Source organism: Streptomyces aurantiaciflavus, assembly GCF_049808595.1.
Classification (GTDB): domain Bacteria; phylum Actinomycetota; class Actinomycetes; order Streptomycetales; family Streptomycetaceae; genus Streptomyces.
The window spans coordinates 1-57,671 of the sequence record NZ_JBNCAQ010000011.1 but is presented as its reverse complement, the minus strand read 5'-3'; the positions used below and the strand labels follow the sequence as shown (position 1 = coordinate 57,671).

The window sequence follows — 57,671 nt, the reverse complement described above, 5'->3', positions numbered from 1 at the left end:
TCCCTCAAACGGTCGTCAAACGGGTGTTGAGGGTCGCATTCCGGGCGGGAAGGTCATGCGGGCACGGCTCAGGCGGTCGCCGCCCGACGCCGGCTGGCGTACCAGACGAGGCCCGCCGTGGCCGCCGCCGCCCCTATGGCGGCCGCGGCGACGAGTGCCGGGCGGGGCGGGACGGAGAACGACGAAAGGCGCTGCTTGAGCCGCACCGGCCGGTGGAAGTCGAGAATCGGCCACCCGCGCGCGAGGGCCTCACGGCGCAGCGCACGGTCCGGGTTCACCGCGTGCGGGCGACCCACGGCCTCCAGCATCGGCAGATCCGTCGCCGAGTCGCTGTAGGCGTAGCAGCGCGAGAGGTCGTACCCCTCGGACTCCGCCAGTTCCTTGACCGCCTCCGCCTTGGTCGGGCCGTACGCGTAGTACTCCACCTCGCCCGTGAAGCAGCCGTCCTCGCCCACGACCATGCGGGTGGCCACCACACGGTCCGCGCCGAGCAGCTCGCCGATCGGCTCGACCACCTCGGCGCCCGACGTCGACACGATCACGACATCGCGGCCGGCGGTGTGGTGCTCCTCGATCAGCGAGGCGGCCTCGTCGTAGATGAGCGGGTCGATCAGGTCGTGCAGGGTCTCGGCGACGATCTCCTTCACCTGCTGGACGTTCCAGCCGCGCACGAGCGCGGACAGGTACTCGCGTGTCCGTTCCATCTGGTCGTGGTCCATACCGCCCACGAGGAAGACGAACTGGGCGTATGCGGTGCGCAGGGCCGCCCTGCGGTTGATCAGCCCACCTTGGTAGAAGGACTTGCTGAAGGTGAGCGTGCTCGACTTCGCAATGACCGTCTTGTCCAGGTCAAAGAAGGCCGCTGTGCGGGGCAAGGAGTGGTTTTCCACAACCCAGAGCATAGGGGGAGCCCATTCGGCGTAAGGTGGGCGCGTGGGTTTGCCTGAGAGGGCTCTCGGGTACACCATGGAAGTCACGGATCGTTCGCGACCGTGCTAACCCGGTCCGGCTCCTCCCCCCCCCGAGTCGGCCGTGGAGACGACCCCCGCTCTCCCCCCCGGCGGGGGTCGTCGCATGTCCGGGTGGGTTTTCTCCTTCTGTGTGCGGCTGCACCGCCGTGTCGAAGCGGCTGGAGCCGCCTCTTTCACATGTCCCCGATCTGTCACCTTGCGTAGTCGCCGGGCTGCTCTGCGGGAGACGAGCGGGAGATGGTGCAGCGGTCACCGGTTTGGGTGACAGCGATATTCACAACCGCCTGCCCGTCCACAGTTATCCACCAAGATCCACACGATTTCCGGGTTCGCTGCACCGTGATTCCAACGCGTCCGCTCGGGCCGAGTTCATGACCGGTTCCGTTTGCCGCACGCGTGGGCCGGTTTACGTCGGCCGTTCATATGGAGACCGGGTCGCCGGTTCTTCACACGCAGGGGAATCGCGGGGCCGCACAGAGGTGCGCGCCACGCGGCGAAGGGGGATGGAAACCGTGACCGGAGCCGTCACACACGACCCGCCGCCCGCCGGAGGCCGGCAGGGCAGGCCGCTGATCGTCACCGAGGACGCCGAACTCCTCGACGACCTGCTGCGGCTGTGCGCTGCGGCCGGCGCCACACCGGAGGTGCACCCCTCGGTGCCGCCGCGGCGGGGCAGCTGGGAGTCCGCGCCGCTCGTCCTGGTCGGCGACGACGCGGCGCGCCGAGCGCGCGGGGCCGCCCGCAGGCGCGGAGTGGTCCTCGTCGGACGCGACCAGGACGACTCCGGGGTGTGGCGGAGGGCCGTCGAGATCGGCGCCGACCACGTCCTGATGCTGCCCGACGGCGAGCAGTGGCTCGTCGACCGCATCGCCGACGTCGCCGAGGGCGTGGGCCGGCCCGCCCTCACCGTCGGTGTCGTCGGCGGGCGCGGCGGGGCCGGAGCGTCCACGCTCGCGTGCGCTCTCGCCGTCACCTCCGCGCGTGAGGGGATGCGCACCCTCCTCGTGGACTCCGATCCCCTGGGCGGCGGACTCGACGTACTCCTCGGCGGAGAGACCGCGGAAGGTCTGCGCTGGCCGGCGTTCGCCGCCTCGCGCGGGCGGGTCGGTGGCGGCGCGCTGGAGGAGTCTCTGCCCGAGCTGCACCAACTGCGGGTGCTCAGCTGGGACCGCGGCGACTGCGTTGCCATCCCGCCCCAGGCCGTGCGCGCGGTACTGGCAGCGGCCCGGCGCCGGGGCGGGACGGTGATCGTCGACCTGCCCCGGCGCATCGACGACGGCGTGGCCGAGGCGCTCGCCCAGATCGACGTCGGGCTCCTCGTGGTCCCCGCCGAACTGCGCGCCGTCGCGGCGGCCGGACGGGTGGCCTCCGCCATCGGCATGGTCCTGCGCGATCTGCGGGTGGCGGTGCGCGGGCCGTACGCGCCCGGTCTCGACGACCGTGAGGTGGCCCGGCTGCTCGGACTGCCGCTGGCCGGCGAGGTGCCCGTCGAGTCGGGCCTGCTGCGCCCGGACGGCGGCAAGGCACCACCCGGCGCTGCCGCCCGCGGGCCCCTCGCCCGCTTCTGCAAGGAGTTCTGGGAGCGGGCGCTGATCGAGGCGGGTGGCGCGTGAACACGATGCCCGGGCTCGAACGCCCTAGGGGAACGGGAGCGCTGCTCGACGGCGTACGACAGTGGCTCGCGGAGAGCGGTGCCGAGCCGACGCCCGCGCGCGTGGCACAGGCACTGCGGGAACAGGGGCGCGTACTCGGGGACGCGGAGGTCCTCGGCGCGGCCGAGCAACTGCGGTCCGAGCTGGTGGGCAGCGGGCCCCTGGAGCCGCTCCTCGCCGACCCCTCGGTGACCGACGTGCTGGTGTCCGCCCCGGACCGGGTCTGGGTCGACCGCGGCGGTGGTCTGGAACTGACCACGGTCTCCTTCCCGGACGCGGCCGCTGTACGACGCCTGGCGCAGCGTCTGGCCGCGGTGGCCGGACGGCGCCTGGACGACGCCCGGCCATGGGCCGACGCGCGGCTGCCCGACGGCACGCGGCTGCATGCGGTGCTGCCTCCGGTCGCCGTCGGCTGCACCTGCCTGTCGCTGCGGGTGGTACGGCCGCGGGCGTTCACGCTCGACGAGCTGGTGGCCGCAGGCACGGTGCCGCCCGGTGGGGACCAGGTGCTGCGGGCCCTGCTGCGAGCCAGGCTGTCCTTCCTGGTCAGCGGCGGAACCGGCAGCGGCAAGACGACCCTGCTCAGTGCCCTGCTGGGGTTGGTCGGGCCGGGGGAGCGGATCGTGCTCGCGGAGGACTCGGCGGAGCTGCGGCCCGATCACCCGCACGTCGTCCGGCTGGAGACCAGACCCGCCAACCAGGAGGGAGCGGGCCTCGTCACGCTCGAGGACCTGGTCCGGCAGGCGCTGCGGATGCGGCCGGACCGGCTGGTCGTGGGCGAGGTGCGCGGCCCCGAGGTCGTCCATCTGCTGGCCGCGCTCAACACGGGCCACGAGGGCGGCTGCGGGACGGTCCACGCCAACGCCGCCGCGGATGTGCCGGCCCGTCTGGAGGCGCTCGGCACGGCGGCCGGGCTCGACCGGGCGGCGCTGCACAGCCAGTTGGCGGCGGCCCTGTCGGTGGTGCTGCACCTCGTGCGCGACCCGGCCGGGCGGCGGCGGATCGCCGAGGTGCACGTGCTGGAGCGGGACCCGTCCGGGCTGGTGCGGACGGTGCCTGCGCTGCGGTGGCAGGCGGCGGCGTTCACCCGCGAGCGCGGGTGGCGGCGACTGCGGGAGCTGCTGCGAAGTGAGGGGAGCGGAGGTGGAGATGAGCGTGATGCCTGAGGCGCCGATGGCCGCGGCCGCGGTCTGCGCGGGAGCGGCGATCTGGTTGCTCGGCGGACCGTACTCCGGGGCCCGGCGGGCCCAGCTGCTGGCCGGAGGCGGAGCGGTCGGCACGGGGCCCCCGTCGTGGCAGGACCTGGCCGTCGAGCTGCGCAGCATCCGCAGGCGGTGGCGCCCCGAGTGGTGGGCGCCGGTCGTCGGGCTGGCCCTGGCGGTCCTGGGCGCCTCGGTGCTGCCGGTCGTCGTGGGGGCGGCCGGAGTGCCCCTCCTGCGCCGGGTACGGCGGGCCCGCGAGGCTCGGCGGGCCGCGGAGCGCCGGGGCGATGCCGTGATCGCGCTGTGTGCGGCGCTCGCCGGGGAGGTGCGTGCGGGCCGGCAGCCCGGTGAGGCGCTGCAGCGGGCCGCCTTCGACTCCGGAGGGCTGGGGACGGCGCAGGCGGCGGTGCTGGCGGCGGCACGGTTCGGCGGGGACGTGCCCGGCGAGCTCGCGACCGCGGCGCGGCAACCGGGGGCCGACGGACTGCTCGGGCTCGCGGCGTGCTGGCGGGTGGCCGTCGACCAGGGCGCGGGTCTGGCCGCCGGACTCGACCGGCTCGAAGGGGCACTGCGGGCGGAGCGGGATCAGCGGGCCGACCTGCGCGCCCAGTTGGCGGGAGCCCGCTCGACGGCGGTGATGCTCGCCGGGCTGCCGGTCCTGGGCCTGGCCCTCGGGACCGCGCTCGGCGCCGACCCGCTGCATGTCCTGCTGCACACCGGAGCGGGGTGGGGGTGCCTGCTGGTCGGTGCGGTGCTGGAGGGGGCCGGGATGTGGTGGGCGGTACGGATCGTCCGGAGTGCGGAGGAGGTATGAGGCGGCGGGCCGTCAGGTGTGGCGACGGAGGCGATGTGAGGCGGGGAGTGGGCCGGTGGCCGTTCAAGCGGTGCCCAAGCGATCCAAGTGGTCCAAGCGATCCAAGTGGTCCAAGCGGTCCGGCGATCCAAGTGGTCCACGTGATCCAAGTGGTCCAAGCGGTTCCAGCGGTCCGAGCGGTTCAAGCCGTTCCAGCGGTTCCAGCGGACCGTGCGCGGCTCGGTGCGGAGAACGGAGACGGAATGAGTGCGGAAGTTGTCCACAGGCTGGGGGTGGCTGTGGGGATCGCGCTGGCCCTGGCGTGGCTGGGGCGGTGGCTGGAGGGAGTGCGGCGTCAGCGCAGGACGCGGCAGCGGCTCGCCGGGTTGCTGGCCCTGCCGGCGGTGCCGGACACCGTGCGGCCTGGCGTGCGGGAGGTGGTGCGGCGGTGGCTGCCCGAGGTGGCCGTGGTCGCCGCCGGATGGGTCGTGGGCGGGGGCGTCGTCGGTCTTGCCCTGGGGCTGGTCGGCGCGGGGGTGATGGGGCGGTGGCGTCGGCGGCAGCGGGCGGCCGACGCACTGAGCGAGGCCGACGCACGGGTCGCGGCCCGGCAACTCCCCCTCGGCGCCGACCTGCTGGCCGCGTGCATTGCGGCGGGCGCCGGACCGGTGATCGCGGCGCAGGCGGTGGGCGAGGCCCTCGGCGGTCCCGTCGGGGAAGGGCTGGCCCGCGGTGCCGCCGAGGTGCGACTGGGCGGCGAACCGGGCGCCGCCTGGCGGAGGCTGGCCGAGGCGCCGGGGGCGGCCGCCCTGGCGCGGCTCCTGGAGCGGGCCGACGTCTCGGGGCTTCCGGCGGCCGGTCCGGTCGCCCGGCTCGCCGCCGACGCCCGCGCCGAGTGGGCGCGGGCGGGGACGGCTCGGGCCCGGCGGGCGGCCGTCATGGTCACCGCCCCGGTGGGGCTGTGCTTCCTGCCCGCCTTCATCGCGGTGGGTATCGCGCCGGTCGTGATCGGGCTGGCGGGTGGGGCGCTGGGAGGGGGTGGGCCATGACGGTGCGGTGAGCGGGGCCGCCGTCGAACGCACGCGGGCGAGTGGGTGGCGAGACGGACAGGGCCGAGACGGAGCGGGCCGACTGGCTGTCAGGCCGGCAGAAGCAGCAGGGCTGACGGGAAGCAGGAGGACCGACAGAAACAGAGACCGACAGGGCCGGGAGAGCCGCAGGACCGGCAGAAGCAACCGAACCAACGGAAGCAAGCGAACCACCAGAAGCAAGAAACCAACAGAAGCAAGCGAACCAACAGAAGCAACGAAGCAACCGAACCAGCAGCACCAGCAGAACGAGCAGAACCAGCGATCCAAGCGAAACAGCAAGAACCGGCAGAACTGGCAAGAGCTGACAAGTCCGGCGGAATCGACCGGTCGAACCTCACGGGGGTTGAGATGAGCAAGGCGGTGCGGGCGCGGCTGCGCGCCCTGGTGTGCAGGATGCGTGCGGCGCGGAGGGACGCGGGGATGGTGACGTCCGAGTACGCGATGGGGATCGTCGCGGCGGTGGCGTTCGCCGTGATCCTCTACAAGGTGGTGACGAGCGGGACGGTCACCGCGGAGTTGCAGGGCATCGTGAAGAGGGCGCTCAGTGTGCGGACGTGAGCGCCGGTGGACGCGAGGCGCGGACCGGGGATTCGTGACGGCGGAGTCGGCCGTGGTGTTGCCGGTGCTGGTGGCGTTCGCGATGGCGCTGGTGTGGGGGCTGCTCGTCATGGCGGCTCAGATCCAGTGCGTCGACGCCGCCAGGACCGGCGCCCGGGCCGCGGCCCGGCAGGACCCGGCCGGCGCCGTGGCGGAGGTGACCCGGGCGACGGCACCGCGCGGGGCGCGGGTGACGGTCAGCCGGGAGGGCGACCAGGTCCGGGTGGTGGTCGTGGCGAAGCCGCCGGTGCTGCGAGGGCTGCCGTTCGAGGTGCGGGAGGAGGCCGTGGCGGCGGCTGAGGATGTGGGGGTGGAGCCATGAGCAGGCGTCCAGACCGGCCAGGGAGGGACCGGGCCGGGAGGGACCGGGCCGGGGGCGCGAGCCGCCGGGGAGGCTCGGACCGGGGCTCCACCACCGTCTGGACTCTGGGGGCGATCACCGTGCTGTGCGTGGTGTTCGGTGTCGTGCTCGCCCTGGGGCAGGCCGTTCTGGCCCGGCATCGCGCAGCCGGCGGTGCGGACCTCGCGGCGCTCGCGGCCGCGGATCACTGGACGGACGGTGCCACGGCGGCCTGTGCCAGGGCGGAGCGGGTGGCCCGGGCGCAGGGGGCGCGGCTGGTGCGGTGCGCGGTCGTGGGGGAGATCTCGGACGTGACGGCGGCGTCCGGGCGGGGGCCGTTCACGGCGGAGGTCAGGGCGCGGGCGGGGCCTGCGGGGCCGGTGGCGCCGGAGCCGCTTCCCCCGGCTCCTCCTGCGGGCGTGCCACCGTCACCGGCATCCGCCCCACCGCTTTCCGCGTCTGCCCCAGCGCCTTCCGGTTGAGGTGCTTCCCGCTCCTGTCTCTCCGCTTCTCCCAGCCCCTCCGCTCCCGCTACTCCACCGGCTTCTCGTCCGGCGCACCCCGCAGCAGTTCCGTGAGCAGCCGCACCGCGCCCCTCTTGTGCAGCGGGTCGTTGCCGTTGCCGCACTTGGGGGACTGGATGCAGGACGGGCAGCCGGCGTCGCACTCGCAGGAGGCGATGGCCTGGCGGGTGGCGGTCAGCCAGGCCCGGGCGGTGTGGAAGGCGCGCTCCGCGAAGCCCGCGCCGCCGGGATGGCCGTCGTAGACGAAGACCGTCGGCAGGAGCGTGTCGGGGTGCAGGGGGATCGACACGCCGCCGATGTCCCAGCGGTCGCAGGTCGCGAAGAGGGGCAGCATGCCGATCGACGCGTGCTCGGCGGCGTGCAGGGCGCCGCCGAGGATCTCCGGGGCGATCCGGGCGGCGTCCAGCTGGTCCTCGGTGACCGTCCACCACACGGCGCGGGTGCGCAGGGTACGAGGAGGGAGGTCGAGCTTCGACTCGCCCAGGACCTCACCGGTGATGACACGCCGACGCAGGAAGGAGACCACTTGGTTGGTGACCTCGACGGAGCCGTAGCACAGGCGGCCGTCGCCCCAGGGGACTTCGACGTCCGTCTCCAGGACGGAGATCGACGTCGTGTCGCGGGCGACCGTCGAATACGGCGGGCTGGCCTCCTCGACCAGGGCGACGGAGTCGTCCAGGTCCAGCGACCGCACCAGGTACGTGCGGCCCTGGTGCAGGTGGACGGCGCCCTCGTGGACGGTCGCGTGGGCGGCGCCCTCGTCGACCGTGCCGAGCAGGCGGCCCGTCCCCTCTTCGACGATCTGGACCGGCCGGCCGCCCTCGCCGCGGATGTCGGTGAGGTCGGCGGCCCTCTCCCGGCGCGTCCAGTGCCAGGCCTTCGTCCGACGGCGGAGCAGCTTCGCGGCCTCCAGTTGCGGCAGCAGTCCCTCGGTCTCCGGGCCGAACAGCTCCACGTCCTCCTCCGTCAGGGGAAGTTCGGCGGCTGCCGCGCACAGGTGCGGGGCGAGGACGTAGGGGTTGTCGGGGTCGAGGACCGTCGACTCCACGGGTCGGTCGAACAGGGCCTCCGGGTGGTGGACGAGGAAGGTGTCCAAGGGGTCGTCGCGGGCGATCAGGACGGCGAGAGCGCCCTGCCCGGACCGTCCCGCGCGGCCGGCCTGCTGCCACAGGGAGGCGCGCGTGCCCGGGTAGCCGGCGATCAGGACGGCGTCCAGGCCCGACACGTCGATGCCGAGTTCGAGGGCGGTCGTGGCGGCGAGGCCGAGGAGTTCGCCGGAGTGCAGGGCCTGCTCCAGGGCGCGGCGCTCCTCGGGGAGGTAGCCGCCGCGGTAGGCCGCGACACGCCGGGCGAGGGAGCGGTCGACCTCGGCGAGGCGCTCCTGGGCGATCACCGAGATCAGCTCGGCGCCGCGCCGGGAGCGGACGAAGGCGACGGTGCGCACGCCCTGGACGGCGAGGTCGGTGAGCAGGTCCGCGGTCTCGGCGGTGGCGGTGCGGCGGACGGGGGCGCCCTTCTCGCCCTGCATCTCGGTGAGCGGGGGCTCCCAGAGGGCGAACACCAGTTCACCGCGCGGGGACGCGTCGTCGGCGACCTCGACCACCGGGAGGCCGGTGAGGCGGCCGGCGGCCACCGCGGGCTCGGCCGCCGTCGCGGAGGCCAGCAGGAAGACCGGGGAGGCGCCGTAGCGGGCGCACAGGCGGCGTAGACGGCGCAGCACCTGGGCGACGTGGGAGCCGAAGACGCCGCGGTAGGTGTGGCACTCGTCGATGACGACGTACTTCAGCGACTTCAGGAAGGAGGACCAGCGCGGGTGGGACGGGAGGATGCCGCGGTGCAGCATGTCCGGGTTGGTCAGGACGTAGTTGGCGTACTGGCGGATCCACTCGCGTTCCTCGAACGGGGTGTCGCCGTCGTACACGGCCGGGCGTATCGCCGTGCCCAGCGGTTGTGAAAGTTTTTTCACGGATCGGCGCTGGTCCGCCGCGAGGGCCTTGGTGGGCGCGAGGTAGAGCGCGGTGGCGCCGCGGCCGTTCGGCGCTTGGGAGCCGTCGAGGAGCGTGGAGAGCACCGGCACGAGGTACGCCAGGGACTTGCCGGACGCCGTGCCCGTCGCGACGACCACCGACTCGCCGTCCAGGGCGTGCTCGGCGGCGCGCGCCTGGTGGGCCCAGGGGTGCTCGATGCCGCAGGCCTGCACGGCCGCGACGACCTCGCTGCGGATCCGGTCGGGCCAGACGGCATGGCGGCCCGCACGCGGGGGCAAGTGCTCCGTATGAGTGATGCGCGAGGCACGGTTCTCTCCCGGGGCGAGCCGGTCCAGGAGCGCGCCTGGCGACAGGCGGGGCGCGGGCTGTGCCGGGGGTCGATCGGATCGGTGATTCTTGGCCATCGGCACCGAGTGTGTCACTGGCGTGACGGACAATGGAGCCAAGGCGTCGTGCACGCCTGCCGGTAAGTGATTGAATGCCATCGCGGCTGGCGAACCGTCCCGGGGGCTCCTGCCGAGGTGTCCCGAGGGGCGACCGCTCGATAGCAAGGTGCTGGAGGATCCGTGGACCTGTCCCTGTCGACCCGTACCGTCGGCGATCGTACGGTCGTCGAGGTCGGTGGCGAAATCGACGTATATACCGCGCCCAAGCTGCGCGAGCAGCTGGTCGAGCTGGTGAACGACGGGAATTTCCACCTCGTCGTCGACATGGAGGGCGTGGACTTCCTCGACTCCACCGGGCTCGGCGTGCTGGTCGGCGGCCTGAAGCGAGTGCGTGCCCATGAGGGCTCGCTGCGCCTGGTGTGCAACCAGGAGCGCATTCTCAAGATCTTCCGCATCACCGGTCTCACCAAGGTGTTCCCGATCCACACCTCGGTCGACGAAGCGGTGGCGGCCACCGACTGACCACCGAACCAGGGCGCGTGAAGGAGCGCGCCCGGCTCGGCACAGTTGTACACCGGGGGACCGGGCTTTCGGCAGCCCGGCCCCCCGACAGCACGCCCGTAGTTCCGAGGGGGATGCATGGCCATCGTTGAACTCCGCTTCAGCGCGCTGCCCGAACACGTCAGGACCGCCCGACTGGTGGCGGCAGCGGTGGCGCGCAGGGCCGGAGTGGACGAGGCCGTCCTCGACGAGGTCAGGCTCGCTGTCGGCGAGGCCTGCTCCCGCGCTGTCGGACTGCACCAGAACGGCGGTATCGCCGCTCCGGTGAAGGTGTCGCTCATCGAGGAGGAGAAACAGTTCTCCATCGAGGTGGGCGACGAGGCTCCGCACACGGTCCCCGGCGACCTGGTGCCCGGCTCCGGTGCGGACGCCGACGCGGAGGCCGAGGAGGACGAGATGGGCCTCGCGGTCATCAGCGGTCTCGTCGACGACGTGGAGGTCAGCGCCGGGGAGCACGGCGGACTGATCCGCATGACCTGGCCGACCACACCTGCGGCGACGCCGCTGACCTGACGATCCGGCGGGCCGTATCCGGCGGCCCGGCGACATGCACACCCGAAGGGCCCCACTCGTGGGGCCCTTCGGCATGTGCGGAGGTCGCTTCGCGCGCTTACAGTGGTGCCAGCAAGTGAATCTTGAAGAAGTGAATCTTGCGGTGAATTTCGTGAAGCAGTTCACGAATGACAATGCCTTGAAGGCATTACCGTCCCCACTTGATCACCCGCTGGCGCGCGAAGGTGAATTGCATTTACCGCGCACTGTTTTGATCAGGTTCCGGTACCTACAATCCGTCCACATCTTGAGCTCAGCCCAAGCGTCAAGGAGGACGAATGGCGGGGCTTTCTACCCCTCATCGGTTGGACCACCCCACAACCTTCGCAGCCGCAGTGCTGACCGACGGCAACCGCCTCCTCGTGGTGGTCATCGGGGTCGTCGCACTGGCTGCGCTCGTGGTCGCGGGCGTACTTCTGCGCCAGGTGCTCGCGGCCGGCGAGGGCACCGACAGCATGAAGAAGATCGCGGCGGCGGTCCAGGAAGGCGCCAACGCCTATCTGGCCCGTCAGCTGCGCACACTCGGCGTATTCGCCGTCGTCGTGTTCTTCCTGCTCATGCTGCTGCCCGCGGACGACTGGAATCAACGCGCCGGACGATCGGTCTTCTTCTTGATCGGTGCGGCGTTCTCGGCGGCCACCGGTTATATCGGCATGTGGCTCGCCGTGCGCAGCAATGTGCGCGTTGCCGCGGCGGCTCGGGAAGCGACTCCGGCGGAAGGTGAACCGGAAAAGGATCTCACCACCGTCTCGCACAAAGCGATGAAGATCGCATTCCGTACGGGCGGTGTCGTCGGCATGTTCACGGTGGGACTCGGTCTGCTCGGCGCCTCCTGCGTGGTGCTGGTGTACGCGGCCGACGCGCCGAAGGTCCTGGAGGGCTTCGGTCTCGGCGCGGCGCTCATCGCGATGTTCATGAGGGTCGGCGGCGGCATCTTCACCAAGGCCGCCGACGTCGGCGCCGACCTGGTCGGCAAGGTCGAACAGGGCATTCCGGAGGACGATCCGCGCAATGCCGCGACCATCGCCGACAACGTGGGCGACAACGTCGGCGACTGCGCGGGCATGGCGGCCGACCTCTTCGAGTCGTACGCCGTGACCCTGGTCGCCGCGCTGATCCTCGGCAAGGCGGCCTTCGGCGACGCCGGGCTCGCCTTCCCGCTGCTCGTCCCCGCGATCGGCGTGATCACGGCGATGATCGGCATCTTCGCGGTCGCCCCACGCCGTGCCGACCGCAGTGGTATGTCCGCCATCAACCGAGGTTTCTTCATCTCGGCGGTGGTGTCCCTCGCGCTGGTAGCCGTGGCCGTCTTCGTCTACCTGCCGGGGAAGTACGCGGACCTCGACAACGTCGCCGACACGGCGATCCAGGGCAAGGACGGCGACCCACGGATCCTCGCCCTCGTCGCGGTGGCGATCGGCATCCTCCTGGCCGCCGTGATCCAGCAGCTGACCGGCTACTTCACCGAGACCAACCGCCGCCCGGTCAGGGACATCGGCAAGACGTCGCTGACCGGCCCGGCCACGGTCGTCCTCGCCGGCGTCTCCGTCGGCCTGGAATCGGCCGTCTACACCGCCCTGTTGATCGGCCTCGGCGTCTACGGGGCGTTCCTGCTCGGCGGTACGTCGATCATGCTGGCGCTGTTCGCCGTGGCGCTCGCCGGCACCGGCCTGCTCACCACGGTCGGTGTGATCGTCGCGATGGACACCTTCGGGCCGGTCTCCGACAACGCGCAGGGCATCGCCGAGATGTCCGGCGACGTCGAGGGCGCGGGCGCGCAGGTGCTCACCAACCTCGACGCGGTCGGCAACACCACCAAGGCCATCACCAAGGGCATCGCCATCGCCACCGCCGTCCTCGCGGCGTCGGCGCTCTTCGGGTCGTACCGTGACGCGATCACGACCGGCGCGCAGGACGTCGGTGCGAAGCTCAGCGGGGACGGGGCGCCGATGAGCCTGATGATGGACATCTCGCAGCCCAACAACCTGGTCGGCCTCATCGCGGGCGCGGCGGTCGTCTTCCTCTTCTCGGGGCTGGCGATCAACGCGGTGTCGCGGTCGGCCGGTTCCGTGGTGTTCGAGGTGCGGCGGCAGTTCCGCGAGCACCCCGGGATCATGGACTACAGCGAGAAGCCGGAGTACGGCAAGGTCGTCGACATCTGCACCCGAGACGCCCTGCGGGAGCTCGCCACGCCCGGTCTGCTCGCGGTGATGGCGCCGATCTTCGTCGGGTTCACGCTCGGCGTCGGCGCGCTCGGCGCGTATCTGGCGGGCGCGATCGGGGCGGGCACGCTGATGGCGGTCTTCCTCGCCAACAGCGGTGGCGCCTGGGACAACGCCAAGAAGCTCGTCGAGGACGGGAACCACGGCGGCAAGGGCAGCGAGGCCCACGCGGCCACCGTGATCGGCGACACCGTCGGCGACCCGTTCAAGGACACCGCCGGACCCGCGATCAACCCCCTGCTGAAGGTCATGAACCTCGTGGCGCTGCTCATCGCGCCCGCGGTGATCAAGTTCAGTTACGGCGACGACGAGAACCTGGGCGTGCGGATCGCGATCGCGGTCCTCGCGCTCGTCGTGATCGTCGGCGCGGTGTACGTGTCCAAGCGGCGCGGCATCGCCGTGGGTGACGAAGACAACGCCGACCGGTCGACCAAGTCGGCCGATCCGGCGGTGGTTTCGTAGCTCCTGCGGTGTTGCGCAGCTCAAGGGGCGGGCGGACGGCGCGTGTTGATGCGCCGTCCGCCCGTCTCGCTGTGTGGGCGCCCGGCTCGTGAGCCTTCTCTCTCTTGGTGCAAATGGATTTATCAGTACACAGAGCGGACATTCGTCCTGGGGTTGTCGCCCGGTTGGCGTGTATGTTCCGGGGCCGAGAGCCATGGAAGGGACCAATCCGGTGAACAAGAAGCTCGCGGCCGCGCTGTCCGGCGGTGCGGTACTGGTACTGGCGCTGTCGGGATGCAGTGGCGACGACGACGGCAACAAGGAACTGGACGCCTGGGCCAAGCAGGTCTGTGACGCGCTGCCCGCCCAGGACGCGAAGGTCGACGCGGCCAACGCCGCGATCAAGAAGGCCGCCACGGACAACAACGCCCCGGCGAACGTCCAGAAGACCGACTCCCAGGCCTTCCAGGACATGTCCGACGCCTACAAGGCGCTCGCACAGGCCGTCCAGAAGGCGGGGACGCCGCCCGGCGTCGAGGAGGGCGAGAAGAAGCAGCAGGACGCCGTCACCGCCCTCAACGGCCTCTCCACCTCCTACGCCGACCTGAAGAAGAAGGTCGACGCGCTCGACACCAAGGACCAGGCCAAGTTCGCCGACGGTCTGCAGGACATCGCCACCGAGCTGGGCAACCTCAGCAAGAGCGGCAACACCGCGCTGAAGAACCTCGAGCAGGGCGACGTCAAGGAGGCCATGGCGAAGCAGGACAGCTGCAAGAAGGTGGCGGCCTCGGCCTCGGCCCGGGCGACGACCAGCTGACGCCGGCGGCCGCGCGGGCCGACGGGGGAGCCGTACGGCACACGCGCGCGGGGCGGGCTGTGCGGCACGCGCGCGGGACACAATAGGGGCGTGAGTAACGCCACCTTGTCCCCCCTGCCCTCCGCCGACCGCCCCGACGTCGCCGTCCGGCTGCGCGAGGCCCTGCTCGCGGCCTCCTTCACCGCCGACGGACTGCTCGAACTGCTCGGCGCCCCCGCGTACGCGGCCCTGGCCCGCAGCGAGGTCGTGCCCGCGCTGCGCGCGACCCGCGGGGACACGCCGCTGGAGATGCTCGTCCGCCTCTTCCTGCTCCAGCAGCCGGTGCCGCACGCACGCGTGGAGGGCGTTCTGCCCGTCCACGCGTGCGTGGAGAGCGGCTGGCTGAAGCGCGTCGGTGAGGAGGACGTCGCCGCCACCGTGGACGTACGGCCGTACGGCGGGCCGGCCGGCGAGGACTGGTTCATCGTGTCCGACCTGGGCTGCGCCGTCGGCGGGGCCGGCGGCATCGGCAGCCGGGACGAGAGTGTCGTCCTCGGCGTCGGCGGGGCGTCGACGACCCTCGCCGGGATCACCGTCCGCGCGCCCGTCGACTCCGCCCTCGATCTCGGCACCGGCTCCGGCATCCAGGCACTGCACGCCGCCCAGCACGCCACGCGTGTGACGGCGACCGACCTCAACCCGCGCGCGCTGCACATCACCGCGCTCACGCTCGCGCTGTCCGGCGCGCCGGCGGCCGATCTGCGCGAGGGCTCGCTGTTCGAGCCGGTCCGGGACGACGAGACCTTCGACCTGATCGTGTCCAACCCGCCGTTCGTGATCTCGCCGGGCGCGCGGCTGACGTACCGCGACGGCGGGATGAGCGGGGACGATCTGTGCCGGTCGCTCGTTCAGCAGGCGGGGGAACGGCTGAACGTGGGCGGGATCGCGCAGTTCCTCGCCAACTGGCAGCACGTGGAGGGGGAGGACTGGCAGGACAGGCTCAGGTCGTGGGTGCCGCGCGGCTGTGACGCGTGGATCGTGCAGCGCGAGGTGCAGGACATCACGCAGTACGCCGAGCTGTGGCTCAGGGACGCCGGTGACCACCGCGGCGACCCGCGGGAGTACCAGGCGCGGTACGACGCGTGGCTGGACGAGTTCGAGGCGCGCAAGGTGAGGGCCGTCGGCTTCGGCTGGATCACACTGCGCAGGACGGCGTCCGCCGAGCCCACCATCACCGTCGAGGAGTGGCCGCACCCGGTCGAGCAGCCCCTCGGCGACACGGTCCGGGCGCACTTCGACCGCGTCGACTACCTCCGGGAGCACGACGACGCGGCCCTGCTCACGGGGCACTTCAGGCTCGCCGCGGAGGTCGTGCAGGAGCAGGTCGGGCTGCCGGGCGCCGAGGACCCGGAGCACGTCGTGCTGCGCCAGCACCGCGGCATGCGCCGGGCCACCAAGGTGGACACGGTCGGCGCGGGCTTCGCGGGCGTGTGCGACGGCTCGCTGAGCGCGGGCCGCATCCTCGACGCCATCGCGCAACTCGTCGGCGAGGACCCGGTGTTGCTGCGCGACCGCACACCCGCGCAGATCCGGCTGCTGGTGGAGCAGGGGTTCCTGGAACCCGCCTGAGAGAGGCGCGCGGCGCCTGTCGTCGGCGGGGCGCGCCCGCACCACTGATCCCCATGTGACCGATCTGGTGGGATTGGCGGGATTGATTCCCAAAAGGGCTCCTGTCAGTGGGGCGTGCGAAGCTACCTTTCAAGGGACGAACTCCGCGCGTTCTCGGGGGAGACGCGCGCTGTCTCGGGGGGAGGCGCGATGGCGGGGGAGACGCCGGACCAGGGCGAGGGCAGGGTCATCAACGGCCGCTACCGGCTGTTGCGGACACTGGGCGCGGGCGGCATGGGCCGCGTCTGGCTCGCTTACGACGAGGAGCTGGCCTGTCAGGTCGCGCTGAAGGAGATCGCGCTGCCGGACGTGCCCAGGGACGCGACCGAGCAGGAGCAGCGCGTCGCGCGGGCCCGCAGCGAGGCCCGGCACGCGGCCCGCCTGCGCGGCCATCCGCATGTGGCCACGGTGCACGACGTGGTGGTGCACGAGGGGCTGCCCTGGATCGTCATGGAGTACGTCCCGGACGCGGTCGACCTCCAGGCGGTCGTCCGGCGCTCCGGGCCACTGCCGCCCGTCCAGGCAGCCCGCATCGGACTCGCCGTCCTCGACGCCCTCACCGCCGGGCACCGCATCGGCATCCTCCACCGGGATGTGAAACCCGCCAACATCCTTCTCTCGCCGGACGCTTCGGGCGACGCCTACGCGCGCGTGCTGCTCACCGACTACGGCATCGCGCTCCAGCCCGAGTCCCGCGAGCCCCGGCTCACCGCGACCGCCGGCATCCTCGGCACACCCGGCTACCTCGCCCCCGAGCGGGCCCGCGGCGAGCCGCCCACCCCGGCCGCCGACCTGTTCTCCCTCGGCGTCACGCTGTACGCCGCCGTCGAGGGCCGCGGCCCCTTCGACCGGCACGGTGACTACGCGACCCTGACGGCCCTCCTCGGCGAGGACCCCACCCCGCCGGTCCGGGCCGGAGAACTGGCGCCGGTGCTCCAGGGGTTGCTGGTCAAGGACCCGGTGCGCAGGTTGTCGCCGGAGGCGGTGGCCCGGGGCCTGGAGCGGGCGGCGAGGTCGGGGGAGGGCGCCGGTCCGCCGGAGTGGGTCACGCCAGGGGCGGGCGCTCCCGGCACACCCGCGGGCGCCTTCGGACCGCCGCCCCAGGGGTACGGCGGTGCGGTCGCGGGGGCCGCAGTCGGAGCGGCGGTGGGCCCATCGCCTGGGAGTCCCGCGGGGAACGGCGCGTCACCGGGGGGCGGGGTGACGCCGGGACAGAGCACGTCTCCCGGGACCGGGGCGCCGCCCGGCCACGGCACTGCTCCGGGGCAGGGCGCCCCTCCCGGGTACGGCGCCCACACTCCCGCCGGTGCGGGAGCGCCGGGCGCCGCGCACACGCCGGGCGTGCCTCCGGCGCCGCACACCCCTCCGACCCCCCACACACCGGCCGGTACGCCCGCGACCCCGGGCACACCGTCGGCGCCCGCCGCCCCGGACACGCCGGGCGCGACGCCGTACGCGCCCTGGCAGGCGCCGACGGCGCAGCGTCCGTTCGCACCGGGCAACCCCTACGCGCAGGCGCCGGGCGGCTCTCCCGCGCAGACCCCGTCCGCGGGCCCGCCCGGCCAGATGCCGGGCGCTCCCTACGCGACGAGCGGCGGCAGCGGGACGCCGTACGCGAGCGGCACGGGGCCGTACGGAGGCGGTCCGAAGCCGTACGCCGGAGGTCCGTACGGCGAGAGCGGGGCTCCCTACGGCGGCGGCCCCACCCCGCCTTTCCACGGGACCGGTGCCGTCGGCGGTCCACCGCTGCCGCCCTCCGGGAAGCGGCTCGCCGTCATCGCGCTCGTCGTGGCCGCCGTCCTCGTCGTCGCCGGTGGTGCATGGGCGGCTGTGTCGCTGGTCAGGGGCGGCAAGGACGACACCGTCTCGCCGAACACGTCGTCCTCGCCCAGCGTGACGCCGTCGCCGACCGGGCCCGTGTACCCCTACGGCGAGGCCGTCGGGCTGACCGAGCCGCTGGAGACGGGGGACTGCGTGAAGGCGGTCTGGTCGGGGACGCCGTTCCGGTCGGTGCCCAATCTGGGGCTGGTGGACTGCGCGGAGGACTGGCCGGACGGCCAGGTCGTGGCGGTCGACACGGCCACCGACCACGCCGACGCCCGGGCGAGGGGAGCCCAGCGGTGTGCCGCGCAGAGCGGGGCGGTCGTCGCCGCTCTGCCGGACGCCGGCGGCTACGCCGTCGTACCGACGCGGGAGGGTTTCGGCGCGGCCAACAGCGGTACGGCGTGTCTCGTACTCGGCCGCCATGCCGCGATCGGCGGCGAGGTGGGCCGCTTCCGGGACGCGGGCACCGACCTGTGGGTCGGGCAGATGAGCGTCGGCGACTGCTGGATCTACGAGGAGCTCGACGACGGCTACAAGGCGCCCCTCACGGATTGCGCCACACCGCACACGGACCAGGTGATCGGAACCGTTCAAGCACCCGACAAAATGAGCTACAAGAACGGCATCAACAACGCGAGCAAGCTCTGCGGCAACAAATTCGAGTCGGTCTGGGCGCCCGGTTCCGAGCGCGTCGTGGTCGGCTGGATCACCGACGAGGACGACTGGAAGGCCGGATTCACCAAGATCGTGTGCACGGTGAGCAGGGCCGACAACGGGAAGACGACGGGAAAGATACCCGCGCCCGGTTCGGTGTGAGGCCCGTCGCGTCGCCGCCGGTCGCCTCCGGCGGGCCGACGCTCCCGACCGTCGACCCGGCGTTCACCCAGGGTTCGCCCGGACGCCGCCCACGCGTGTCAGTCTCCCGGGGGGCTGGAGCACGCGCGGGCGGCGGAAGAAGGGCGCGGACGATCATGGAGAGTGGGCCGGCGATCTTCACCGGAGTGGTCTTCGCGCTGTTCGGAGGCGGTCTGCTGGCGTGGACGGCGGTCCGCGTACGACAGCGCCAACCCGTGGCCCAAGGTGTGAACCCTGTCGCATCGGCGACCCTCGCGACGCTCGTCGCGGTGGTCGCGCTGACGCTCGGAACGTGGTGCTTCACCCGCCTCTGAAGCACCCCTGAAGTGCCGCCCGAGCACCTCCGAAGCGCCGCCCAAGATCTTGCAGAAGTGCCTGTGAGAACCGCGTAAGGACGGCAACACGGATAATTGAGAGGTCGTGCTCCGGTCCGGCGGAAAAGTGCCGGTCGGCACTCCGGGCGGCAGGAATGGCGGTAGTCGGGTTACCGTTCGAGTGGCCGTTGCGGGCTTTTCCCGTTTGACACGGGGGCGGGATGTACCGTCACACTCCGCAGCGTCACCAGCAGTGAGCCGAGAGGACGCGGCGGTGTCGAGGCGGCGAACGCGCGGAGGTCCGCAGGGCCGAGCACGATCGCCGTCCCGAGACTGCCTGTAGCGTCCTGGAGGCGAGCGAGCCATTTGAAAGGTGCCCCGACCCCGGGAGCAAGGCCTGGGGAGGCCCCAGCGTCGACCGGAGAGAAGAGCGAAGTTGTCCCCGACCAGCGAGACCGCGAAGGGCGGCCGCCGACTCGTCATCGTCGAGTCGCCTGCCAAGGCGAAGACGATCAAGGGCTATCTCGGCCCCGGATACGTTGTCGAGGCGAGCGTCGGGCACATCCGCGACCTCCCCAACGGCGCCGCGGAGGTGCCGGAGAAGTACACCGGCGAGGTGCGCCGCCTCGGTGTGGACGTCGAACACGACTTCGCGCCGATCTATGTCGTCAACGCCGACAAGAGGGCCCAGGTCAAGAAGCTCAAGGACCTGCTGAAGGAGTCCGACGAGCTCTACCTCGCCACCGATGAGGACCGCGAGGGCGAGGCCATCGCGTGGCACCTCCAGGAGGTTCTCAAGCCCAAGGTCCCGGTCAAGCGGATGGTCTTCCACGAGATCACCAAGACCGCGATCCAGGCCGCCGTCGCCAACCCGCGCCAGCTCAACCAGAAGCTGGTCGACGCCCAGGAGACCCGCCGCATCCTCGACCGCCTCTACGGCTACGAGGTGTCGCCGGTCCTGTGGAAGAAGGTCATGCCGCGCCTGTCGGCCGGCCGTGTCCAGTCGGTCGCCACACGGCTCGTCGTCGAGCGGGAACGCGAGCGCATCGCGTTTCGTTCTGCTGAGTACTGGGACCTGACGGGCACCTTCGCGACCGGCCGCGCGGGAGATCCGTCGGACCCGTCGTCGCTGGTCGCCCGCCTGCAGACCGTCGACGGCAGGCGGGTCGCGCAGGGCCGCGACTTCGACTCCCTGGGACAACTCAAGAGCGCGAACACCCTCCACCTCGACGAGGCGAACGCCCGCGCCCTCGCCGCCGCCCTGGAGAACACCCGCTTCTCCGTCCGGTCTGTCGAGTCCAAGCCGTACCGCCGCTCGCCGTACGCCCCGTTCCGTACGACGACGCTGCAGCAGGAGGCCAGCCGCAAGCTCGGCTTCGGCGCGAAGGCCACCATGCAGATCGCGCAGAAGCTGTACGAGAACGGCTACATCACGTACATGCGTACCGACTCCACGACGCTGAGCGACACCGCCGTCGCCGCGGCCCGTGCCCAGGTCACGCAGCTGTACGGGGCCGACTACCTGCCGGCCCAGCCGCGCACGTACGCCGGGAAGGTCAAGAACGCGCAGGAGGCGCACGAGGCGATCCGTCCCTCGGGCGATCGCTTCCGCACGCCTGCCGAGACGGGTCTGACCGGCGACCAGTTCAAGCTCTACGAGCTGATCTGGAAGCGGACGGTCGCCTCCCAGATGAAGGACGCCACGGGCAACTCCGTCACGGTCAAGATCGGCGGCACCGCGGCCGACGGACGGGACGTCGAGTTCAGCGCCTCCGGCAAGACGATCACCTTCCACGGCTTCCTGAAGGCGTACGTCGAGGGCGCCGACGACCCGAACGCCGAGCTCGACGACCGCGAGCGCCGTCTGCCCCAGGTCACCGAGGGCGACGCGCTCAGCGCCGAGGAGATCACGGTCGACGGGCACGCCACCAAGCCCCCGGCCCGCTACACCGAGGCCAGCCTGGTCAAGGAGCTCGAGGAGCGCGAGATCGGCCGTCCGTCGACCTACGCGTCGATCATCGGCACGATCCTCGATCGCGGATATGTCTTCAAGAAGGGCACGGCCCTCGTGCCGTCCTTCCTGAGCTTCGCCGTGGTCAACCTCCTGGAGAAGCACTTCGGGCGGCTCGTCGACTACGACTTCACCGCCAAGATGGAGGACGACCTCGACCGCATCGCACGCGGTGAGGCGCAGGCCGTGCCGTGGCTGAAGCGGTTCTACTTCGGCGAGGCCAACGGCATCGGCGGGGCGGCCGAGGCCGGCAACGGCGACGGGGACCACCTCGGCGGTTTCAAGGAGCTGGTGACCGACCTGGGCGCCATCGACGCGCGCGAGGTGTCGTCGTTCCCCGTGGGCAACGACATCGTGCTGCGGGTCGGCCGCTACGGCCCGTACATCGAGCGCGGTGAGAAGGACTCCGGGAACCACCAGCGGGCGGACATCCCGGAGGACCTGGCGCCCGACGAGCTGTCCGTCGAGCTGGCGGAGGAACTGCTCGCCAAGCCGAGCGGCGACTTCGAGCTGGGCGCCGACCCGGAGACCGGCCACCAGATCATCGCCAGGGACGGCCGCTACGGCCCGTACGTCACCGAGGTGCTGCCCGAGGGCACCCCGAAGACCGGCAAGAACGCGGTCAAGCCGCGCACGGCCTCGCTGTTCAAGTCCATGTCGCTGGACACGGTGACGCTCGAGGACGCGCTCCGGCTGATGTCGCTGCCGCGTGTCGTCGGCACCGACGCCGAGGGCCAGGAGATCACCGCGCAGAACGGCCGCTACGGCCCGTACCTGAAGAAGGGCACGGACTCGCGTTCGCTGCAGTCCGAGGAGCAGCTCTTCACGATCACCCTCGAAGAGGCGCTGGAGATCTACTCCCAGCCCAAGCAGCGCGGCCGGGCCGCCGCCAAGCCGCCGCTGAAGGAGCTCGGCACCGACCCGGTCAGCGAGAAGCCGGTCGTGGTCAAGGACGGTCGCTTCGGGCCGTACGTCACCGACGGGGAGACCAACGCGACCCTGCGCTCCGGCGACAGCGTCGAGACGATCACCCCGGAGCGCGGCTTCGAGCTGCTCGCCGAGAAGCGGGCCAAGGGGCCCGCCAAGAAGACGGCGAAGAAGGCGCCCGCCAAGAAGGCGACCGCGAAGAAGGCGGCTCCGGCGAAGAAGACGGCCGCCAAGAAGACCGCCGCGAAGAAGACGACCACGGCCGCGAAGAAGACGGCGGCGAAGAAGACGACGGCTTCGAAGACGGCAGCGGAGGACCGGACCGCCTGAGCCGGCCGGCACTTCCCCACACCGGGTTCGCGAAACGCACACCTCGGCATCACTTTGGTGTCGGGGTGTGCGCACGTGTGGACGGCCCCCTCGGGCTGTCAGTCGCGGCCGATAGGCTGAAAGCATGACGCGAGCCGAGCAGCCGACGGCCCACCACCCGGCCCCAGACGACGCCCTGGTAGCGGACTCCCGCGAGCGCGCCGTTCGCGCCCTGCTGCGCCAGCCGCAGCTGAAGCGGTTGTGGAGTGCGCAGTTGGTGAGCGGCGTCGGCGACGCCCTCGCCCTCCTGGTGCTCGTCCTCCTGGCCCTCCAGGCGGCCATCGCCGAGGGCTCCTTCGGAGGCGGCTACCGGGGTGTGGCGTTCGCGGTGGCAACCGTCTTCGGGGTGCGCGTTCTCGCCACCCTCCTCTTCGGCGCCGTTCTCCTCGGCCCGCTGACCTCGCTGACGTCGCCGGACGGTCCGCTCGACCGCCGCTGGACCATGGTGGGCGCCGACGGCGTGCGCGCCGCCCTGCTGATCGTCGCGCCCCTGTGGATCGACTGGACGCCGGACGACGCCCTGGCGCTGCTGCTGGTCACGGTGTTCGTGACCGGTGTCGCCGAGCGGTTCTGGACGGTCGCCCGGGAGAGCGCGGCCCCCGCCCTGCTGCCCGCGCCGCCCCTGGAGGGCGCGACCGTGCGGCCGTTGCCGGACCACCTCGACGCACTGCGCCGTCTGTCGCTGCGGACGGGCTTCCTGGCGATCCCGCTGGGCGCGGCCGCGCTGCTCGTGGCGGCATTGTTCAACAATCTGCTGGGCGCCGGGATCGACTGGTTCGCCCAGCACCAGGCGGCCCTCGCCTCCTATGTCGCGGCGGGTCTGTTCGCCGCGTCGCTGTCCGTCGTGACCTTCCTGGAGCTGCCCGCCACGCGCACCCCGCGCGCGCGGTCGCCGCTCGAGGGGCTGCGCCGGCCCCGGACGGCCACCGGTGTCGACGCGGGCCGCACCGGCGCGATCCCGCTGCTGGTCCTCGCCTGCGCGGCCGTCGCCGGCGCCATCGCCGCCGCGGTCGCCGTGGCGGTGCTGCACGCCAAGGACCTGGGCGGCGGGCCGGTGCTGTACGGCCTGTTCGTCCTCGCGCTGACCGGCGGGGTCGTCGTCGGTGTCCGTACGGCACCGAAGGTGCTGGTGTCGCTGTCACGGCGACGCCTGCTCGCGCTGGCGATCGCCTTCACCGGCGTGGCGCTGCTCGCGGCCGGACTGGTCCCGGACGTCACCAGCGTGCTGCTGATCCTGGCCCTGGCCGGCGTCGGCGCGGGCATGGCCGCCAACACCGGGCACGCGCTGCTCGACCAGGAGACCGAGGACCACCGCCGCACACGCGTGACGGAGCACCTGCACGCGGTCGTCCGGGTCCTCGTCGCGCTGGGTGCGCTGGTCGCCCCGCTGGTCGCGGCGCTGATCGGGCCGCACCGGCTGGAGAACGGCAAGTTCGTCTTCGCGCACGGCGGGGCCGCGTTCACGCTGATGCTGGTGGGCGCCCTGCTGCTGCCGGTGGCCGCGCTGGTGCTGGCCAAGGTCGACGACCGTTCCGGCGTGCCCCTGCGGCACGACCTGCGGGACGCGCTCCTCGGCGGCGACGACCCGGTGCAGGCACCGGCGGCGAACGGCTTCTTCATCGCCCTGGAGGGCGGCGACGGCGCCGGCAAGTCCACCCAGGCCGAGGCGCTCGCCGAGTGGATCCGGGCCAAGGGCCACGAGGTCGTCCTCACGCGCGAGCCGGGCGCCACACCCGTCGGCAAGCGGCTGCGGTCGATCCTCCTCGACGTGTCGAGTGCCGGGCTCTCGCACCGTGCGGAGGCGCTGCTGTACGCGGCGGACCGCGCCGAGCACGTCGACACCGTCGTACGGCCCGCGCTGGAGCGCGGCGCGGTGGTGATCACCGACCGGTACATCGACTCGTCCGTGGCCTACCAGGGCGCCGGCCGTGACCTGTCCCCCACCGAGATCGCGCGGATCTCGCGGTGGGCGACGAACGGGCTGGTGCCGCATCTGACGGTGCTGCTGGACGTGTCCCCGGAGACCGCCCGTGAACGCTTCACGGAGGCGCCGGACCGGCTGGAGTCGGAGCCGGCGGAGTTCCACGCGCGCGTGCGCTCCGGTTTCCTCACCCTGGCCGCCGCCGACCCAGGCCGCTACCTCGTCGTCGACGCCGGCCAGGAGGCGGAGGCCGTGACCGCGGTCGTCCGCGCCCGGCTCGACCGGATGCTGCCGCTGTCGGAGGCCGAGATCGAGGCCCAGGAGGAGGCCCGGAAGAAGGCCGAGGAAGAAGCGCGGAAGAAGGCCGAGGAGGAGGCCCGGCGCAAGGCCGAGGAGGAGCGCCTGGAGCGGGAGCGCCAGGAGCAGCTCGCCCGGCTGCGTGCCGAGGAGGAGGAGCGCAAGCGGCGCGAGCTGGAGGAGGCGCAGCGGCGCGAGGCCGAACGGCAGGCCGAGGAGGCCCGGCAGCGGGCCGAGGAGGCGGCCAGGCGGGCGGAGGAGGAGCGCGTGCGGCTCCTCGCCGAGGAGAAGGCCCGAGCCGAGGAGGAGGCCCGCCGCAGGGCGGAGGAGGAGCGGCGCCGCAAGCAGGCCGAGGAGGAGGCCCGGCTGCGCGCCGAGGCCGAGTCGCGACGCCTGGAGAAGCAGCGCAAGGCCGAGGAGGCGCTGCTGCGGGCCGAGGAGGCCCGGCGCGCCGCCGAGCAGGCCGCCGCAGCGGCCCAGGCCGGCCCGAAGCAGAACCCGCCCGCGCCGCCGGCGGTCGCGCCGGACGCGGCGACCGTGCCCACGCCGGTGGTGACGCCGACGAACGCGTCGGGCGGACCGGTGGAGGAGACGGCCGTGCTGCCCCGGGTGCGGATGGACAAGGACCCCGTGGAGGGCTCGGGCGAGTCGGGGCGCTCTGCCGCCACGAAGTCCTCGTCCGCGGCCGGCGGGGCGTCCGACGCCGAGGTGACGGCCGAGCTGCCGCAGCCGCCGGCGCCCGCGGGCGCGGCCGACGAGACGGCCGTACTGCCCCCCGTCCCTCCGGCCGGGGCCGCTGACGAGACGGCGGTGCTGCCCCCCGTGCGGGACGACAGCTCCGCGGACGAGACGGCCGTACTGCCTCCCGTGCGCGGGGAGAGCCCGGTCGACCGGGTGCCGCCGGGATACTTCCGCGACGAGCGGCCGGGGACGGGCCCGGACGGGTCCGAGGACCGTACGCGCGAGCTGCCGCAGGTCGACGAGGAGGGCACGCCCCGCCGCCCGCGCTCGGACTGGGCCGAGGAGACCCCGCTGGACGACCTGCCGAGCCTGGCGGACGAGCTGCTGGGCCCGCATCGGGACGACGACGGGATCGACGACGGACGCGGCGACGGCCGGAGCGGCGGCCGCGGCCGGGGCCGGCGGCGCTGAGGCCCGGGGGCGGCTCCGTGGGCTCCGGCCGCCGGTCCGCGCGGGACTCCCGCCGCCTCCGGGGGGCAGTGTCAGTGGCTGCCCGCACAATGGAACCCGCAACGCGAACCGTGACGAAAGGGCGGCGTGACCCATGAGCGTGTGGGACGACCTCGTCGGGCAGGAGAAGGTGAGTGACCAGCTCGCCGCCGCTGCCCGGGACGCCGACGCGCTCGTCACCGCGGCCGCCTCCGACGCGCCGCCGCCCGAGGCGTCGAAGATGACGCATGCCTGGCTGTTCACCGGGCCGCCCGGCGCCGGCCGGACCCAGGTGGCGCGGGCCTTCGCCGCCGCCCTGCAGTGCGTGAGCCCCGACCGGGCGCTCGGCGGGGCACCGGGGTGCGGCTTCTGCGACGGCTGTCACACGGCGCTCATCGGCACACACGCCGACGTCACCACCGTCGCCGCCGTGGGCTCGCAGATCCTCGCCGACGACATGCGGGACACGGTCCGCAAGTCGTTCACCTCGCCCGCGAACGGCCGCTGGCAGGTGATCCTCGTCGAGGACGCCGAGCGGCTGAACGAGAAGTCAGCCAACGCCGTCCTCAAGGCGGTCGAGGAGCCCGCGCCCCGTACGGTGTGGCTGCTCTGCGCGCCCTCCCTGGAGGACGTGCTGCCCACCATCCGCTCCCGCTGCCGGCACCTGAACCTGCGGACACCCTCCGTCGACGCCGTCGCCGACATGCTCGTACGACGCGAGGGCATCGAGCCCGCCGTGGCCGCTGCCGCCGCCCGTGCCACCCAGGGGCACGTCGACCGGGCCCGCCGCCTGGCCACGGACCCCGCCGCCCGCGAGCGCCGGGCCGCCGTGCTGAAGCTGCCGCTGCGCGTCGAGGACGTCGGCGGCTGCCTCAAGGCCGCGCAGGAGCTGGTCGACGCGGCGGCCGAGGACGCCAAGCAGCTCGCGGAGGAGCGGGACGCCAAGGAGACGGAGGAGCTGAAGGCCGCCCTGGGCGCGGCCCCGGGCGGCCGGATGCCGCGTGGTACGGCGGGCGTGATGAAGGACCTGGAGGACAAGCAGAAGCGCCGCAGGACGCGTACCCAGCGCGACAGCCTCGACCTCGCGCTCACCGACCTCACCGCCTTCTACCGCGACGTCCTCGCCCTCCAGCTCGGCTCCCGCATCGCCCTGGCCAACACGGACACCGAGGACGCCCTGGAGCGGCTCGCCCGCGGCAGCACCCCCGAGTCCACCCTCCGCCGCATCGAGGCCATCGCCGCGTGCAGAGAGGCCCTCGACCGCAATGTGGCGCCGCTACTGGCGGTGGAGGCGATGACGATGGCGCTGAGAGCGGGCTGAGGGCGCGGCGGGCGGGGGTTCGCTGCTGGATTTTTCGCCCCAGGGCCCGGCCGGCTGTGGGACGCCGGCGACCCTGAGACGCGGCGACCCTGGGACGCGGCGACCCTGAGGAAACCGGTGTCGCTGGGGGAAGGTGACCTTGAGGAAGGGGTGACGGGTGGGGACCATCGTGACTCCGTGACCCGCCGACGCGGGTCACGTCGATGCCCCCGTGATCCCGGTTGCTCCTGGTTGCGCCGGTTGACGGCATCACTCGTCCGTGGCGCATGGCGCACGTAACGCATTCATCTCGTTGCTCACAGTTACCCTCGCTGGATGCACATCAGGCGCTCCCCTCGTAGGACCCGTACCGGCGTCACCCTTCTCTCTCTCGCCGCCTTGCTCGTCTCCGCCTGCTCCACCGGGGATGCGACGAGTTCCGCGAGCCCGGCCGCGGCGGAGGCGGGGCTGGCCGCGCTGCCCCGCGCCACGCCGTCCGCGCTCTCGCGGTACTACGGGCAGAAGCTGAGCTGGCGCGGCTGCGGTGTCCCCGGCTTCGAGTGCGCCACGCTGAAGGCGCCGCTCGACTACGACCGGCCGGGCGCCGGCGATGTCCGGCTCGCCGTGGCGCGCAAGAAGGCGACGGGTCCGGGCAAGCGGCTCGGCTCGCTGCTGGTGAACCCGGGCGGACCGGGCGGCTCCGCGGTCGGCTACCTCCAGCAGTACGCCGGCGTCGGCTACCCCGCCGGGGTCCGCGCCCGCTACGACATGGTCGCCGTCGATCCGCGGGGCGTCGCCCGCAGCCAGCCCGTGGAGTGCCTCGACGGGCGGGAGATGGACAGGTACACGCAGACGGACGTGACCCCCGACAACCAGCGGGAGACGGACGAACTGGTCGGGGCGTACAAGGAGTTCGCGGAAGGATGCGGCGCGCAGTCACCCCGGCTGCTGCGCCACGTCTCCACGGTCGAGGCGGCCCGCGACATGGACGTGCTGCGCGCGGTGCTCGGGGACCGGAGGCTGACGTATGTGGGGGCGTCGTACGGGACGTTCCTCGGGGCGACGTACGCGGGGCTGTTCCCGGAGCGGGTGGGGCGGCTCGTGCTGGACGGGGCGATGGACCCGTCGCTGTCCGCCCGGCGGATGAACCTGGACCAGACGGCGGGCTTCGAGACGGCGTTCCAGTCGTTCGCGAAGGACTGCGTACGGCAGCGGGACTGCCCGCTGGGCAGCACGGTGGGCGCGGTCGGCAAGAACCTCAAGGCCTTCTTCGGGCGGCTCGACACGCGGCCTCTGCCCACCAGTGACGCGGACGGCCGCAGGCTCACCGAGTCGCTCGCCACCACCGCCGTGATCGCGGCGATGTACGACCAGAGCGCCTGGGGTCAACTGCGGGAGGCGCTGACCGCGGCGACGGCGAAGAAGGACGGAGCCGGGCTGCTCGCCCTCTCCGACAGTTACTACGAGCGGGACGCCAAGGGTCACTACTCGAACCTGATGTTCGCCAACGCAGCCGTGAACTGCCTGGACCTCCCGGCCGCCTTCGACACCCCCGACGCGGTCCGCGGAGCGCTGCCCACGTTCGAGAAGACGTCCCCGGTCTTCGGCAAGGGCCTCGCCTGGTCCTCCCTGAACTGCGCCTACTGGCCGGTCGCGCCCACCGGCGAGCCCCACCCCATCAACGCGAAGGGCGCGGCCCCGATCGTCGTCGTCGGCACCACCCGCGACCCCGCGACCCCCTACCGCTGGGCCCAGTCCCTCTCCCGCCAGCTCTCCTCGGCCCGCCTCCTCACCTACCGGGGCGACGGCCACACCGCCTACGGCCGCGGCAGCACCTGCATCGACTCCACGATCAACGCCTACCTGCTCCGCGGGACGCCTCCGGCGAACGAAAAGCGCTGCTCATAGCCCTGTCGGCCACCTACGGAGCGACCGCCTCCGGGGGTGGTACGGAGCACCACCGGAAACTGTGTAGACTTACCGACGTTGCTGATCGCACCATGGTGCGGACAGCGCGCCGCCTTAGCTCAGATGGCCAGAGCAACGCACTCGTAATGCGTAGGTCTCGGGTTCGAATCCCGAAGGCGGCTCTTCTTAAGCCCAGCTCAGACAGACTCTGAGCTGGGCTTTCTCGTTCAGTGGACGTGCGCGGCGGCGGCTGTCGGCGGCGACGTCGAGCGTGGGCCGCGCGGCTGTTCGGCGCGACCCAAGGGCCCCGCCGGTTCGTCGGCGGGGCCCTTACGCCTTGGTGTTATGTGTCCCCTGCTCGAAGAGCTTGGGGAGGGCGTGCCGGGCACCGCGTCTGCGGCATGCTCCGGGGGCAGGCCACAAGGCCAAGGCCGTCGGAGCGCAGGCCGTAACTCGTCGGTGTCCCGCTGCCGACGATGTCGAGCCGGGAGTGGTTCATTCGGCAGGGTGCGGCATTCCTCACGCGGCGCCGTCGGCCATCCGGTGCCGGAATCACTCGGAGATCACGTAACATCCAGGTCGAATTGACCAACTGCCGCAGTTACCCGCTTAGTTGGAGATTTCTCCACGCCTCGACCATGGGTGACCGCGCAAGGGGGAGGAAAACCAAGATGACGTCATCCAGTCTGCGCCGACGCGTCGCCGGAACCGCGGCCACCGTTCTCCTGATCGGTGCCGGGGCCCTGGCGACCGCGCCTTCGGCGGCGGCCAAGGCCAACCTGCTGTCCATCGACAAGGTCTCGCGGCACACCCCCGGCCTGCAGGTGAAGGTCACCTACTCCTGCGACGTCGGCATGGACCACCAACTCGTGGCCAACGCGACGACGCTCAACCACAGCCCCCACGACCAGTCCATCGCTGCGGGCACCGTCAAGAAGGACCAACTGGTCTGCGACTACAACGACCATGTCGCGCTGGTGACCATGCGCCCGGCCGCGGGCGCGCACTTCGACAAGGGGGACAAGGTCAAGGTCACCGTCTTCTACTTCGACAACGACGGGTTCAGGTACGCGGACGTGGAGGCGGTCGCCGTCCTGTAAGGCGGTTTTCGCCCCGGCAGGCGGCGCGCGGTCGGGAGATCGGGCAGGTCGCCGGCCGGGGCGGCTGCGCACGGGCCGGCAGCTGCCTCCGTAGGTCCCGGGTTCGAATCCCGAAGGTGGCTATCCATGGAGACCCCAGGTCAAGCAGACGACCTGGGGTCTCTTGCCGTGCTGCCTGTGCCCGGCACGATCAGGCCCGTCTCGTAGGCCACGACGACGGCCTGGGCGCGGTCGCGCAGGTGAAGTTTGGACAGGATGCGGGCCACGTGGGTCTTCACCGTCGCCTCGCTCAGGCCGAACCTCGTGGAGAGTTCGGCGTTGCTCAGGCCGGTGCCGAGGGAGCGCAGGACCTCCAGCTCGCGGGGGGTGAGGACCGACAGGTCGCGGTGGAGGGTGGTGGGCTCGGTGCCGTGGGCGACGAAGCGTTCGACCAGGCGGCGGGTGATGGCCGGGGCGAGCAGCGCGTCGCCGGTGCGGGCGAGACGGACGGCCGCGACCAGGTGCTCGGGGGTGACGTCCTTGAGGAGGAAGCCGCTGGCGCCGGCGGTGAGGGCCGCGTAGACGTAACGGTCGAGGTCGAACGTGGTCAGCATGACGACCCGGGGCGGGTCGGGCTCGGTGCCGGACAGGATGCGCCGGGTGGCTTCCAGGCCGTCGGTCCCGGGCATGCGGATGTCCATCAGGACGAGGTCCGGGCGGGTGCGGTGGACCGCGTCGACGGCCTGGTCACCGTCGGCGGCCTCGGCGACGACGTCGATTCCGTCGGCGGCCAGGATCAGGCCGAAGCCGGTGCGGACCAGCGCCTGGTCGTCGGCGATCACGACGCGCGGCGGCGATTCGGTCATGGCGTCGGCCCGTCCTCGTCGTACGGGATGACCGCGCGTACGCGGTAGCCCCCGGTGGGCTGGTGGCCGGCGTGGAGGGTGCCGCCGTGGACCGTCACGCGTTCGCGCAGGCCGAGGAGGCCGCGGCCGGTGCCGGAGGGGGACTGGAGAGTGGGGATGCCGCCGGAGTCCGTCACCTCCACGTGGAGCGCGGCCGGGGTGTGGTCGACGGCGACCCGGACCCGGGCGCCGGACGCGTGCTTGACGGCGTTGGTCAGGGCCTCCTGGACCACGCGGTAGGCGGCCAGGTCGGCGCCGGCGGGCAGGGGCGCCGGGGTGCCGGTGACGGTCAGGTCGACGGGGACGCCGGTGGCGCGTACCCGGTCGACGAGGGCTGTCAGCTGGTCCAGGCCGGGTTGCGGGGCCAGGTCCGGGTCGGCGGCCGGCGTGGGGCCGTCGCCGGGCATGGTGAGCAGGCCCATGACATGGCGGAGTTCGGTCATCGCGGTGCGCCCGCCGGCCTCGACGGCCAGCAGCGCCTCGCGGGCCCGCTCGGGCGAGGCGTCCATCACCTTGCGGGCCGCCCCCGCCTGGATCACCATCACGCTCACATTGTGGGTGACGACGTCGTGCAACTCACGTGCGATCCGGGCGCGTTCACGCTCGACGGCCATCCGGGTGGCCGCCTCCTGCCGTTCCTGCAGGGCGTGCACACGCTGCTTCCAGACATGGATGGCGTTGGCGCCGAGCCCCACGCCGAGCAGGACGAGGAACGGGACCACGCCGGGTGTGACGTAGGGGAAGTTCTCCTCGGGGAACGCCGCGATCAGGCCGGCGCCCGCCACCAGGCTCGTGAGCGCGCGCAGACGGTAGGGGCTGTACACGGCGGCGCCGTACGCGGCCACCACGCAGGAGAGGAACGTGTACGGGGTCGTGTCGCCCGCGCCCAGGCGCTGGTTGAACAGCAGCGTCGTGCCGATCACGGCCCAGAACGCGACCAGCGGGTAGCGCCGGCGGACGACCAGGGGCAGCGCGGTCAGGGCGGCCAGGGCGAGCTGCCACGGCTGCACGGAACCGAGATCCTGCGGCCAGACCACCGGCGGAGGCGGCACCGGCGGCACGGTCCCCGGGAGGGGACCGGGCGGAAGCACCACGGCGCTGGTGTTCTGCGTCCGCGCGGCGCCCACCGTGCAGGCGGCGAGCACGACGGCGAGGACCACGTCGGCCGTCCACATCCACCGCGTCGGTGGCGGGAGGGGACTCGTGGCGCGCAGCAGCGCCATCAGGCCGGGCGTATGCCGGTCCGCCGTCTCCGCCGTCTCTGCCGTTTTGGCCGTTTTCGTCGTCTCTGCCGTCTCTGCCGTCTCCGCGGAATCCATCGGCTCCGCGGAATCCATCGGCTGCGCCGAACCCACCGTCTCCGCCGAATCCGCTGTTCCCGCCGCCCCCGCAGACCCGTCCATGGGCCCAGTGTGGCAAGCGCGGCGGTCGGCCCACATCCCTCTCGGTGCGGAGGGGCGCAGGGGGTCCTGCATCTTCCGCGTACATCGCGAGGATGACGCGCGCTGCGGGTCGGCCCGGCGCGGCAGCCGTGTCTCACCGGCGGGGGCGACGACCCGGGCGCGGTCCGTCCCTAGCGTCGGGGCGAACCGTTCACCGCAGGCCAGGGAGGCCCCGTGACAACGACCGCGCCCGTCATCGACATCCGCGAGGTGAGCAGGACGTACGGAGAAGGGCCGCCGGCGCTCGACGGCGTCACGTTGAGCGTGCGGACCGGGGAGGCGCTGGCCCTCGTCGGGCCCTCGGGGAGCGGCAAGTCGACGCTGCTCAACCTGATCGCCGGACTCGACCGGCCGAGCGCGGGCAGTGTCACGGTCGACGGGCTGCGCGTGGACGGGCTGAGCGAGACGGCCTCGGCCAGGTACCGGCGGGCGAGGATCGGCATGGTCTTCCAGTTCTTCAACCTCCTGGACGACCTGACGGTCGGTGACAACGTGCTGCTGCCGGCCCAGTTGGCCGGAACGCCCCGGGCCGAGGCCCGCAGGCGTGCCGTAGGCCTGCTGGAGCGCCTCGGTATCGACCGGCACGTCCATGCCTACCCGGGGCGGCTGTCCGGCGGGGAGCGTCAGCGGGTCGCGGTCGCCCGGGCGCTGATGAACCGTCCCGCGCTGCTGCTGGCCGACGAGCCCACGGGGGCGCTGGACACCGCCGCGGGCGAGGACGTCCGGGAGCTGCTGACCGGGCTCAACGCGGACGGTCAGACGATCGTCCTGGTCACCCACGACCTGGGGCTGGCCGCCTCATGCGCGACGCGGACCGTCGAACTGGTCGACGGCCGGATCGTCCGGGACGCCGAGCACGCGACGGCGGTGGGCCGATGAGCGCGCTGGGCCGGGTGGTGCGCGCCGGGGTCGGCAGGCGGCGCGTGCAGACCGCGGTGCTGGTGATGACCACGCTGGTGGCGGTCACCGCGTCCGTCCTCGCGGTGGGACTGCTGGCCGCGTCCCGGGCACCCTTCGACCGGGCCTTCGCGCAGCAGCACGGCGCCCATCTGGCCGGGCAGTTCGACGGGACGAGGGCTGCGGCCGCGCAGCTCGCGGCGACCGCCCGCGCCTCCGGGGTGACCGCCACGGCCGGCCCCTTCCGGTCCCTCTCGGCGCGCCCCCGTACCGTCACGTCCTCGGACTTCCTCCCGGCCGGTGTGGATCTGCAGCCGCTGACCGTCGTCGGCCGGGCGCGGTCCGGTGGCCCCGTCGACGCGATCGACCTCGTCGAGGGCGCCTGGGCCACTCGCGCGGGCGAGATGGTGGTGGCCGACGGCGCCTTGCCCGTACGGCCGGGCGGGCGGCTGACGTTCCCCGGCGCGCCGGGCAGCCCGACGCTGACCGTGGTGGGGATCGCCCGGTCGGTGACCGGCACCGCGCAGGCCTGGGTGACGCCCGCGCAGGCCGAGGCCCTGACGACGCCGGGCAGCCCGCCCGCGTACGAGATGCTCTACCGCCTGCGCGCCGCGGGGACGGACGCCGAGGTGGCCGCCGGCCGTGCCGCGATCTCGGCGGCCCTGCCGGAGGGGGCGATGACCGGATCGCAGTCGTATCTCGCCGTCCGGCAGGAGGAGACGGCCAACGCGATGGCGTTCGTGCCCTTCCTGGTCGCCTTCGGGGTGCTGGGGCTGCTGCTGTCGGTCCTGGTCGTCGGCATCGTGGTCGGCGGCGCCGTCGGGGCCGCGACCCGGCGCATCGGCATCCTCAAGTCCCTCGGTTTCACCCCGGCGCAGGTGGTGCGGGCCCATGTCGGGCAGGCGCTGATCCCGGCGGCGATCGGCTGTGGTCTGGGACTGGTCCTGGGCAATGTGCTGGCCGTCCCCGTCCTCGGCGAGGTCGGCGCGGCCTTCGGCGCCCCGGCGGCCTCGATTCCGGTGTGGGTGGACGTCGTCGTGCCCGCCGCCGCCCTCGTCCTGGTCGCGGGCGCCGCCCTGGCGCCGGCGCTGCGTGCGGGCCGGCTGCGGACCGTCGACGCCCTCACCGTCGGGCGCAGGCGCGGCACCGGGCGTGGGCGGCTGTCGCGGCGGCTCACGGGAAGGCTGCCGTTGCCGCGCGCGGTCGGCCTGGGGCTGGCCGACCCCTTCGCCCGGCCCGCGCGTTCGGGGACGATGGCCGCCGCGGTCGCCTTCGGGGCCGTCTGCGTCACCTTCGCCGCCGGGCTCGCCCTCACCCTGGGGGCCGTCCAGGAGGGGCGCATGCTCGACTCGGCCGGCTCGGTCGTCGTGTCGGGCGGTGGCGGACAGGGGCCGCCCGGTGCCGAGGTGGTCCGTGCGGGCGGTACGGCCGACGTGCCGAAGGCCGAGCCGAGCGAGGTCGCCGCCGCGCTGCGCGCCCAGCGTGGGACCGGCCGCTTCTACGGGACGGCGCAGGCCCAGGTGAGCACGTCCGGGATCACGGGCGCGACCACTGTGGTGGCGTACCAGGGCGACTCGTCGTGGGGCGCTCCCCGGCTGGTCTCGGGCAGGTGGCTCGACGGCCCCGGCCAGGCCGTGGTCACCACCCGCTTCCTGACGGCCGCCGGGATCCGGGTCGGGGACACGGTGACCCTGACGGAGGAGGGCCGGCGGGCCTCGGTGCGGATCGTCGGCGAGGCCTTCTTCACCCAGGGCGAGGGCATGGCCCTGCTGACCTCGACCGCCACGCTCGCCGGCCTCCAACTCGACGCGACACCCAGCCGCTACCACGTGCAGACCCGGCCCGGCACGGATCTGACGCGCTATCTGGCCTCCGTCAACGCCGCGCTCGAGCCGGTCGGTGCCGTCGCCACGGCCGACGCCGCCGACTCGTCGAGCGTGATCGTGGCCATGGACGCGGTGATCGGCACGCTCACCCTGCTGCTCGTCGTGGTCGCGGGCCTGGGCGTGCTCAACACGGTCGTCCTCGACACCCGGGACCGCGTCCACGACCTCGGTGTGCTAAAGGCGCTGGGGATGACGCCCCGGCAGACCGTCGCGATGGTCGTCACCTCGGTCGCCGGAACCGGCCTGCTCGCCGGCGTGGCCGCGGTCCCCGCCGGGGTCGCCCTGCACCACTGGATCACACCGCTCATGGGCGATGCCGTCGGCATGGCCCTGCCCGGTGGGATGGTCGACGTCTACGAGCCGCCGGGGCTGGTCCTGCTCGCCCTCGGCGGGTTGGTCATCGCGGTGGCGGGAGGGCTGCTCCCGGCGGGGTGGGCGGCCGGGACGGACACGGCCACGGCGTTGCGTACGGAGTGAGCCCACGGATGACGGTCGCCCCGCCGGGCCGTGGCCCGCACCGGTGACCGAACAGGGCTCCGCCCCCACCCGGCCGGGCAGGGCGGAGCCCTTCCGTCGCCGACGTGCGCTCGATGTCGGCCCAGCTGCTTCGCCGTGCCGTAGCCGCTGGAGCGCACGGTCGTCGCCGCGCCCAGGCTGGTGGCGTTGGAGGGAGGACCGGTCGGCACTCACCTTCGCCCGGCGCAGAGAAAACCGGCATAAACGGGAAGCAAAATGAGTCGGCGACGAAGCAACGTCCGTATCTGAGGCAACGTCTACGTGAACGACGAGCCCCGCACGGGACGCGGTCGCCGTCGCGGGCCGGATGGGGTGAGGTACGTGGTGGAGCCGAGGATCGCCGTTGCCGTGGTGACGATGGGCAACCGGCCCGCCGAGGTCGACGCCCTGCTGGAGTCCGTCGCGAAACAGGACCTCGCGCCCACCCGCATCGTGCTCGTCGGCAACGGCTGCCGGCTGCCCGAGTTCGCCACCCGGCTCTCCCTGCCCGGCGAGGTCACCACCATCGAGACCGACGAGAACCTCGGCTGCCCCGGCGGCCGCAACGTCGCCCTCGCCCGCCTCCGTGAGTACGGCGACGTCGACGCCGTCGTCGAACTGGACGACGACGGGCTGCTCGTCGACGCCGACGTGCTGCGCCGCGTCCGCGACCTGTACGCCGCCGACCCCCGCCTCGGCATCGTCGGCTTCCGCATCGCCGACGAGAACGGCGAGACCCAGCGGCGGCACGTGCCCAGGGTCGGCGCGTCCGACCCCATGCGGGGCGGATACGTGACCGGCTTCCTCGGCGGCGGCCACGCCCTGCGCATGGCGATGCTCGACGAGACCGGCGACTGGCCCGCCGAGTTCTTCTTCGCGCACGAGGAGACCGACCTCGCCTGGCGCGCCACGGACGCCGGCTGGCGGATCCTCTACGCGCCCGAACTGCTCCTCCAGCACCCGAAGACCTCGCCCGCCCGGCACGCCATCTACCACCGCGTCACCGCCCGCAACCGGGTCTGGCTGGTCCGGCGCAACCTCCCGCTGCCGCTCATCCCGGTGCACCTGGGCGTGTGGATCCTCGTCACGCTCCTGCGGACGCGCTCGCTCGGCGGGCTGAAGGCCTGGTTCGGCGGATTCGCGGAGGGGCTGCGCGAGCCGGCCGGCGTACGGCGGGCCATGCGCTGGCGGACGGTGTGGCGCCTGACCCGGCTGGGCCGGCCCCCGGTCCTCTGACCCCTTGGGCGCCCGGTCCCGGAATCGGGCGCGAGCCCCGGCCGTTCACCTCTGCCGACCGGGGCCCACACGCGCCCCCGGACCCGGCCGCGGCGGCGACACTCCCCCGAGCAACGCGTTGAACGCGCGCGCCGTCGGGCCGGTTCCGATGATGTGATCACATCAGGTCGCACCAACAAATCGCTAACATGTCGCCAACGGTTCTCCGCGTTGTCGCTGGTCGCCTGGCCTGAAGTCGCCGGACGACCACGGGACGCGGCCGGAACGACAGCCGGTCCCGGCGGCGAACCGGCAGGAACGAGGTGGCGGAATACCGCCGTGCCGGGGGCGGAAATCCGCCAACGGCCCGACACGGCGCGGAAGGACGAAGGTCGGCGGTGATGCAGCGGCACGAGCTGCGGTTCGGCCTGCTGGGCCCACCGGTCCTGTACGACACCGGCATCGGCACCGGCGCCGACACCAACACTGGCACCAACACCGGCACCGGCGCTTTCGTCAACGCCGACCCGTCTCGGACCACGTACGCCTCCGAGGCGCCGTACCCGTACGCCGCTGACGTCCCGGACGCCCACGACGTCCCGCAGGGCGCCGCGCTGCCCGGCGCCCCAGTCCCGGCCGTTCCCCGCCCGCCCGCCCGGCCCATCCGCAGCCCCAAGGTGCGCGCCCTGCTGGCCGCGCTGTTGCTCGACGCCGGCCGGATCGTCCCGGTCGAGTCGCTCAAGGAGGTGCTGTGGGGCGGCGCGCCGCCGGCGTCCGCGCAGGCCTCGCTGCACAACCACATCACCCGGCTGCGGCGGCTGCTCGACGACCCGCGGCGGCTGCGGGCGGTGCCGCCCGGCTACCGACTGCGCGTCGAACACGGCGAACTCGACGTCCATGTCTTCGAACGCCACCTCGCCGCGGCTCGGGGCGCACACGCCGCTCGCAACTGGGAACGCGTCGTCCGCGAGTGCGCGGCCGCCCTCGCCCTGTGGCGGGACACCCCGCTCACCGGCCTCCCCGCCGAACTCGGCGGCTACGCGTTCACCCGGCGCCTGAACGAGGCCCGCCTGCTCCTCCTGGAGTGGCGCTACGACGCCGAACTGGCCGTCGGCGGCGCCCGCCTGGACCGCCTCGTCCCCGAGCTGACGGCCCTGACCGCCGAACACCCGCTCCGCGAGGCCTACCACCGCCAGCTCATGCTCGCCCTCCACCACACCGACCGCCAGGCCGAGGCCCTCGCCGTCCACCGCGACCTGCGCACCCGCCTGATCGACCAACTCGGCATCGAACCGGGCCCGGCAGTGCGGGAGGCCCACATGGAGGTGCTCCGCGGGGCGACGACGGGGGAGGAGCCCGCCCCCGCTTCCACGGACGCCCCGATACCGACCCTGTCCCACTCGGTTCCGGGGCCGACATCCCCGCCCCCGGTTTCCGGACCTGCTTCCGGGACCGACGCGGGGGGTGCCCCCGGGTCTGGCTTCGGGGGCCTTTCCGGGGCACCCGGGACATCTGTCGGGTCCGCGTCCGGGTTCGGTTCTGGCTCTGGGGGTGTTTCCGGGGTCCTGTCGGGGGCGGATTCGCGGGTTGCCCCTGGGTCTGGCTTCGGGGGTCGTTCCGGGATACCCGGGGCACCTGTCGGGTCCGCGTCCGGGTTCGGTTCTGGCTCTGGGGGTGTTTCCGGGGTCCTGTCGGGGGCGGATTCGCGGGTTGCCCCTGGGTCTGGCTTCGGGGGTCGTTCCGGGATACCCGGGGCACCTGTCGGGTCCGCGTCCGGGTTCGGTTCTGGCTCTGGGGGTGTTTCCGGGGTCCTGTCGGGGGCGGATTCGCGGGTTGCCCCTGGGTCTGGCTTCGGGGGTCGTTCCGGGATACCCGGGGCACCTGTCGGGTCCGCGTCCCGCTCCGGCTCTGGCTCCAAGGCCCTTTCCGGGGTCCCGTCGGGGACCGACTCAGGGGTTGCCCCTGGGCCTGGCTCCGGGCCCCTTCCCGGGGGCCCTTCCGGGCCTGTCGTCGTGTCCGGCGCGGCATCTGACTCCGAGGGCACGCCGGCCCCGACCCAGCCCACCCCGGCCGCGCTCCCGCCCACCCCGGCCGCGCTCACGCCCCCTCTCCGCCCCGCCCAACTCCCCCCACCCCCTGTCCACTTCACCGGCCGGACCGGCACGCTCCGCCTCCTCCACCGCACCCTCGCCGCCGAGCCGCCGGCAGGCCCCCTCGTCATCAGCGGTATGGCCGGCGTCGGCAAGAGCGCTCTCGCGCTGCACGTCGCCCACCAGTTGAGGGAACGTTTCAGCGACGGTCAGCTCTACATCAACCTGCACGGGGCCACCCCCGGCATGGCCCCCCTCACCGCCTGCCAGGCCCTCGCCACCCTCCTGCGCGACCTCGGCACGGACCCCCGCCGTATCCCCGAGCACCCCGACGCGGCGGCCGCGTTGCTGCGCACGCTGCTCGCGCCGACCCGGACGCTGCTGGTGCTGGACGACGCCGCGCACGCGGCCCAGGTGCGCCCGCTGCTGCCGGCCGGACCGGGCTGCGCGGTGATCGTCACCAGCCGTTCCCCGCTCACCGCCCTCGACGGCGCCCACCGTTTCCCGCTCGCGCCGCTCTCCGACGAGGACAGCGCGGCCCTGCTGCGCGCGGTGTCCGGACGCGACGGGCTCGGCCCCGGCCACGCCCTCGTCGGCCTCGCCGGACGCCTCCCGCTCGCCCTGCGCGTCGTCGCCGCCCGCCTCGCCGCCCGCCACGCCCTCACCCCGGACGTCCTGGCGGCCCAACTCGCCGCCGCCGAGAGCCGCCTGCACCACCTGGAGTACGACGACCTGAGCGTGCGCCGCTCCCTCGCCGTCGCGCACGACGCCCTCGCCGCCTCCGACCGTGAGGCCGACCGCGACGCCGCCCTCGCGCTGCGCCGCGTCGGCGCCCTGGACCTGCCCGCCTACGGCGCCCCGCTGCTCGCCCGGCTCACCGGCACCGACGAGCGCCGCGCCGAGGCCGCCCTCGACCGCCTCGTCGACGTGGCCCTCCTGGAGGAGACGGCGTACGGCCGCTACACCCCGCACGATCTCGTACGGGACTTCGCCCGCGAGCTCGCGGAGGCCGACGGCGAGGACGGCGCCAACGGCACACCCTCGAACGCCCTGCGCTGGTACGCCGCCGTGGCCGAACGCGCACTGACCGCCATCGTCGAACCGGGCCCCGACCAGGACGACCGCCGCCGGCCGACCACCGCCCAGCCGCCCGCCCACGCGGCCCGCGTGACGGACGTCCCGCCCTTCCCCGGCCCCGAGCAGGCCTTCGCCTGGGGCGACACGGAGCTGGAGAACATCGTCGCCCTCGTGGAGAGCGGCGCCGGGGACGGCGACGACCCCCTCGTCTCCACCCTTCTGCGCCTCCTCTTCCCCTACCTCCAGCGCAGCGGCCGCGTCGCCGAGATGGAGGTGCTCGGCCGGACCGCCCTGCGGGTGGCGCGCCGGCTCGGCGACGAGGCGGCCGAGGCGTACGCGCTGGGCGACCTCGCCGGCCTGCACTTCCTGACCGGCCGCCAGAAGGACGCCCTCGCCCTCAACGACCGGGCGCTCACGATCTGGCGGCGCCTGGACCGCCTCTCCTGGATCCGGCGCTGCCTCAACAACCGCGGGCTGCTGCTGGAGGGCCTCGGCCGGTACGAGGAGTCCGGCCGGGCGCTGCGGCAGAGCCTGGAGTACTCCCGGCAGCTCGACGACCCGCACGGCGAGGCCGTGACCTACAGCCACCTCGGCAACCTGTACGAGCACACCGACCCGCGCGCCGCCATCGAGCAGCACCGGCGCTCGCTCGCGCTCGGGGCAGAGATCGGCGCCGTACTGGTCCAGCACTCGGCGCACTGCAACATCGGCTACGCCCACCTCACCCTCGGCGAACCGGCCGCCGCCCTCCCGCACTTCGAGGAGAGCCTGCGCATCCTCGGCGGCCACGGCGACTGGCACGGCGAGTCCCAGACCCGGCTCGGCCTGGTTCGCGCCCTGCGTCTGCTGCGCCGCACCGACCGCGCCGCCCGGGAGTGCGCCGAGCTGCTGCGCCGTGCCGACGCCCGCGCCGACCCCTACATGGGCGGACTGGCCCGGCACCAGCAGGGGCTCCTGCTGCGGGAGCGGGGTTTCCCCAGGCGGGCGCGGGAGGAGTGGCGGCGGGCGCTGGCCGCGCTGGACGGCACGGACGAGAAGGCGGTCGTACGCGAGCTCAGGGAGCTGCTCGCCGGGGGCGGCTGATCACTTGGCGTCCGCATAGCACTCCACCACCGCCGTCGTGAACGGAAACCGCACCGGCGTCTCGCCGAACGTCAGCCGTCCGGCCAGGTCCGCCGCCTCCCGGATCGCGGCGACGACCGCGTCGGCCTCCTCCTGCGGGCAGTGCACGATCACCTCGTCGTGCTGGAAGAAGACCAGCTCGGCCGCCATGTCCGCGCAGCTGCGCCGCAGCGCGGCGAGCAGCAGCAGGGCCCAGTCGGCGGCGCTGCCCTGGACGACGAAGTTACGGGCGAAGCGGCCGCGCGCGCGGGCGTCGGAGGAGGCGTAGCCGGGCACCCACGGCCGGCTGTCGCTCTCCTCGTCCCCGACGGGGATGCCCGCCTCCTCGCTGCCGTCACCGCCCGCCCCGGCCGGCGGCGGGCAGGTCCGCCCCAGCCATGTCCGCACGAGCCGCCCCTCCTCACCGGCCCGCGCCGCCTCGTCGACGTACGCCACCGCGCGCGGGAAGCGGCGGCGCAGCGCCGCGAGGTTCTTCAGGCCGTCGCCGGAGGTCTGGCCGTAGACCGCGCCGAGCACGGCGAGCTTGGCCTGGGCACGGTCGCCGGAGAAGGCGCGGTCGGAGACGGACTGATACAGGTCGGTCTCCCGCCCGGCCACCTCCATCAGCCCGGGGTCCCGCGAGATCGCCGCGAGCACGCGCGGCTCCATCTGGTCGGCGTCGGCGACGACGAGCCGCCAGCCCGGGTCGGCGACCACCGCCCGCCGGATCACCTTGGGGATCTGCAGCGCGCCCCCGCCGTTGGTCACCCAGCGTCCGGTGACCGTCCCGCCCGCGAGGAACTCGGGCCGGAACCGCCCGTCCCGCACCCAGTCCTGCAGCCAGGACCATCCATGGGCCACCCAGATCCGGTACAGCTTCTTGTACTCGACCAGCGGCTTCACGGCCGGATGGTCGATCGACTCGATCTCCCAGCGCCGCGTGGACCTGATCTTGATCCCGGCCTGCGCGAAGGCCTTGACGACGTCGGCGGGCAGATCGGGCCGCACCCGCCGCCCGAACGCGGCGGACACCTCGTCGGCGAGCTCGGCCAGCCGCCGGGGCTCGCCCCCGCCCGCGTACCGCTCGCCGAGCAGGTCGCGCAGCACGGAGCGGTGCACCTGCGCACTCCACGGCAGCCCGGCCCGGTTCATCTCGGCGGCCACCAGCATCCCCGCCGACTCGGCCGCCGTCAGCAGCCGCATCCGCTCCGGGTGCTCCGCCCGGTCGTGCCGCCACTGCTGCTCGGCGTACACGGCGAGGAGGTCGGTGAGCGGCAGCCCGGCGTCCTCCGGCTCGAACAGCGGGGACTGCGCGCCGGGCGCGGCGGAGCGCTGCGGCGGGTCCGGCGGCACGGGCCCACCGCGCAGCCGGGCCAGGGCGGCGGCGGCCGAACGGGGTTCGCCGTACCGCCCCTCGTGGCCCAGGAGGAGCGTCTCGGCGTCCTCGACGTCGTAGCACCGCTCGACTCGCACCCCCGCGGCGAGCAGACGCGGATACACCTCGGCCGTGGACCGCCAGATCCACCGCGTGACCCCGGGCCGCCCCCGCACGGCCGCCACCAGATCCGCCTCCCGCACCACCGGCCCCACGGGCAGCCCGTCCGGACCGAGGGCGGCCAGCTCCACACCACCACCCTCGACCGGAACAAGCACCCACCGATCGCCCATGCTGCGAGTGTGCCAGCGGGGTCTGACAACGCCCCCTGCCCACGATGGTCCTCCCCCGGCACCAAGACCTGACGGGCTGCGCCTGGCGCCCTCTGCAGCCCCGACCGCACTCGCCCCGGACCATGTCGGACTGCCGACCGACCGCACTGGACTCGGACGGCGCTCGACTCGGGCCGCGCGCCCAGCTCAGATTCCGCCTGGTCCGGTCCGCACTCGGCCTGGACGGCGCTCGGCTCGGGGCGTGCCCAGCCAGGGTCCCGCCTGGCCTGGTCTTGCCGAGCCAGGTTCGCGTCTGGCCTGGTCTGGGTCTTGCCGAGCCAGGTTCGCGCCTGGCCGGGGGGCGCTCAGATTCCGCCTGGCCCGGTCCGCACTCAGCCTGGACCGGGCTCGGCTCGGGCCTCGCCCGGCCTGCCCGGCTGGCGCGCCCCGCCAGAACCGCGTCCGGCGGCCTGCCGACCCGCCGGCCCGCCCGGCGGGCCTGGCTGAACTGCCTGGCGGCTTGCTGACCCGCCTGGCGGCCTGCTGACTCTGCCCGACGCCCGACGCCCGACGCCCGACGCCCGCGTCCGGCCCGGACCCCTCCACCGGAACCATCGGATCAGGCCAGCACCGATCCGCCGAAGCCGTACTCGGCCCGTTCAGCCCTTCTGCTCCCCCTCCCGTGCCTTCAGCACCTCTGCCAGCGTCTTCTCCACGAACCGCTCCACCGCCGCCTTCTCGACGCCGAGCCCGCTCAGCACGCCCTCGCCGTGCTCGAACTCCAGGAGGGCCAGGAGGATGTGCTCGGTGCCGATGTAGTTGTGGCCGAGGCGGAGGGCCTCGCGGAAGGTGAGTTCCAGGACCTTCTTGGCGTCGGAGCCGTAGGGGATGAGCTCGGGCACCTCGTCGGCGGCGGGCGGCAGTGCGGCCGTCGCCGCCTCGCGCACCGCGTCCGCGGAGGCGTTCTGCTCGGCGAGGGCCAGCGCCGCCAGGCCTTCGGGCTCGGCGAGCAGGCCCAGGACGAGGTGGACGGGCAGGCCCTCGGGGCTGCGGGCCGACCTGGCCTCGTTGTGGGCGGCCATGACCACGTTCCGCGCGCGTGGGGTGTACCGGCTGAAGCCCTGGCTGGGGTCGAGGTCGGCCGACTCCTTCGGCACGAACCTCTTCTGCGCGGCCTGCCGCGTCACGCCCATGCTCCTGCCGATGTCCGTCCAGGAGGCCCCCGAGCGCCGGGCCTGGTCGACGAAGTGGCCGATCAGGTGGTCGGCCACGTCACCCAGGTGCTCGGCCGCGATGACCGCGTCCTGGAGCTGGTCGAGGGGCTCCGGGTGGACTTTCTTGATGGCGTCGATGAGGTCGTCGAGGCGGATGGATGCCGTGGGTTCCTGTCGTGAGGTCATGTGTCAACCGTAGGTTGACAGAGCGTGGGCGTCAACCTTGAGTTGACACCCGCTCATTCGCCCGCGCGGCCCCGGAGGCCCTGAACAAGGCGCTGACCCTGATACAGCCCTGAGGGCCACAGCCTTATGCGAGAACGAAGGGCGCCACGCGCGCGTGACACCATCACGGGATGAGCAGTACGCCCACGACCGTCGACCACGCCTTCCAGGCCGCCCTCTACGCAACCGGTGACACCGCCCTCGACACGGGCGCGTCCCTCCTCGCCACCGACCCCGCGGCGGACGCCGAACTCACCTGGCGCGGCGAGGAGTTCGTGGCGGCGGCCTGGCGACGCGGCTGGCAGCCCGCGGACGTCCTACGGCTCGTACGGCGCGACCTGGACGAGGCCCACGTACGCCTGCTCGCGTCCCTGATCCGCGCACAGGCCCGCCAGGACCGCCCCCGCGGCCGACGCTGGGCGGCCCAACTGGAGGACCTCCCCGCGGAACCCCCGCCCCGCACCGACCGTTTCTCCCAGGCCACCACGACTTTGGAGCTCTACCGCCTCCTCCTGCGCCTGCCCACCCTCGAACCCCTCCAGGAGCCGCAGCCGAGCCGGCACCCCCACTCCGGCTCCCGCATGCTCACCCGCATCCGCGCGCTGCTCGCCAAGGCGGAGGCGACCGGGTATCCGGAGGAGGCGGAGGCGCTCACCGCGAAGGCGCAGGAGCTCATGGCCCGGCACAGCGTCGACGAGGCCCTGCTCGACGCCCAGGCCCCGGCTCCGGACGCGCCCGGCGCCTGCCGCATCGGCGTGGAGCCGCCGTACGAGCAGGCCAAGGCGGTCCTGCTGGACGCGGTCGCCGACGCCAACCACTGCCGGGCGGTGTGGAACGAACCTTTCTGCTTCTCCACGGTCGTCGGCTTCGAGGCCGACCTGGAGGTGGTGGAACTGCTCTACACCTCACTGCTGGTGCAGGCGCAGTCGGCGATGGCCAAGGCGGAGGCGGCCCAGCGATCCGCCGGCCGCAAACGCACCAAGACCTTCCGCCAGTCCTTCCTGGCGGCCTACGCCCACCGCATGGGCATCCGCCTGACCACCGCCGCCGAAACCCAGGTCACCGACGACCTGCTGCCGGTCCTCGCCACCCGCGAGGTGGCGGTCACCGCGGCCACGGACCGCATGTTCCCCCAGACGGTCACCACCCGCCTGCGTGGCATCACCGACGAGGCGGGCTGGACAGAGGGCGCGGAGGCCGCGGACCGGGCCCGGATGGATTCCAGACCACGACTGCCCTGACGGGCCGCGCGTCCCCGCCGCGCAGGGACGCGCCGACCGCCCGGATGCCCCGCCCCGTCCTCCACGGTCCCCGACGGCTGCTCGGGGTATCCCGACTGTCCGGCGTCGCCGCGCTCATGTCAGGTGACCCGGTGTCCCCAGGCGTCCGGCCTGCCCAAGGCACCTGAGCGGGCACGACACCCGAGAGGCCTGAGCGGCGGGCCGACGCGCCGGACCATCCGGGCGTAGGTGGGGTGTCCCGGCGAACCCGGGCCGCCCGACGTACTTCGGCGGGGTCCGCCGTACCTGAGCGGGGCCCGACGCACTTGGCGGGGCCCCGACGTACCTGTTCGGACCCGCCCCGCCGAGCCCCGCGCCTCAGTCCCCGGCCTGCTGGAAGCCGCTCACCGAAGCGTCCGGCGTGTCCTTGCCCTTCAGCGCGACAGCGCCGTACGACCAGTCGAGGCTCTGGTCCGCCTTGCCACCAGGCAGCCCGTACTTGACCGTCTTCACCGCGAGGCTCTGCTCGCCGCCCTCCTCGCCGCGCACGTAGGTGAGGGTGAAGGAGGAGGTGGCCTGCGCCGCGAGGGTCAGCTTCTGGGGCGCGGCGGCCTTGTCCTCGGGGACGGCGACGGTGGTGCCGTCGGCTTCGAGTTCGACCTTGGGGAAGCCCTCCAGGGTGCACTCGGCGCCCTTGTTGGTGATGGTGACGGTGACGTTGCCGGTGTCCCCGGCGGCGGGGGCGGCGTTGACCGCACCGGCCTCCATGCCCAGGTCACCGGCGGCGCAGGAGGAGCCGGAGGCGGCCTTGCTCTCCTTGCCGTCGGAGGAGCTGTTGTCGTCCCCGCCGCCGCAGGCGGTGAGGAGGAACGCGGCGGCGAGGGCGGAGACGGTGATCGGAACGGCGCGCATGAGTAGGTCCCTTGGATGACGTGACGGTGCTCGAAGGATCATCACGCACGCGCACCCGGAATCGTTGCGCGCCCCCGTCTTACGGCATCCGTTGTGCGCCCCCGTCGTGCGGCACTCGGCGCGCGCGCCGGTCTTGCGGCACCCAGCGTGCGCGCCCGCCTTGCGGCCTCCGTTGTGCGCCCTCGCTTTGCGGCCCCCGGCGCGCGCCCCGTGTTACGGCCTCCGTTGTGCGCCCCCGTTGTGCGGCCCCCGGCGCGCGCGCCCGTCGTGCGGCACTTGGCGCGCGCCCCCGTTGTATGGCCTCCGGCGCACGCCCCCGCCTCACAGCCTCCGTCGCGCGCCCCGCCCTACCGGCATGTCGGTATACCGGCCTCCGGCCACGACGCACGCCTCACGACCCCAGCCCCGCCGTCGGCAGCCCCGCCGTCGGCAGCCCCGACGGCCACTGCCCGCCCTCCGCCTTGGTGTACGTCTCCTTGCCGGCCCCGCCCTCCCAGGTGACCTGGAGGGACTTGGCGTCGACGGAGTCGACCATGCCGGTCGTGCGGTTCTTCTCACCGGTCGTGCACGTGAGGTGGATCATCTGCATGCCCGCCTCCTCGCCGGCGGCCCCGCTGCACACGGTCCCCCCGGTGGCGAAGAGGGCGGCCTGCTTGCCGGTGATGACCAGGGCGACGGCCTTGCCGTCCGTGGTGGCCAGCCAGCTGCCCTCCAGCTCGCCGGACGCCTGCACGGACCCGCCGGTGGCGCCCCCGGTGTCCGCGCTCGCCGTCGTGCTCGGGGTGGCCGAGGGGTCGCCGTCGGAGCCGTCGTCGTCGCTGCACGCGGTCAGCACGAGCGCGCCCGTCAGCGCGGCGGCCACGGCGGCGGCCCGGACCGTCCGGCGGGACGCCCCGCGCGAGAAGATCGCCGAAGTCACTGCAAGCTCCCAAGCTGTAGCCGGACCGGACCGCAGCAAGCTACCAGCAGCCCCGGGCCCGAGCCTGTGGCGCCCGTGACCTACCAGGAGGACTTGCGAACCCCCGGCAGATGTCCCGCGTGCGCCTGCTCCCGCAGACTCACGCGCGACAGCCCGAACGTCCGGAAGTACCCGCGAGGCCGCCCGTCCACCTGGTCCCGGTTGCGTACGCGTGTCGCGCTCGCGTCCCGTGGCTGGCGGCGCAACTCCCGCTGTGCCGCCAGCCGTTCCGCCTCCGTCGACGACGGCCGCCGGATGATCTCCTTCAGTTCGGCCCGTCGTTCGGCGTACCGAGCGACGACCTCCTGCCGCTTCCCGTTCTTCGCGATCTTGCTCTTCTTCGCCATCTCAGCCCCTCGGCCCCTTCAGTCCTTCACTCGTTTCAGACCTTCGCGCGTTTCAGACCCTCGCGCGCCTTCGCTCGCTTCAGACCTTCACTCCGCGCGCCCGGATCCGGGCCACGGCCGCCTCGACGCCGATGACGTCAACCGTCCTGATCCCCTTGGTGCTCAGCCGCAGCCGCACGTACCTGCCCTCGCTCGGCAGCCAGTAGCGCTTGGTCTGGATGTTGGGGTCGAAGCGGCGCGGCGTCCGCCGGTGGGAGTGGGAGATGCGGTTGCCGAAGCCGGGCTGGGCGCCGGTCAGCATGCAGTGCGCGGACACGGGTGACGTACCTCTCCTCGAATCAGGATGTTAATGGAATTCATTTTCAGTAAGATAGCAGCATGGCTCGCAACGAACTGCGCCCGGTCATCAAGCTCCGCTCCACGGCGGGGACCGGCTTCACGTACGTCACCCGCAAGAACCGCCGCAACGACCCGGACCGCATGACCCTGCGCAAGTACGACCCTGTCGTCGGCCGTCACGTCGACTTCCGAGAGGAGCGCTGAACCGCCCGTGCGCGAGGGAATCCACCCGGCCTACGGTCCCGTCGTCTTCCGCGACCGTGCCGCGAACCACGCCTTCCTGACCTGCTCCACCATGAGCAGCGACAAGACGATCGAGTGGGAGGACGGCAACACCTACCCCGTCGTGGACGTCGAGATCTCGAACGTCAGCCACCCCTTCTACACCGGCACCGCCCGCGTCCTGGACCAGGCCGGCCGAGTCGAGCGCTTCGAGCGCCGGTACGGGAAGCGGGGCGGGGCGTGACCCTGTCGGTGGTGATCGTCGGCGGGCTGCACAGCGACGCCCGCCGGGCGACCGTCGAGCACCTGCTCGCCGACGTGCCCGGCAGCGTCGTCCTCCACCACGACCTCGCGACGGCCGCCGCCGGCACGGTCGTACGGACGATCAGGGACGCCACCGGCGTCCTCGCGGCCGGCGAGGCGCCGCTGGTCGACGACTGCGCGTGCTGCGCGCTGCGCGAGGACCTCGTGCCCGAGCTGCGGCGTCTGGCCGACGACGCGACCACCCGGCTCGCGATCGTCGAGCTGTGGGACTCCGTCGAGCCCAGGGCCATGGCCGAGGTGGTCGTCGCCGGTGGCCTCACCGTCACCGGCGTGATCACCGCCGTCGACCCGGCGCTGTTGCTGCCGTGTCTCGGCAACGGCGACGACCTCGCCGACGTCGGCCTCGCCGCGGCCGCCACCGACCGGCGGACCGTCGCCGACACCTTCGCACGGCAGCTGGAGTACGCCCCGGTCCTGGCGCTCGTCGACTCCCCGGAGGCCGACGACGAGGACCGCGAACTGCTGGCCCAGCTCCATCCGACGGCCCGCCGGGTCCCCGTCCCGGGCGGCCACCCGGGGGGCCCGGCGGGCGTGCCGACCTCGACGCCTGCACGTGCAGACGCATCGGTCGCCGCATCCGGCGCTCGGTCCGAGCTGGCGTCCGCCGCCCTCGCCGGCTTCGACGTCGAAGCGGCCGCCGCCGCTCAGCACCCGGCCTGTGCCCTCCTCCCTGCCGAGGCCGACGCGCACGGTGTCTCCACCCTCGTCTGGCACCGCCGCCGACCCTTCCACCCGGAGCGGCTGTACACGGCGCTGGAGGACCTGACCTGCGTCGCCGCCCGCAGCCGGGGCCGGTTCTGGCTCGCCGACAAGCCGGACACACTGCTGCACTGGGACGCGGCCGGCGGGGCCCTGTGCGTGGAGTCGGCCGGGCCGTGGCTCGCCTCCCTGCCCGACGCGGCCTGGGAGATGGTCCCGCCGGTACGCCGCGCCGCCGCCGCGCTGGACTGGCACCCCGAGCACGGCGACCGCTGCCAGCACCTCGTCTTCACGTCCCCCGGCCTCGACCGCGACGGACTCGAACGGCTCCTGGAGTCCTGCCTGCTCACCGACGCCGAGTACGCCGCCGGCCGCGACGCCTGGAAGCGGCTGCCGCCCGCCTTCGACACCCTCCTGGAGGTCTGACCCCGTGCCCCGCAAGAGCGACCGCAAGCCCGCAAGGAACCGGCCCAACCCGCTGGACCAGGCCGGGATCACGTACATCGACTACAAGGACACCGATCTGCTGCGGAAGTTCATCTCCGACCGCGGCAAGATCCGCAGCCGCCGGGTCACCCGTATCTCGGCTCAGCAGCAGCGCCGGTTGGCCCGCGCGATCAAGAACGCCCGCGAGATGGCCCTCCTGCCGTACGGCAGCCGCTGACGTCCCCGCCCGTCGGCGCCGGCCGCGTCCGTAGGAACGGACCCGCCACTGTTGTACGGGACCACCGTCCGGTCGTACGAGCGCAGTCGCGCCCGTCGTCCAGGCCTGCCGGCCATCCGATCGGGGCGCATCTGCGTCGAGAGACCGGCTGTGCGCGCCTGTTCCGAGCCGAGCCCGTACTCGCCCCCGTGGACGACCCGCTGTAGTCCGCGGGGGCGAGGGTTTGTCGCGGGCGGTGGGCCGGGGTGAGTGGTCCAGGCCTGTTCGCGCCGGGGGTGGGCGGAGGCGCGGGCGGTATCCGATTCCGGGGTGAGGGGGTGTCGGAGGTTGCCCGGGCCCGACCGCCGCGTCGAGTGGACGGCGAACGTCCGCCCGGGCGGAGCCGGTCCGACCGATCCTCGCATCCCCCGACCGATGCGCGCTCGGCCGAACCGTGTCCGGGATGACGGAACACGAACGCCACCCGATGCGTCTCTTCCTGTGCACGAGTTGGTTCGATCCGAACTACCTCGCATGGCACATGTGCCACAGCCGACCCACAAGTGCCACTGGTCGCATGAGCCGAAGGGTTCAGGGCAGACGCGCGAGGGGGCGGAGAACCGAACGATTTCGGTAAAGCAGGCGTCAAAGCTGTAATCGCACCAGCAACCGGCGTGCACGTGCATCTGCTCACGCATCTGCACATGAACGGGGTTATGATCCGGGACAGTTGACCACGGCACCAATGGCCACACGAGCCAGTGCACCACCAGGGAGCGACCTGTGGACCACGACGTTGACGGGGGGCACGACGTGTACAACGGCATGACGGCCACACAGTTGTCCGGGGTTGCCTGGCAGAAGAGCCGGCACAGCAACTCGCAGGGCTCATGTGTCGAGTTCGCGCGGCTGCCGGGCGGGGACGTGGCGGTGCGCAACTCGCGTTTCCCGGACGGTCCCGCGCTCGTCTACACGCGGGCCGAGATCGAGGCGATGCTGCTGGGCATCAAGGACGGCGAGTTCGACCACCTGATCGCGAGCTGACGCTCGCGTCCTCCGGCGTGCGTGCGGCACCTCGGAGGAACCGCAGGTGAGGCCAGTACAACGCGCGTAGAACCGTGGCACCGGTCGGTGCCGCGGTTCGTCATTGGGCGGCGGTGTGCAGCCGGAACAGCGCCCAGACGACCTTGCCGCCCAGGTTGCCGGCGAGCGGGTGCCAGCCCCAGCCGTCGGCGAAGGAGTCGACGAGGAACAGGCCGCGGCCGGACTCCGCCGAGAAGTCGTCCGCCTCGCGCGGCAGCGGACTGTCGTCGCTGGGATCGCGCACCGCGCACACCAGCCGCTCGGTCCACCGCATCAGGTGCAGCCGCACGGGCGGATGCTCGGCCGCCACGCGGGGGACGGCGTCGGGCGACTGCCCGTGCCGCAAGGCGTTGGTCACCAGCTCCGAGACCACCAGACATATGTCGTCGAAACGGTCGCCGACGTCCCACTGGCCGAGAGTTCTGCGGGTGAACTGCCGCGCCTCGCGCACCGCTTCGAAGCGGGCGGGCAGAGCACAGGAGGCCGCGTTGGACACGGCCGCGGGATCAAGCGGCGGAAGGCCCTGCCGTAACGGCTCGAGCATGGTCGATCCATTCGTCCCCATGCGAGGCACTCCCGGGATTCGCGGTCGTTGCGATGCAGCGGTGGCGCGCGACCATGGTTTCCGATGCGGAGAGCAGATGCAAGGGCAGATGCACGTGCACGTGACCGAATTGGACCCGCCCGTACCGCTTCTTGGCCATTTTTTCCGCCATCTTCTCGCCGTTCAGCAGCACTTCTCTTGCTTTCTCCGCCCTCTTCCCTCGCGCCGCTTCCTGCGTATCCTTTGGCTTCTTTCCATCTGTGTAATCGGACGAGTACTGCTCGAAGTGTTTTAGTGGCAGACTGCGGGCCCAAGGACGCTTGGGGAGGCTGGCGAACGTGAGCGCGGGAGAGCCCGGATCGGTGGTGCGGCGCATGCTGCTCGGCTCGCAACTACGGCGGCTGCGTGAGGCACGCGGCATCACACGCGAGGCGGCGGGGTATTCGATCCGGGCGTCGGAGTCGAAGATCAGCCGGATGGAGCTGGGCCGGGTGAGCTTCAAGACACGGGACGTGGAAGACCTGTTGACGCTGTACGGCATCACGGACGACGCGGAGCGACAGGCGCTCGTCTCCCTCGCCCGCGAGGCCAACGTGGCGGGCTGGTGGCACAGTTACTCGGACGTGCTCCCCAACTGGTTCCCCACGTACGTCGGTCTGGAGGGCGCGGCCTCGCTGATCCGCGCGTACGAGGTGCAGTTCGTGCACGGGCTGCTGCAGACGGAGGCGTACGCGCACGCGGTCGTGCAGCGCGGCATGAAGGGCGCGAGCGCGGCCGACATCGACCGGCGGGTGGCGCTGCGCCTGGAGCGGCAGAAGTACCTCGTGGCCGAGAACGCCCCCGAGTTCCACATCGTCCTCGACGAGGCGGCCCTGCGTCGGCCCTACGGCGACCGCGAGGTGATGCGCGGACAGCTCCAGCACCTGATCGAGATCTCCGAACGCCCCAACGTACGGCTGCAGATCATGCCGTTCAGCTTCGGCGGGCACTCCGGCGAGTCCGGCGCCTTCACCATCCTGAGCTTCCCGGAGTCCGACCTGTCGGACGTCGTCTACCTGGAACAGCTCACCAGCGCCCTCTACCTGGACAAACGCGAGGACGTCGCCCAGTACGAGCAGGCGCTTCAGGAGCTCCAGAAGGACAGCCCCGGGCCCGACGAGAGCCGGGACCTGCTGCGCGGACTGCTCCAGCTGTCCTGACCGCTCCACCCCTGCCGGGGCGGCGGCGTCCCGGCGGCCTTCCGGGCACGTTCCGGGCTCTTTCCGAGGGATTCCCCTAGAGGGTCCCGGAGGCGCACCCAACTCCCTTGCAACACACGTACGATGACGTGTGATCAGAGCGTGACGTCGATCGCAGCGCAGGGGATTGAGGGATCACATGTCGTCCTACTTCACCGACCTGGCCCAGCAGTACATCGACGGTGAGTGGCGCCCGGGGACAGGCTCCTGGGACATCATCGACTTCAACCCCTACGACGGCGAGAAGCTGGCCTCGATCACCATAGCCACCGTCGACGAGATCGACGAGGCGTACCGGGCCGCCGCCCGCGCCCAGAAGGCCTGGGCCGCGACCAACGCCTACACCCGCCGCGCCGTCTTCGAGAGGGTGCTGCGCCTGGTCGAGGAGCGCGAGCAGGAGATCACCGAGGTGATCATCGCCGAGCTCGGCGGCACCGGTCTGAAGGCCGGCTTCGAACTCCACCTCGCCAAGGAGTTCCTGCGCGAGTCGATCCACCTGGCGCTGCGCCCCGAGGGCCGGATCATCCCCTCGCCGGTCGACGGCAAGGAGAACCGCCTCTACCGCGTGCCGGTGGGTGTCGTCGGTGTGATCAGCCCCTTCAACTTCCCGTTCCTGCTGTCGCTGAAGTCCGTCGCCCCCGCCCTGGCGCTCGGCAACGCCGTGGTGCTCAAGCCGCACCAGAACACCCCGATCACCGGCGGCACGCTGGTCGCGAAGCTCTTCGAGGACGCGGGCCTGCCCGCCGGCCTGCTCAACGTCGTCGTCACCGACATCGCCGAGATCGGCGACGCCTTCATCGAGCACCCGGTCCCGCGGGTCATCTCCTTCACCGGCTCCGACCAGGTCGGCCGCCACGTCGCCACGGTCTGCGCCTCCCACTTCAAGCGCTCCGTCCTCGAACTGGGCGGCAACAGCGCCCTCGTCGTCCTCGACGACGCCGACATCGACTACGCGGTCGACGCGGCCGTCTTCAGCCGCTTCGTCCACCAGGGCCAGGTCTGCATGGCCGCCAACCGGGTCCTGGTCGACCGTTCGATCGCAGACGAGTTCACCGAGAAGTTCGTCGCCAAGGTCAAGTCCCTCAAGGTCGGAGACCCGAGCGACCCGCAGACGGTCATCGGCCCGGTCATCAACTCCTCCCAGGCGGAGGCCCTCTCGGGCGCCGTCGAGCAGGCGATCGCCGAGGGCGCGACGGCCCTGGTCCGCGGCACGACCACTGACAACCTCGTCGAGCCCTCCGTCCTGACGGACGTCCCCGCCGACTCGGCCCTCCTCCAGCAGGAGATCTTCGGCCCCGTCGCCTTCCTCATCCCCTTCGACGGCGAGGAGGAGGCCGTCCGCCTCGTCAACGACACCCCGTACGGGCTCAGCGGCGCCGTCCACACCGGCGACATCGAGCGCGGCGTCGCCTTCGCCAAGCAGATCGACACCGGCATGTTCCACGTCAACGACGGCACCGTCCACGACGAGCCCCTCGTCCCCTTCGGCGGCGAGAAGAGCTCGGGCGTCGGCCGCCTGAACGGCGAGACGACTCTCGAGGCGTTCACGACGACGAAGTGGATCTCGGTGCAGCACGGGCGGAGCGGATTCCCGTTCTAGCCGGTGTCCGGGGAAGGCCGGTACGGGGCCTTCGGCGGTCCTCACGGCGGCGCGTTCAGCGGTACGCCCGACCACTGGTTCCGATCACCGTCGGTGATCGCCCGCCCCGACCGGCCCAGCCCCCGCCACCCGCCCCGACCGGCCTACGCTGGACGCCATGTCAGCGATCCGCCTCCTCGTGCTCGGCGCCGTTCGTCAGCACGGACGGGCCCATGGCTACCAGGTGCGCAACGACCTGGAGTACTGGGGCGCCCACGAGTGGTCCAACGCCAAGCCGGGCTCGATCTACCACGCCCTGAAACAGATGGCGAAACAGGGATTGCTGCACGCGCACGAGATCGCCCCCTCCACCGCCGGCGGCCCGCCCCGCACGGAGTACGAGATCACCGAGCGGGGCACCGAGGAGTACTTCCGGCTGGTCCGTGAGGCACTGACCTCCTACGACCAGAAGATGGACATGAAGTCGGCGGCCATCGGCTTCATCGTGGACCTGCCGCGCGCCGAGGCGGTGGCGCTCCTGAAGGAGCGGATCCGGCGCATCGAGGAGTGGCGCTCGGCCGTCACCGAGCACTACGTGCCCGAGCAGGGCCCCGAGCAGCTGGGTCACATCGGCGAAATCATGAACCTCTGGGTCCACACGGCCGACGCCGAGGCCGAGTGGACCCAGGGGCTCATCGCCCGTGTCGAGGGCGGCGCCTACACCTTCGCCGGCGAGGGCGAACCGTTCGTCGGCATCCTCGCCGAGGGCGACGAGAACCCGTACGCGACGGGGGAGCGGCATCCCCAGGACACCCGTTGAGGAGCGCGGGCCGCGGAGACCGACGTCGTCCGGCCGAGACCCACGTGGTCCGGCCGGGACCGACGTCGTCCGGCCGAGACCCACGTCGTCCGGCCGGGACCCGTCCGGCCGTGGCGCCGCGGGCTCGCGCGCAGGAGCCGGTAGGCCCGGTGCGGGCTCAGTGATGGAAGCCGGTCGCCGCCTCCTTGTCCCGTGTCAGCGGATGCGGCTGCCGGCGCAGTTCCGGCAGCAGCCGGGTCAGGTCCTCCACGAACAGGTCGGCGAGATCCTCGGAGAAGCCGTTGCGGCACACGACCCGCAGGACGGACAGGTCCTCGCGGTTCGGCGGGAAGGTGTACGCGGGCACCAGCCAGCCGCTCTCCCGCAACCGCCGTGAGACGTCGAAGACGTCGTACGCCTCGACGTCCGGGGCCGTGGTGAAGGCGAACACGGGCAGTTGGTCGCCCCGGGTCAGCAGCCGGAAGTCGCCCAGCGCCGCCACCCGGTCGGCGATGCCCCGGGCGACCTCCCGCGTGGACTGCTGTACGGCCCGGTAGCCCTCACGGCCCAGCCGCAGGAACGTGTAGTACTGCGCGACCACCTGGGCGCCGGGGCGCGAGAAGTTCAGCGCGAAGGTCGGCATGTCGCCGCCCAGGTAGTTCACCCGGAAGACGAGCTCCTCCGGCAGGGCCTCCTTGTCACGCCACAGCGCCCAGCCGACCCCGGGGTAGACGAGCCCGTACTTGTGCCCCGAGGTGTTGATCGACGCCACGCGCGCGAGACGGAAGTCCCACACCAGGTCCTCGTCGACGAACGGCGCGACCATCCCGCCGGACGCCGCGTCGACATGCACCGGGATGTCGAGGCCGGTGCGCTCCTGGAGGGCGTCCAGCGCCGCGCACAGCTCCGCGATCGGCTCGTAGGAGCCGTCGAAGGTGGAGCCGAGGACGCCGACGACCCCGATGGTGTTCTCGTCGCACAGCTCGGCGGCGGCCTGCGGGTCGAGATGGAAGCGGTCGCCCTCCATCGGGACCTGACGGGGCTCCACCTCCCAGAACGTGCAGAACTTGTCCCAGCAGACCTGGACGTTGACACCCATGACCAGGTTCGGCCGGGCGCCCGGGGCCGAGTTCCGCCTGCTCCAGCGCCGCTTGAGGGCCATCCCGGCGAGCATGCACGCCTCGCTCGACCCGGTCGTCGAACAGCCCACCGCCGCCGACGGATCCGGCGCGTTCCACAGATCGGCGAGCATCGCCACGCACCGTCGCTCCAGCTCGGCGGTGCGCGGGTACTCGTCCTTGTCGATCATGTTCTTGTCCCGGCACTCCGCCATCAGCACCCCGGCCTGCGGCTCCATCCACGTCGTGACGAACGTGGCCAGGTTCAGCCGGGAGTTGCCGTCCAGCATCAGCTCGTCGTGCACCAGTTGATACGCCGTCGGCGGCGGCATCGGGCCGTCCGGCAACCGGTGTTTGGGCGGCGCCTCGGTCATGCCGCCGACCGGATCCGCCGCGCCGTAGAAGGGGTTCACGGACAGGGGGCGCTCGTCGGACTTCACGGGGCCTTTGTGCAGGGGCATGGATTCTCCTCAGGTGTAGCGCAGCGGCGTCCTGCCGCTTCATCGGATCGAGGGACCTCATCGGTTCACCGCATCGCCGCCCCGCCCTCCCGCGACCGAGTCCGCGGCCGTCCGGATCGCGCGTGGGCTCTCCAGGCCTCGTCCAGCCCCGCGAAGAGCCTCAGAGCGCCGCCCAGGGCCACGGACAACCCCGGCACGAGCCCGCCGGCCGGCGTCAGCGCGCACGCAGGCAGCAGCTCCGGCGTCACCACGGACGGCGGCACGCGCGCCGGGGGCGCCGGAGCGGGGGGCGCCTGCCGCGCGGTGTCCTGGGCCACGGGCTCACGATAAGCGGACAGAACCGGCACAACATCCCGAAGTGGCCAGAGAGGTGGCTCCGGGGAAAACGGGCTTGCACCTCACGTCGCGTGAGGACCCACTGTGGAGCGCGTACCGAGAAAGGAGCGGACGAAGTGAGCTACTCCGTCGGACAGGTGGCCGGCTTCGCCGGAGTCACGGTGCGCACCCTGCACCACTACGACGACATCGGCCTGCTCGTCCCGAGCGAGCGCAGCCCCGCGGGTCACCGGCGCTACGGCGACGCCGACCTCGACCGGCTGCAGCAGATCCTGTTCTACCGGGAGCTCGGCTTCCCGCTCGACGAGGTCGCGGCCCTGCTCGACGACCCGGACGCGGACCCGCGCGAACACCTGCGCCGGCAGCACGAGCTGCTGACCGCCCGGATCGAGAAGCTGCAGAAGATGGCGGCGGCCGTGGAACACGCCATGGAGGCACGCACGATGGGCATCAACCTCACACCCGAGGAGAAGTTCGAGGTGTTCGGGGACAAGGACCCCGAGCAGTACGCCGAGGAGGCGGAACAGCGCTGGGGCGGCACGGAGGAGTACGCCGAGTCGCAGCGCCGGGCCGCCTCCTACACCAAGGAGGACTGGAAGCGCATGCAGGCCGAGGTGGCCGACTGGAGCGAGCGCTACAACGCTCTGATGGCCGCCGGTGAACCGCCGACCGGCGAGGCGGCCATGGACATGGCCGAGGAACACCGGCAGCACATCGGCGCCTGGTTCTACGAGTGCTCGTACGACATGCACCGGTCCCTGGGGGAGATGTACGTCGCCGACGAGCGCTTCAAGGCGTTCTACGACTCCATGCGCCCGGGCCTCGCCGAGCACCTCAAGGAGGCGATCACCGCGAACGCGGCCCGGCACACGCGTGCGTAGGGTCCTGGGCCCGGG

Annotated in this window: 46 protein-coding genes and 1 tRNA gene; 34 read left to right on the top strand and 13 right to left on the bottom strand. The window is 72.7% G+C overall.

The window, feature by feature from the left end; translation table 11 throughout:
- Window positions 1–68: 68 nt before the first annotated feature.
- Window positions 69–902, bottom strand: a complete 834-nt coding sequence (locus tag ACPT94_RS15025; RefSeq protein ID WP_360335021.1) for an HAD family hydrolase — start codon at window positions 900–902, stop codon at window positions 69–71.
- A 572-nt stretch (window positions 903–1,474) separates the two neighbouring features.
- On the opposite strand from ACPT94_RS15025, the gene ssd reads away from it, so the two are divergent.
- From ssd to ACPT94_RS14990, 7 genes are all read left to right on the top strand, one after another.
- A complete protein-coding gene (gene ssd, locus ACPT94_RS15020; RefSeq protein WP_360335023.1) occupies window positions 1,475–2,584 on the top strand; it encodes a septum site-determining protein Ssd in 1,110 nt (369 codons plus the stop codon).
- A gap of 5 nt (window positions 2,585–2,589) precedes the next feature.
- A complete protein-coding gene (locus ACPT94_RS15015; RefSeq protein WP_360335222.1) occupies window positions 2,590–3,789 on the top strand; it encodes a TadA family conjugal transfer-associated ATPase in 1,200 nt (399 codons plus the stop codon).
- Complete coding sequence (locus ACPT94_RS15010; RefSeq protein WP_360335025.1) at window positions 3,773–4,639, top strand: type II secretion system F family protein; 867 nt, start codon at window positions 3,773–3,775, stop codon at window positions 4,637–4,639. Before ACPT94_RS15015 ends, ACPT94_RS15010 begins: the two co-directional genes overlap by 17 nt.
- 242 nt (window positions 4,640–4,881) lie before the next feature.
- Window positions 4,882–5,667, top strand: coding sequence for a type II secretion system F family protein (locus ACPT94_RS15005; RefSeq protein ID WP_360335027.1), 786 nt, complete (start codon window positions 4,882–4,884; stop codon window positions 5,665–5,667).
- A gap of 390 nt (window positions 5,668–6,057) precedes the next feature.
- On the top strand, window positions 6,058–6,267 hold the full coding sequence (locus ACPT94_RS15000) for a DUF4244 domain-containing protein (protein ID WP_360335029.1): 210 nt from the start codon (window positions 6,058–6,060) through the stop codon (window positions 6,265–6,267).
- Between the two features lie 34 nt (window positions 6,268–6,301).
- The gene (locus ACPT94_RS14995; protein WP_360335031.1) at window positions 6,302–6,628 is read left to right on the top strand and encodes a TadE family type IV pilus minor pilin; all 327 of its coding nucleotides are present in this window, start codon (window positions 6,302–6,304) and stop codon (window positions 6,626–6,628) included.
- A complete protein-coding gene (locus ACPT94_RS14990; protein ID WP_425246029.1) occupies window positions 6,625–7,128 on the top strand; it encodes an Rv3654c family TadE-like protein in 504 nt (167 codons plus the stop codon). The genes ACPT94_RS14995 and ACPT94_RS14990 overlap by 4 nt, the downstream gene beginning before the upstream one ends.
- Window positions 7,129–7,177: 49 nt before the next feature.
- Here ACPT94_RS14990 and ACPT94_RS14985 read toward each other — a convergent pair whose 3' ends face one another.
- Window positions 7,178–9,643, bottom strand: a complete 2,466-nt coding sequence (locus tag ACPT94_RS14985) for a DEAD/DEAH box helicase (RefSeq protein ID WP_425246028.1) — start codon at window positions 9,641–9,643, stop codon at window positions 7,178–7,180.
- Window positions 9,644–9,724: 81 nt separating this feature from the next.
- On the opposite strand from ACPT94_RS14985, the gene bldG reads away from it, so the two are divergent.
- From bldG to ACPT94_RS14920, 13 genes are all read left to right on the top strand, one after another.
- Window positions 9,725–10,066: an anti-sigma factor antagonist BldG gene (gene bldG, locus ACPT94_RS14980; RefSeq protein ID WP_009189842.1), complete on the top strand. Its 342-nt coding sequence runs from the start codon at window positions 9,725–9,727 to the stop codon at window positions 10,064–10,066.
- Between the two features lie 117 nt (window positions 10,067–10,183).
- On the top strand, window positions 10,184–10,618 hold the full coding sequence (locus ACPT94_RS14975; RefSeq protein ID WP_360335037.1) for an ATP-binding protein: 435 nt from the start codon (window positions 10,184–10,186) through the stop codon (window positions 10,616–10,618).
- A gap of 317 nt (window positions 10,619–10,935) precedes the next feature.
- Window positions 10,936–13,341, top strand: coding sequence for a sodium-translocating pyrophosphatase (locus ACPT94_RS14970; protein WP_360335039.1), 2,406 nt, complete (start codon window positions 10,936–10,938; stop codon window positions 13,339–13,341).
- A 193-nt stretch (window positions 13,342–13,534) separates the two neighbouring features.
- Window positions 13,535–14,137: a small secreted protein gene (locus ACPT94_RS14965; RefSeq protein ID WP_360335041.1), complete on the top strand. Its 603-nt coding sequence runs from the start codon at window positions 13,535–13,537 to the stop codon at window positions 14,135–14,137.
- Between the two features lie 90 nt (window positions 14,138–14,227).
- Window positions 14,228–15,745, top strand: coding sequence for a DUF7059 domain-containing protein (locus ACPT94_RS14960; protein WP_425246027.1), 1,518 nt, complete (start codon window positions 14,228–14,230; stop codon window positions 15,743–15,745).
- Between the two features lie 189 nt (window positions 15,746–15,934).
- Window positions 15,935–18,424: a serine/threonine-protein kinase gene (locus ACPT94_RS14955; RefSeq protein WP_425246026.1), complete on the top strand. Its 2,490-nt coding sequence runs from the start codon at window positions 15,935–15,937 to the stop codon at window positions 18,422–18,424.
- A 155-nt stretch (window positions 18,425–18,579) separates the two neighbouring features.
- Entirely contained in the window at window positions 18,580–18,777 is a 198-nt protein-coding gene (locus tag ACPT94_RS14950; protein ID WP_360335047.1) for a hypothetical protein, read from the top strand.
- A gap of 436 nt (window positions 18,778–19,213) precedes the next feature.
- Window positions 19,214–22,045, top strand: coding sequence for a type I DNA topoisomerase (topA, locus tag ACPT94_RS14945; RefSeq protein ID WP_425246025.1), 2,832 nt, complete (start codon window positions 19,214–19,216; stop codon window positions 22,043–22,045).
- A 124-nt stretch (window positions 22,046–22,169) separates the two neighbouring features.
- Complete coding sequence (tmk, locus tag ACPT94_RS14940) at window positions 22,170–25,454, top strand: dTMP kinase (protein WP_425246024.1); 3,285 nt, start codon at window positions 22,170–22,172, stop codon at window positions 25,452–25,454.
- A gap of 133 nt (window positions 25,455–25,587) precedes the next feature.
- Window positions 25,588–26,793 (top strand): DNA polymerase III subunit delta', encoded by a 1,206-nt coding sequence (locus ACPT94_RS14935; protein WP_425246023.1) that lies wholly within the window; start codon window positions 25,588–25,590, stop codon window positions 26,791–26,793.
- 315 nt (window positions 26,794–27,108) lie between these two features.
- On the top strand, window positions 27,109–28,680 hold the full coding sequence (locus tag ACPT94_RS14930) for an alpha/beta hydrolase (protein ID WP_425246022.1): 1,572 nt from the start codon (window positions 27,109–27,111) through the stop codon (window positions 28,678–28,680).
- Between the two features lie 108 nt (window positions 28,681–28,788).
- Window positions 28,789–28,862: transfer RNA gene (locus ACPT94_RS14925), tRNA-Thr, on the top strand.
- 489 nt (window positions 28,863–29,351) lie between these two features.
- On the top strand, window positions 29,352–29,780 hold the full coding sequence (locus ACPT94_RS14920; protein WP_360335057.1) for a hypothetical protein: 429 nt from the start codon (window positions 29,352–29,354) through the stop codon (window positions 29,778–29,780).
- A gap of 140 nt (window positions 29,781–29,920) precedes the next feature.
- Here ACPT94_RS14920 and ACPT94_RS14915 read toward each other — a convergent pair whose 3' ends face one another.
- Window positions 29,921–30,625, bottom strand: a complete 705-nt coding sequence (locus ACPT94_RS14915) for a response regulator (RefSeq protein ID WP_425246021.1) — start codon at window positions 30,623–30,625, stop codon at window positions 29,921–29,923.
- A complete protein-coding gene (locus ACPT94_RS14910; protein WP_425246020.1) occupies window positions 30,622–32,067 on the bottom strand; it encodes a sensor histidine kinase in 1,446 nt (481 codons plus the stop codon). The genes ACPT94_RS14915 and ACPT94_RS14910 overlap by 4 nt, the downstream gene beginning before the upstream one ends.
- Before the next feature lie 213 nt (window positions 32,068–32,280).
- Between ACPT94_RS14910 and ACPT94_RS14905 the strand changes: the two genes are divergently transcribed.
- From ACPT94_RS14905 to ACPT94_RS14890, 4 genes are all read left to right on the top strand, one after another.
- On the top strand, window positions 32,281–32,985 hold the full coding sequence (locus tag ACPT94_RS14905) for an ABC transporter ATP-binding protein (protein WP_425246019.1): 705 nt from the start codon (window positions 32,281–32,283) through the stop codon (window positions 32,983–32,985).
- Window positions 32,982–35,366 (top strand): ABC transporter permease, encoded by a 2,385-nt coding sequence (locus ACPT94_RS14900; RefSeq protein ID WP_425246018.1) that lies wholly within the window; start codon window positions 32,982–32,984, stop codon window positions 35,364–35,366. The genes ACPT94_RS14905 and ACPT94_RS14900 overlap by 4 nt, the downstream gene beginning before the upstream one ends.
- Before the next feature lie 360 nt (window positions 35,367–35,726).
- A complete protein-coding gene (locus tag ACPT94_RS14895; RefSeq protein ID WP_360335067.1) occupies window positions 35,727–36,620 on the top strand; it encodes a glycosyltransferase family 2 protein in 894 nt (297 codons plus the stop codon).
- Between the two features lie 380 nt (window positions 36,621–37,000).
- Window positions 37,001–40,849, top strand: coding sequence for an AfsR/SARP family transcriptional regulator (locus tag ACPT94_RS14890; protein ID WP_425246017.1), 3,849 nt, complete (start codon window positions 37,001–37,003; stop codon window positions 40,847–40,849).
- Here the strand turns inward: ACPT94_RS14890 and ACPT94_RS14885 are convergent, their stop codons facing one another.
- Both ACPT94_RS14885 and ACPT94_RS14880 read right to left on the bottom strand, forming a co-directional pair.
- Window positions 40,850–42,535 (bottom strand): bifunctional 3'-5' exonuclease/DNA polymerase, encoded by a 1,686-nt coding sequence (locus tag ACPT94_RS14885; protein ID WP_360335071.1) that lies wholly within the window; start codon window positions 42,533–42,535, stop codon window positions 40,850–40,852. It abuts the gene before it with no gap.
- Window positions 42,536–43,173: 638 nt separating this feature from the next.
- Complete coding sequence (locus ACPT94_RS14880; RefSeq protein ID WP_360335073.1) at window positions 43,174–43,914, bottom strand: Clp protease N-terminal domain-containing protein; 741 nt, start codon at window positions 43,912–43,914, stop codon at window positions 43,174–43,176.
- Window positions 43,915–44,084: 170 nt separating this feature from the next.
- Here ACPT94_RS14880 and ACPT94_RS14875 point away from each other — a divergent pair, with 170 nt between their 5' ends.
- On the top strand, window positions 44,085–45,194 hold the full coding sequence (locus tag ACPT94_RS14875; protein WP_360335075.1) for a DUF2786 domain-containing protein: 1,110 nt from the start codon (window positions 44,085–44,087) through the stop codon (window positions 45,192–45,194).
- 357 nt (window positions 45,195–45,551) lie between these two features.
- On the opposite strand, the gene ACPT94_RS14870 is transcribed toward ACPT94_RS14875, so the two are convergent.
- From ACPT94_RS14870 to rpmB, 4 genes are all read right to left on the bottom strand, one after another.
- Window positions 45,552–46,085, bottom strand: coding sequence for a DUF4232 domain-containing protein (locus ACPT94_RS14870; protein WP_360335077.1), 534 nt, complete (start codon window positions 46,083–46,085; stop codon window positions 45,552–45,554).
- A gap of 391 nt (window positions 46,086–46,476) precedes the next feature.
- The gene (locus ACPT94_RS14865; RefSeq protein ID WP_360335079.1) at window positions 46,477–47,004 is read right to left on the bottom strand and encodes a hypothetical protein; all 528 of its coding nucleotides are present in this window, start codon (window positions 47,002–47,004) and stop codon (window positions 46,477–46,479) included.
- An 80-nt stretch (window positions 47,005–47,084) separates the two neighbouring features.
- Window positions 47,085–47,390, bottom strand: a complete 306-nt coding sequence (gene rpsN / locus ACPT94_RS14860) for a 30S ribosomal protein S14 (protein WP_360335081.1) — start codon at window positions 47,388–47,390, stop codon at window positions 47,085–47,087.
- Between the two features lie 79 nt (window positions 47,391–47,469).
- The gene (rpmB, locus tag ACPT94_RS14855) at window positions 47,470–47,706 is read right to left on the bottom strand and encodes a 50S ribosomal protein L28 (RefSeq protein ID WP_360335083.1); all 237 of its coding nucleotides are present in this window, start codon (window positions 47,704–47,706) and stop codon (window positions 47,470–47,472) included.
- Window positions 47,707–47,768: 62 nt separating this feature from the next.
- Here rpmB and rpmG point away from each other — a divergent pair, with 62 nt between their 5' ends.
- From rpmG to ACPT94_RS14830, 5 genes are all read left to right on the top strand, one after another.
- The gene (gene rpmG / locus ACPT94_RS14850; RefSeq protein ID WP_019753828.1) at window positions 47,769–47,933 is read left to right on the top strand and encodes a 50S ribosomal protein L33; all 165 of its coding nucleotides are present in this window, start codon (window positions 47,769–47,771) and stop codon (window positions 47,931–47,933) included.
- Between the two features lie 7 nt (window positions 47,934–47,940).
- On the top strand, window positions 47,941–48,195 hold the full coding sequence (locus tag ACPT94_RS14845) for a type B 50S ribosomal protein L31 (RefSeq protein ID WP_360335085.1): 255 nt from the start codon (window positions 47,941–47,943) through the stop codon (window positions 48,193–48,195).
- Window positions 48,192–49,400 carry a CobW family GTP-binding protein gene (locus tag ACPT94_RS14840; protein WP_425246016.1) on the top strand — a complete coding sequence of 403 codons (1,209 nt, stop codon included), beginning with the start codon at window positions 48,192–48,194 and terminating at the stop codon, window positions 49,398–49,400. The genes ACPT94_RS14845 and ACPT94_RS14840 overlap by 4 nt, the downstream gene beginning before the upstream one ends.
- A 4-nt stretch (window positions 49,401–49,404) precedes the next feature.
- Window positions 49,405–49,638, top strand: coding sequence for a 30S ribosomal protein S18 (gene rpsR, locus ACPT94_RS14835; protein WP_425246015.1), 234 nt, complete (start codon window positions 49,405–49,407; stop codon window positions 49,636–49,638).
- Window positions 49,639–50,400: 762 nt separating this feature from the next.
- Complete coding sequence (locus ACPT94_RS14830) at window positions 50,401–50,661, top strand: DUF397 domain-containing protein (protein ID WP_360335091.1); 261 nt, start codon at window positions 50,401–50,403, stop codon at window positions 50,659–50,661.
- Window positions 50,662–50,761: 100 nt separating this feature from the next.
- Here ACPT94_RS14830 and ACPT94_RS14825 read toward each other — a convergent pair whose 3' ends face one another.
- A complete protein-coding gene (locus ACPT94_RS14825) occupies window positions 50,762–51,244 on the bottom strand; it encodes an ATP-binding protein (protein WP_360335093.1) in 483 nt (160 codons plus the stop codon).
- Window positions 51,207–51,620, bottom strand: coding sequence for a hypothetical protein (locus ACPT94_RS14820; protein ID WP_360335095.1), 414 nt, complete (start codon window positions 51,618–51,620; stop codon window positions 51,207–51,209). The genes ACPT94_RS14825 and ACPT94_RS14820 overlap by 38 nt, the downstream gene beginning before the upstream one ends.
- Here ACPT94_RS14820 and ACPT94_RS14815 point away from each other — a divergent pair.
- The 3 genes from ACPT94_RS14815 (at window position 51,619) to ACPT94_RS14805 (ending at window position 54,881) form a co-directional block, all read left to right on the top strand.
- A complete protein-coding gene (locus ACPT94_RS14815) occupies window positions 51,619–52,443 on the top strand; it encodes a Sco1979 family transcriptional regulator (protein WP_360335097.1) in 825 nt (274 codons plus the stop codon). The genes ACPT94_RS14820 and ACPT94_RS14815 overlap by 2 nt on opposite strands.
- Before the next feature lie 178 nt (window positions 52,444–52,621).
- The gene (locus tag ACPT94_RS14810; RefSeq protein WP_425246014.1) at window positions 52,622–54,082 is read left to right on the top strand and encodes an aldehyde dehydrogenase family protein; all 1,461 of its coding nucleotides are present in this window, start codon (window positions 52,622–52,624) and stop codon (window positions 54,080–54,082) included.
- A gap of 157 nt (window positions 54,083–54,239) precedes the next feature.
- Window positions 54,240–54,881 (top strand): PadR family transcriptional regulator, encoded by a 642-nt coding sequence (locus tag ACPT94_RS14805; protein WP_360335101.1) that lies wholly within the window; start codon window positions 54,240–54,242, stop codon window positions 54,879–54,881.
- A gap of 157 nt (window positions 54,882–55,038) precedes the next feature.
- On the opposite strand, the gene gad is transcribed toward ACPT94_RS14805, so the two are convergent.
- A complete protein-coding gene (gene gad / locus ACPT94_RS14800; protein ID WP_360335103.1) occupies window positions 55,039–56,439 on the bottom strand; it encodes a glutamate decarboxylase in 1,401 nt (466 codons plus the stop codon).
- 452 nt (window positions 56,440–56,891) lie between these two features.
- Between gad and ACPT94_RS14795 the strand changes: the two genes are divergently transcribed.
- Window positions 56,892–57,656 carry a MerR family transcriptional regulator gene (locus ACPT94_RS14795; RefSeq protein WP_425246013.1) on the top strand — a complete coding sequence of 255 codons (765 nt, stop codon included), beginning with the start codon at window positions 56,892–56,894 and terminating at the stop codon, window positions 57,654–57,656.
- Window positions 57,657–57,671 lie beyond the last annotated feature (15 nt).

Coding starts and splice junctions, on each gene's coding strand:
- ACPT94_RS15025 (WP_360335021.1), bottom strand. CDS start 902: ATGCTCTGGGTTGTGGAAAACCACTCCTTGCCCCGCACAGCGGCCTTC.
- ssd (WP_360335023.1), top strand. CDS start 1,475: ATGGAAACCGTGACCGGAGCCGTCACACACGACCCGCCGCCCGCCGGA.
- ACPT94_RS15015 (WP_360335222.1), top strand. CDS start 2,590: ATGCCCGGGCTCGAACGCCCTAGGGGAACGGGAGCGCTGCTCGACGGC.
- ACPT94_RS15010 (WP_360335025.1), top strand. CDS start 3,773: ATGAGCGTGATGCCTGAGGCGCCGATGGCCGCGGCCGCGGTCTGCGCG.
- ACPT94_RS15005 (WP_360335027.1), top strand. CDS start 4,882: ATGAGTGCGGAAGTTGTCCACAGGCTGGGGGTGGCTGTGGGGATCGCG.
- ACPT94_RS15000 (WP_360335029.1), top strand. CDS start 6,058: ATGAGCAAGGCGGTGCGGGCGCGGCTGCGCGCCCTGGTGTGCAGGATG.
- ACPT94_RS14990 (WP_425246029.1), top strand. CDS start 6,625: ATGAGCAGGCGTCCAGACCGGCCAGGGAGGGACCGGGCCGGGAGGGAC.
- ACPT94_RS14985 (WP_425246028.1), bottom strand. CDS start 9,643: ATGGCATTCAATCACTTACCGGCAGGCGTGCACGACGCCTTGGCTCCA.
- ACPT94_RS14975 (WP_360335037.1), top strand. CDS start 10,184: ATGGCCATCGTTGAACTCCGCTTCAGCGCGCTGCCCGAACACGTCAGG.
- ACPT94_RS14970 (WP_360335039.1), top strand. CDS start 10,936: ATGGCGGGGCTTTCTACCCCTCATCGGTTGGACCACCCCACAACCTTC.
- ACPT94_RS14965 (WP_360335041.1), top strand. CDS start 13,535: ATGGAAGGGACCAATCCGGTGAACAAGAAGCTCGCGGCCGCGCTGTCC.
- ACPT94_RS14955 (WP_425246026.1), top strand. CDS start 15,935: ATGGCGGGGGAGACGCCGGACCAGGGCGAGGGCAGGGTCATCAACGGC.
- ACPT94_RS14950 (WP_360335047.1), top strand. CDS start 18,580: ATGGAGAGTGGGCCGGCGATCTTCACCGGAGTGGTCTTCGCGCTGTTC.
- tmk (WP_425246024.1), top strand. CDS start 22,170: ATGACGCGAGCCGAGCAGCCGACGGCCCACCACCCGGCCCCAGACGAC.
- ACPT94_RS14935 (WP_425246023.1), top strand. CDS start 25,588: ATGAGCGTGTGGGACGACCTCGTCGGGCAGGAGAAGGTGAGTGACCAG.
- ACPT94_RS14930 (WP_425246022.1), top strand. CDS start 27,109: ATGCACATCAGGCGCTCCCCTCGTAGGACCCGTACCGGCGTCACCCTT.
- ACPT94_RS14920 (WP_360335057.1), top strand. CDS start 29,352: ATGACGTCATCCAGTCTGCGCCGACGCGTCGCCGGAACCGCGGCCACC.
- ACPT94_RS14915 (WP_425246021.1), bottom strand. CDS start 30,625: ATGACCGAATCGCCGCCGCGCGTCGTGATCGCCGACGACCAGGCGCTG.
- ACPT94_RS14910 (WP_425246020.1), bottom strand. CDS start 32,067: ATGGACGGGTCTGCGGGGGCGGCGGGAACAGCGGATTCGGCGGAGACG.
- ACPT94_RS14900 (WP_425246018.1), top strand. CDS start 32,982: ATGAGCGCGCTGGGCCGGGTGGTGCGCGCCGGGGTCGGCAGGCGGCGC.
- ACPT94_RS14890 (WP_425246017.1), top strand. CDS start 37,001: ATGCAGCGGCACGAGCTGCGGTTCGGCCTGCTGGGCCCACCGGTCCTG.
- ACPT94_RS14885 (WP_360335071.1), bottom strand. CDS start 42,535: ATGGGCGATCGGTGGGTGCTTGTTCCGGTCGAGGGTGGTGGTGTGGAG.
- ACPT94_RS14880 (WP_360335073.1), bottom strand. CDS start 43,914: ATGACCTCACGACAGGAACCCACGGCATCCATCCGCCTCGACGACCTC.
- ACPT94_RS14875 (WP_360335075.1), top strand. CDS start 44,085: ATGAGCAGTACGCCCACGACCGTCGACCACGCCTTCCAGGCCGCCCTC.
- ACPT94_RS14870 (WP_360335077.1), bottom strand. CDS start 46,085: ATGCGCGCCGTTCCGATCACCGTCTCCGCCCTCGCCGCCGCGTTCCTC.
- rpsN (WP_360335081.1), bottom strand. CDS start 47,390: ATGGCGAAGAAGAGCAAGATCGCGAAGAACGGGAAGCGGCAGGAGGTC.
- rpmG (WP_019753828.1), top strand. CDS start 47,769: ATGGCTCGCAACGAACTGCGCCCGGTCATCAAGCTCCGCTCCACGGCG.
- ACPT94_RS14825 (WP_360335093.1), bottom strand. CDS start 51,244: ATGCTCGAGCCGTTACGGCAGGGCCTTCCGCCGCTTGATCCCGCGGCC.
- ACPT94_RS14815 (WP_360335097.1), top strand. CDS start 51,619: ATGCTGCTCGGCTCGCAACTACGGCGGCTGCGTGAGGCACGCGGCATC.
- ACPT94_RS14820 (WP_360335095.1), bottom strand. CDS start 51,620: ATGCGCCGCACCACCGATCCGGGCTCTCCCGCGCTCACGTTCGCCAGC.
- ACPT94_RS14810 (WP_425246014.1), top strand. CDS start 52,622: ATGTCGTCCTACTTCACCGACCTGGCCCAGCAGTACATCGACGGTGAG.
- ACPT94_RS14805 (WP_360335101.1), top strand. CDS start 54,240: ATGTCAGCGATCCGCCTCCTCGTGCTCGGCGCCGTTCGTCAGCACGGA.
- gad (WP_360335103.1), bottom strand. CDS start 56,439: ATGCCCCTGCACAAAGGCCCCGTGAAGTCCGACGAGCGCCCCCTGTCC.